The 57,671-nt window shown below is 58.7% G+C and carries 42 protein-coding genes and 5 pseudogenes (2 of these 47 cut by a window edge); 28 read left to right on the top strand and 19 right to left on the bottom strand.

Annotation, left to right across the window (positions count from 1 at the left end; genetic code table 11):
- On the bottom strand, positions 1 to 1,340 hold the 5' portion of the coding sequence (locus tag ACYZTK_RS26475) for an ABC transporter substrate-binding protein (RefSeq protein WP_462012529.1). Its footprint begins 364 nt before the window's first position; 1,340 of the gene's 1,704 nt are visible here — the first part of the coding sequence; it begins with the start codon at positions 1,338 to 1,340; its stop codon lies off the left edge, out of view.
- Positions 1,341 to 2,372: 1,032 nt separating this feature from the next.
- On the opposite strand from ACYZTK_RS26475, the gene ACYZTK_RS26470 reads away from it, so the two are divergent.
- From ACYZTK_RS26470 to ACYZTK_RS26460, 3 genes are all read left to right on the top strand, one after another.
- On the top strand, positions 2,373 to 4,526 hold the full coding sequence (locus ACYZTK_RS26470) for a TonB-dependent receptor family protein (protein WP_462012528.1): 2,154 nt from the start codon (positions 2,373 to 2,375) through the stop codon (positions 4,524 to 4,526).
- Between the two features lie 92 nt (positions 4,527 to 4,618).
- Positions 4,619 to 4,786 carry a hypothetical protein gene (locus tag ACYZTK_RS26465; RefSeq protein ID WP_462012527.1) on the top strand — a complete coding sequence of 56 codons (168 nt, stop codon included), beginning with the start codon at positions 4,619 to 4,621 and terminating at the stop codon, positions 4,784 to 4,786.
- A 106-nt stretch (positions 4,787 to 4,892) separates the two neighbouring features.
- Complete coding sequence (locus ACYZTK_RS26460) at positions 4,893 to 5,195, top strand: hypothetical protein (RefSeq protein ID WP_462012526.1); 303 nt, start codon at positions 4,893 to 4,895, stop codon at positions 5,193 to 5,195.
- A gap of 165 nt (positions 5,196 to 5,360) precedes the next feature.
- On the opposite strand, the gene ACYZTK_RS26455 is transcribed toward ACYZTK_RS26460, so the two are convergent.
- A complete protein-coding gene (locus ACYZTK_RS26455) occupies positions 5,361 to 5,558 on the bottom strand; it encodes a YbdD/YjiX family protein (RefSeq protein ID WP_462012525.1) in 198 nt (65 codons plus the stop codon).
- Positions 5,559 to 5,572: 14 nt separating this feature from the next.
- On the bottom strand, positions 5,573 to 7,630 hold the full coding sequence (locus tag ACYZTK_RS26450) for a carbon starvation CstA family protein (RefSeq protein WP_462012524.1): 2,058 nt from the start codon (positions 7,628 to 7,630) through the stop codon (positions 5,573 to 5,575).
- A 650-nt stretch (positions 7,631 to 8,280) separates the two neighbouring features.
- On the opposite strand from ACYZTK_RS26450, the gene ACYZTK_RS26445 reads away from it, so the two are divergent.
- Together ACYZTK_RS26445 and ACYZTK_RS26440 are read left to right on the top strand one after the other, a co-directional pair.
- Positions 8,281 to 9,642, top strand: coding sequence for a cache domain-containing protein (locus ACYZTK_RS26445; RefSeq protein WP_462012523.1), 1,362 nt, complete (start codon positions 8,281 to 8,283; stop codon positions 9,640 to 9,642).
- 30 nt (positions 9,643 to 9,672) lie between these two features.
- Positions 9,673 to 10,305: a response regulator gene (locus tag ACYZTK_RS26440; RefSeq protein WP_462012522.1), complete on the top strand. Its 633-nt coding sequence runs from the start codon at positions 9,673 to 9,675 to the stop codon at positions 10,303 to 10,305.
- A 148-nt stretch (positions 10,306 to 10,453) separates the two neighbouring features.
- Here ACYZTK_RS26440 and ACYZTK_RS26435 read toward each other — a convergent pair whose 3' ends face one another.
- Both ACYZTK_RS26435 and ACYZTK_RS26430 read right to left on the bottom strand, forming a co-directional pair.
- Positions 10,454 to 10,876 (bottom strand): hypothetical protein, encoded by a 423-nt coding sequence (locus tag ACYZTK_RS26435; RefSeq protein WP_462012521.1) that lies wholly within the window; start codon positions 10,874 to 10,876, stop codon positions 10,454 to 10,456.
- Between the two features lie 79 nt (positions 10,877 to 10,955).
- Positions 10,956 to 11,426 (bottom strand): YrhA family protein, encoded by a 471-nt coding sequence (locus ACYZTK_RS26430; protein ID WP_462012520.1) that lies wholly within the window; start codon positions 11,424 to 11,426, stop codon positions 10,956 to 10,958.
- 313 nt (positions 11,427 to 11,739) lie between these two features.
- On the opposite strand from ACYZTK_RS26430, the pseudogene ACYZTK_RS26425 reads away from it, so the two are divergent.
- Positions 11,740 to 12,606 (top strand): annotated as a pseudogene (locus tag ACYZTK_RS26425) (IS30 family transposase); the annotation flags it as partial.
- On the opposite strand, the pseudogene ACYZTK_RS26420 reads toward ACYZTK_RS26425, so the two are convergent.
- The 14 genes and pseudogenes from ACYZTK_RS26420 to ACYZTK_RS26355 all read right to left on the bottom strand — a co-directional run.
- A pseudogene (locus ACYZTK_RS26420) lies at positions 12,594 to 13,226 on the bottom strand (type IV secretion protein Rhs); the annotation flags it as partial. The pseudogenes ACYZTK_RS26425 and ACYZTK_RS26420 sit on opposite strands and share 13 nt — an antisense overlap.
- Positions 13,227 to 13,433: 207 nt before the next feature.
- A complete protein-coding gene (locus tag ACYZTK_RS26415; RefSeq protein WP_462012519.1) occupies positions 13,434 to 13,853 on the bottom strand; it encodes a hypothetical protein in 420 nt (139 codons plus the stop codon).
- 1 nt (position 13,854) lies between these two features.
- Positions 13,855 to 14,346, bottom strand: coding sequence for a hypothetical protein (locus ACYZTK_RS26410; RefSeq protein WP_462012518.1), 492 nt, complete (start codon positions 14,344 to 14,346; stop codon positions 13,855 to 13,857).
- 34 nt (positions 14,347 to 14,380) lie between these two features.
- A pseudogene (locus ACYZTK_RS26405) lies at positions 14,381 to 16,399 on the bottom strand (DUF6531 domain-containing protein); the annotation flags it as partial.
- 269 nt (positions 16,400 to 16,668) lie between these two features.
- Positions 16,669 to 17,274, bottom strand: coding sequence for a DUF1963 domain-containing protein (locus ACYZTK_RS26400; protein WP_462012517.1), 606 nt, complete (start codon positions 17,272 to 17,274; stop codon positions 16,669 to 16,671).
- A 13-nt stretch (positions 17,275 to 17,287) separates the two neighbouring features.
- A complete protein-coding gene (locus tag ACYZTK_RS26395) occupies positions 17,288 to 18,697 on the bottom strand; it encodes an RHS repeat domain-containing protein (RefSeq protein ID WP_462014983.1) in 1,410 nt (469 codons plus the stop codon).
- Positions 18,698 to 18,838: 141 nt separating this feature from the next.
- Complete coding sequence (locus tag ACYZTK_RS26390; protein ID WP_462012516.1) at positions 18,839 to 19,144, bottom strand: hypothetical protein; 306 nt, start codon at positions 19,142 to 19,144, stop codon at positions 18,839 to 18,841.
- Positions 19,145 to 19,156: 12 nt separating this feature from the next.
- Positions 19,157 to 19,258, bottom strand: a pseudogene (locus ACYZTK_RS26385) (hypothetical protein); the annotation flags it as partial.
- Positions 19,259 to 19,537: 279 nt separating this feature from the next.
- A pseudogene (locus tag ACYZTK_RS26380) lies at positions 19,538 to 22,054 on the bottom strand (RHS repeat-associated core domain-containing protein); the annotation flags it as partial.
- 236 nt (positions 22,055 to 22,290) lie between these two features.
- Positions 22,291 to 22,902: a hypothetical protein gene (locus tag ACYZTK_RS26375; RefSeq protein ID WP_462012515.1), complete on the bottom strand. Its 612-nt coding sequence runs from the start codon at positions 22,900 to 22,902 to the stop codon at positions 22,291 to 22,293.
- A gap of 4 nt (positions 22,903 to 22,906) precedes the next feature.
- Entirely contained in the window at positions 22,907 to 27,121 is a 4,215-nt protein-coding gene (locus ACYZTK_RS26370) for an RHS repeat-associated core domain-containing protein (RefSeq protein WP_462012514.1), read from the bottom strand.
- A gap of 5 nt (positions 27,122 to 27,126) precedes the next feature.
- Positions 27,127 to 27,594: a DcrB-related protein gene (locus tag ACYZTK_RS26365; protein ID WP_462012513.1), complete on the bottom strand. Its 468-nt coding sequence runs from the start codon at positions 27,592 to 27,594 to the stop codon at positions 27,127 to 27,129.
- A gap of 32 nt (positions 27,595 to 27,626) precedes the next feature.
- A complete protein-coding gene (locus tag ACYZTK_RS26360) occupies positions 27,627 to 28,208 on the bottom strand; it encodes a hypothetical protein (protein ID WP_462012512.1) in 582 nt (193 codons plus the stop codon).
- Between the two features lie 12 nt (positions 28,209 to 28,220).
- Positions 28,221 to 30,074, bottom strand: coding sequence for a type VI secretion system Vgr family protein (locus tag ACYZTK_RS26355; protein ID WP_462012511.1), 1,854 nt, complete (start codon positions 30,072 to 30,074; stop codon positions 28,221 to 28,223).
- Positions 30,075 to 30,760: 686 nt separating this feature from the next.
- Here ACYZTK_RS26355 and ACYZTK_RS26350 point away from each other — a divergent pair.
- The 22 genes from ACYZTK_RS26350 to ACYZTK_RS26245 form a co-directional block, all read left to right on the top strand.
- Positions 30,761 to 32,221 carry a DUF6861 domain-containing protein gene (locus tag ACYZTK_RS26350; RefSeq protein WP_462012510.1) on the top strand — a complete coding sequence of 487 codons (1,461 nt, stop codon included), beginning with the start codon at positions 30,761 to 30,763 and terminating at the stop codon, positions 32,219 to 32,221.
- 8 nt (positions 32,222 to 32,229) lie between these two features.
- Positions 32,230 to 32,559: a hypothetical protein gene (locus tag ACYZTK_RS26345; protein ID WP_462012509.1), complete on the top strand. Its 330-nt coding sequence runs from the start codon at positions 32,230 to 32,232 to the stop codon at positions 32,557 to 32,559.
- A gap of 24 nt (positions 32,560 to 32,583) precedes the next feature.
- Positions 32,584 to 33,030 (top strand): hypothetical protein, encoded by a 447-nt coding sequence (locus ACYZTK_RS26340; protein ID WP_462012508.1) that lies wholly within the window; start codon positions 32,584 to 32,586, stop codon positions 33,028 to 33,030.
- Positions 33,031 to 33,546: 516 nt separating this feature from the next.
- Positions 33,547 to 34,296 (top strand): hypothetical protein, encoded by a 750-nt coding sequence (locus tag ACYZTK_RS26335; RefSeq protein ID WP_462012507.1) that lies wholly within the window; start codon positions 33,547 to 33,549, stop codon positions 34,294 to 34,296.
- 69 nt (positions 34,297 to 34,365) lie between these two features.
- Positions 34,366 to 34,899 (top strand): type VI secretion system contractile sheath small subunit, encoded by a 534-nt coding sequence (gene tssB / locus ACYZTK_RS26330; RefSeq protein ID WP_462012506.1) that lies wholly within the window; start codon positions 34,366 to 34,368, stop codon positions 34,897 to 34,899.
- 10 nt (positions 34,900 to 34,909) lie between these two features.
- Positions 34,910 to 36,412 (top strand): type VI secretion system contractile sheath large subunit, encoded by a 1,503-nt coding sequence (tssC, locus tag ACYZTK_RS26325; protein WP_266016494.1) that lies wholly within the window; start codon positions 34,910 to 34,912, stop codon positions 36,410 to 36,412.
- A gap of 25 nt (positions 36,413 to 36,437) precedes the next feature.
- Complete coding sequence (gene tssE / locus ACYZTK_RS26320) at positions 36,438 to 36,920, top strand: type VI secretion system baseplate subunit TssE (RefSeq protein ID WP_462012505.1); 483 nt, start codon at positions 36,438 to 36,440, stop codon at positions 36,918 to 36,920.
- The gene (gene tssF / locus ACYZTK_RS26315) at positions 36,920 to 38,752 is read left to right on the top strand and encodes a type VI secretion system baseplate subunit TssF (RefSeq protein ID WP_462012504.1); all 1,833 of its coding nucleotides are present in this window, start codon (positions 36,920 to 36,922) and stop codon (positions 38,750 to 38,752) included. Before tssE ends, tssF begins: the two co-directional genes overlap by 1 nt.
- Positions 38,716 to 39,786 carry a type VI secretion system baseplate subunit TssG gene (tssG, locus tag ACYZTK_RS26310; protein ID WP_462012503.1) on the top strand — a complete coding sequence of 357 codons (1,071 nt, stop codon included), beginning with the start codon at positions 38,716 to 38,718 and terminating at the stop codon, positions 39,784 to 39,786. The genes tssF and tssG overlap by 37 nt, the downstream gene beginning before the upstream one ends.
- Positions 39,783 to 42,386: a type VI secretion system ATPase TssH gene (gene tssH / locus ACYZTK_RS26305; protein ID WP_462012502.1), complete on the top strand. Its 2,604-nt coding sequence runs from the start codon at positions 39,783 to 39,785 to the stop codon at positions 42,384 to 42,386. Before tssG ends, tssH begins: the two co-directional genes overlap by 4 nt.
- 23 nt (positions 42,387 to 42,409) lie before the next feature.
- Positions 42,410 to 43,159, top strand: a complete 750-nt coding sequence (gene tssJ / locus ACYZTK_RS26300; RefSeq protein WP_462012501.1) for a type VI secretion system lipoprotein TssJ — start codon at positions 42,410 to 42,412, stop codon at positions 43,157 to 43,159.
- Entirely contained in the window at positions 43,152 to 44,495 is a 1,344-nt protein-coding gene (gene tssK, locus ACYZTK_RS26295) for a type VI secretion system baseplate subunit TssK (protein WP_462012500.1), read from the top strand. The genes tssJ and tssK overlap by 8 nt, the downstream gene beginning before the upstream one ends.
- Positions 44,492 to 45,211, top strand: a complete 720-nt coding sequence (gene icmH, locus ACYZTK_RS26290) for a type IVB secretion system protein IcmH/DotU (RefSeq protein WP_462012499.1) — start codon at positions 44,492 to 44,494, stop codon at positions 45,209 to 45,211. Before tssK ends, icmH begins: the two co-directional genes overlap by 4 nt.
- A 30-nt stretch (positions 45,212 to 45,241) precedes the next feature.
- Positions 45,242 to 49,111, top strand: a complete 3,870-nt coding sequence (locus tag ACYZTK_RS26285; RefSeq protein ID WP_462012498.1) for a type VI secretion protein IcmF/TssM N-terminal domain-containing protein — start codon at positions 45,242 to 45,244, stop codon at positions 49,109 to 49,111.
- Positions 49,112 to 49,142: 31 nt separating this feature from the next.
- Complete coding sequence (tagF, locus tag ACYZTK_RS26280) at positions 49,143 to 50,069, top strand: type VI secretion system-associated protein TagF (RefSeq protein WP_462012497.1); 927 nt, start codon at positions 49,143 to 49,145, stop codon at positions 50,067 to 50,069.
- A complete protein-coding gene (gene tssM, locus ACYZTK_RS26275) occupies positions 50,066 to 52,561 on the top strand; it encodes a type VI secretion system membrane subunit TssM (RefSeq protein ID WP_462012495.1) in 2,496 nt (831 codons plus the stop codon). Before tagF ends, tssM begins: the two co-directional genes overlap by 4 nt.
- A gap of 160 nt (positions 52,562 to 52,721) precedes the next feature.
- The gene (locus tag ACYZTK_RS26270; protein WP_462012494.1) at positions 52,722 to 53,240 is read left to right on the top strand and encodes an Hcp family type VI secretion system effector; all 519 of its coding nucleotides are present in this window, start codon (positions 52,722 to 52,724) and stop codon (positions 53,238 to 53,240) included.
- 94 nt (positions 53,241 to 53,334) lie between these two features.
- Positions 53,335 to 54,426, top strand: coding sequence for a type VI secretion system protein TssA (gene tssA, locus ACYZTK_RS26265; RefSeq protein ID WP_462012493.1), 1,092 nt, complete (start codon positions 53,335 to 53,337; stop codon positions 54,424 to 54,426).
- 260 nt (positions 54,427 to 54,686) lie between these two features.
- Positions 54,687 to 55,277, top strand: coding sequence for an amino acid synthesis family protein (locus ACYZTK_RS26260; protein ID WP_462012492.1), 591 nt, complete (start codon positions 54,687 to 54,689; stop codon positions 55,275 to 55,277).
- A gap of 43 nt (positions 55,278 to 55,320) precedes the next feature.
- Positions 55,321 to 56,154: an alpha/beta fold hydrolase gene (locus ACYZTK_RS26255; RefSeq protein ID WP_462012491.1), complete on the top strand. Its 834-nt coding sequence runs from the start codon at positions 55,321 to 55,323 to the stop codon at positions 56,152 to 56,154.
- Complete coding sequence (locus ACYZTK_RS26250; protein ID WP_462012490.1) at positions 56,151 to 57,632, top strand: aldehyde dehydrogenase; 1,482 nt, start codon at positions 56,151 to 56,153, stop codon at positions 57,630 to 57,632. Before ACYZTK_RS26255 ends, ACYZTK_RS26250 begins: the two co-directional genes overlap by 4 nt.
- 12 nt (positions 57,633 to 57,644) lie before the next feature.
- Positions 57,645 to 57,671, top strand: the 5' end (the start) of a protein-coding gene (locus ACYZTK_RS26245) for a flavin reductase family protein (protein ID WP_462012489.1). Its footprint extends 459 nt past the window's final position; the window shows 27 of its 486 coding nt (coding positions 1-27); it begins with the start codon at positions 57,645 to 57,647; its stop codon lies off the right edge, out of view.

Below are 57,671 nucleotides of genomic sequence, written 5' to 3'. Positions count from 1 at the left end.
TAACGCTTCTCCGTCACCCGGGTCAGCGGGAGCATTTCAATCGGCATGTCGAAGCCGACTTTTTTCAGATCCGCCTGGATCGCCACCGACACACTCGCCGGAAAGGCCGGGTTGTCGTAGGTCAATAAGGTTGCGCGCAGGCGCTCACCGTTCTTGCTGCGATAACCCTGGGCATCGCGAGCGGTCCAGCCCGCTTCGTCCAGCAAGGCGTTGGCGGCAGCGACGTCATAGGCCAGGACGTCGTTCTCGGGTTGATAAAAGCGCGTGTTGGCAGCGAGCAAATCGGCCTTGCTCAGGAACTCGCCGAACCCGGAAATCCAAGCCAGCCCTTCGCGATCAATCGCCTTGGCCACCGCACGTCGAACCAGCACGTCATCGAACGGCGCCTGCTCCACATTGAAGGTCATGCTGCGACTCGGATTGCCTTTACGAATCCGGCTGCGCATCACCAGCCCGGGGTTGGCACGAATCGCCGCCGCATTCTGCGCCGGCGCGTCCAGGGCAAAGTCCGATTGCCCGGACTCCAAGGAAGTGAAGCGGATCATCGCCTCCGGCACGTAACTCAGCTCAATGCGATCCAGATATGCCTCGCCCACATGCCGGGTGACCGCCGGCGCCCAGTGATAACCGGGGCGCCGGACAAACACAGCACCCTGATCCCGGGAGTAGCTTTGCAGCAGGAACGGACCGCTGCCTACGGGATGCTCGGCGATAGTCTTTGGCGCTTCGCGAATCTGCTTCGGCGAAATCATCCCCAGCCAGGACTGCGCCAGCACGTCGAGGAAGGGTGTGTAGGGTTCACGCAGACGGGCTTCGAAGGTGAATTCATCGACCACCTTGCCGTCCAGATAAGGCGCGATATACGCCGCCGCCAAAGGCGACTTGGTCGCTGGATCGCGCATGTGTTCGAGGTTGGTTTGCAGCGCCGCCGCGTTGAATTTTTCACCGTCGCTGAACGTCACGTCGTCGCGAAGATGGAAGGTGTAAGTCTTGCCGTCTTCAGAAATCTCCCAGGAGCGCGCCAGCCACGGGCTGATATTGCCCTCCTCGTCCTGATACACCAGGCAGTCATAAAGAATCCGCCCCAGCCACTGGATGTTGCCGTTGGATAACGCGTGGATGTCGAAACTGCCGGCGTCGGAGGCTGCCGAGACTTTGAGGGTGCCGCCGGCGCGACCAGGGGAAGGCTCGTGGAAGTCTGAAGCCGCATACGAAACCACACCATTGCTCACAGTACCGTCAGCCCGCGGCGCGCCGGGCTGGGGGGACGAAGCAGGTGAGCAGGCGGTTAGCGCGATATACAACGCGACAGTGCCCGGGAGTTTGAAGACCGTTCTCAATGACGCTTCCTTGGGTGGTTACTTTCTTGAGAGGGGTGTATGCACCGAGCATGCCAAAGGATGTAAAAAAGTGATCAGCACTTCAAGTAGTTAGCGTTCGCGCACCACACCGACCGGTTATTACGGGGCTGCAGCTAGTTCCAATCGCCCAGACATCTTAATTATCCAGAGCCCCTATACGACAAACACTTATATCGATATTCACTTATATTCAAATGACTTGTTGTTTAATTCGCAATCTGTTCAACCACTGTTGCACCACAAACACCAAGACCGCCCCTACAATGTCTGTGGTGGGTCAAATGATTCCGGCACGCCGCCAATTCCTGTGGGAGCGGGCTTGCCCGCGAAGGCATAGTGTCAGGCAGTAAAAATGGTGACTGGTAGTACGCCTTCGCGGGCAAGCCCGCTCCCACAGGGATAGTGTCAACCGGAAGTATGTGCACGACCAGACAAGCGCAGTGCGCCGGCTTGACGCCTTGGTCGGCCCGAAGGCCGCCACGGCCCGGTTTGTGATCGCGGACGCCCCGTTAACCACGCTGGCCGAACGCAGGCATTGCGTAGCGGGTAAACCGGCAAGGATGCCGGTTTAGCTGCGTTGGGCCATGGATGGCCCGTCGCAGCGGCCCGCGGAGCAATGCCGGAGTGAGGGCACACCGAGCCTGGGCGAGGTGCCAAGTGGTGGGGCAAAAAGCGCTTGGTTACTTGGCGCTCTTCCAAGTGACCCGCTGTAAAAGCGGAACCAATAGAAGCCATTACCGCAGCAACGGATATGTACACAGCAAGATCAAAAGATCGCAGCCTCGTTTCTCTCGGCAGCTCCTACAGTTCCATCAGCCCCTACAGTTCCAACTGTTGCCCCACAAACACCATTCCAAATAAAAGAACACCCAACATTACCCACCCCCAATAAAATACCCACCCACAACAACTAAAAGCGCACTGGCACAATAACTGCTTAGAGCAAACCAAGCATGACTATACGAATAGAAAGCCCAGACAAATCTATCTATTCATTGGGGAACAAACTTGATGCATTCAGTATTCCGGGGAGAGCTACACAAATTACCGCAAGCCATCCGCCAGGCCACCTGGTTGACAACAGTAGGACTCAGCTCCGCCCTGTTGCTCTCAGGCATCGCCAACGCAGATGAAAAACCCACCGCCAACTCAACCGAGCCACAACTGCAAACCGTCACCGTCAACGGCCAGCAAGCCACACCCGCCGAAGCCGCCAAAATCCAGCTCAACCAGATACCCGGCGGCACCAGCATCGTTGACAGCGAACAAGTGTCCAAAGGCCGCACAGCCACCCTGCAAGACACCCTCGCCTACCAGCCCGGCGTATTCGTGCAATCCACCGGCGGCAACGACGCGGCGAAAATCTCCATCCGCGGCTCAGGCGCCAACACCTCGCCCGGCTACTTCCGCGAAGGCATCAAATTCCTTTTCAACGGCCTGCCCATCACCGGCCCCGGCGGCACGCCCTACGAATTCCTCAACGGCTCCGGCGTCAACTACACCGAAATCCTTCGCGGTGCCAACGCCTTCCAGTACGGCGCGCTGAGCCTCGGCGGCGCGATCAACTTCGTCAACCAGACCGGCTACACCGCCCCCGGCCTGCGCCTGCGGGCAGAGACCGGCAGCTATGGCTACAACAAACAGAGCGCCAGCTTCGGTGGAGTCGAGGGCGACTTCGACTACTACATCAACGCTGATAACTACCGCAGCGACGGCTTCCGCGACTACAGCCTGTCAAAGAGCCAGGGCGTGGTCGCCAACTTCGGCTACAAATTCAGCCCCAAACTCGAAACCCAGCTGATGCTGCGCTACCGCGACGAGTACCACAACGACCCAAGCGCCACCACCCTCGACCAGGTCAAGCACCACAGCGACCGCGCCAGCGCCACCGCAGCCTCCAGCGGCGCCGGCAGCCGTCGCCCGGGCAGTGTCTGGGCCGGCAGCAAGACCACCTACACCTTCGATGACGACGCCACCCTGTCCGTGGGTTTCGCCTACTACGAGTACGCCCACAACAACAGCCCCAACAGCCCGAGCAACCCCAGCTTCTGGGACTGGCACGACCTCAGCGCCGTGATCAACTACGACCGCACGGACCAGTGGTTCGGCCACGAAAGCCACTCCAGCGTCGCCTTCACCTCTACCGAACACCTCAAGGGCGAAGTCGACTCCGCCTTCGCCAACAAACAAACACGCAAGCTGGTGGACTACGGATCATCCTTCGATCACGTGTTCTCCCTGGGCAACGACCTGGAGCTGGTCGACGACCTGTGGCTGACCACCGGGGTGTCCGCGATCAACGTGCGCCGCCACGCCAACATCAAGGAATCCCTGGTGGCCAACACCACCGCCTTCCCCACCGACGTGACCTACGACAACTGGAGCCTCGCGCCGCGGATTGGCGTGCGCTACCAGTTCAATCCGAACCTGCAAGTGTTCGCCAACGTCAGTCGCTCGGTCGACCCACCGGCGTCCTGGGAATACTCCGGTTCCGGCCCGACCGCGCCGTATGTGCGCCCGCTGGTGGAACAGAAAGCCAACACCGTGGAAGTCGGCATCAAGGGTTCCGCGGGCATCTTCGACGGCAGCCTGGCGCTGTATCGCTCGTGGGTGAAGGATGAGTTGCTCAACGTCCAGTTGATCGGCGCCACCCCGACCGCCGCCGCCGTCACTGGCGCGTTTAACGCCACACCGACGATTCACCAGGGCGTTGAAGCCGGGTTAAACACTCGCCTGTGGGAAAACGCCAGTGGCGAGCAGGTCTCGCTGCGTCAGGTGTACACCTACAACGATTTCTACTACCGTCATGATCCGACCTTCGGCGACAACCAGCTGCCAGGCATCCCCAAGCATGTGTATCAGGGCGAAGTGCAGTACGAGCATCCGACCGGCTTCTACACCGGGGTCAACGTGCAGTCCGCCTCGCGCACGGCGGTCGATTACGCCAACAGTTTCTACGCGCCCTCCTACACCATCTTCGGTGCAAACGTCGGCTTCGAAACGCCGAACAAGGACTGGAAGGTCTCGCTGGACTTAAAAAATCTGGCAAACAAAAAGTACGTCACAGCGGTACAGCCACTGTATGACGCCAAGGGCCAGGATGCCGCTGCGCTGTATCCGGGCGACGGTATCGGCGCCTACGTGGCGGTGGAAATGCGCTACTGACAGCAGCGCCGGGGGCTTGGATCCAATATGCCCTCCTCTGCTCGGGAACCTGCTACCCTCAGGGCACGGAAGATCTGGACAGAGGAGGACGTATGGGCAACTCACCCAAGCACGGCTGGACCTGGGCCTACCAGAAACTGCGCGGGCTGCACTGCTCGCGACTCACCGCGTTGTATCGGGCCACCCTGTACGCCGTGCGCGGCGATACCGGAACGCTGACCAGTGACGATAACTGGCAGAAGATTCGTTTGCGTCGTTAAACACGATCGCCGCTATACACCACACCTACCGTTCATCCGCTGGCCAGCACCTATGGCCGGCGCACCCTTCCAATGCTGTGTTAACCACTCGCAAGGAAGATTCAACATGATGAACAGAAAATTTGCGGTGCTCACGCTTGCAGGGGTCATGTCTGCCTTCTCGCTCAACGCGTTCGCGGCAGGCGAATCCAGTTCCACCACTGGAACCAAATCGGCGGATGGCACCAGCCAGACCAGCGATCCGGCGACCAAACCCACCAACGCCAACCCGGATGCCGGCTCCCTGCCTGCAGGCGCAGATGGCGGCACCACCGACAACGGCCCGGCGCCTGCCGGTTCCAAAGCTGGCGGTGCCGACAAGGCCGGTAGCGGGAGCAGCAGCAGCAGCGGTGGCAGCGGCGGTAGTTGATTTGCCGGACGCAAATGCCTGCTGCACAAACAACTGTAGGAGCGAGCCTGCTCGCGATGAACCCAACAACAACGCGTACTTCCGGAATGCACGCGCCATCGTTGAAGTCCATCGCTAGCAGGCTAGCTCCTACAGGTGTTGCACAGCATTCAAGGGTTCAACCGATCAACAACACTTCGGCCCAGCCTTACTCCCATACCGAGCTTCCTGCCGCTCCCGAAAGAACATCTCATAATCCATCATCGGCTTATCCGGGTGCTTCGTCTGCATATGCTCAACATAGTTGTCATAGTCAGGCATCCCCACCATCAACCGCGCAGCCTGCCCCAGATACTTGCCCAGCCGACTCAAGTCATTAAACATGTGGCAATCCTCACTCAGGCCTCTGGCAGCGCCTGATACGGTGCTTCCTTGTCCGTACGCTCCTTGCTACCCCAGGCGGCAATCCCGACTTTCAGGGCAAAGAACAGGATGCTGAACACCACCAGCAGGAACAGCGCAGTCAGCGTCGCGTTGGTGTACGCGTTGTAAATCACATGCTGCATCTGCGTGATGTCCTTGGCCGGCGCCAGAATCTGCCCGTTGGCCAACGCATCGCTGTACTTCTTCGCCAGCGCAAGGAAGCCGATTGCCGGGTTGGCATCAAACAGCTTGATAAAGCCGGCAGTCGTGGTGCAGATCAGCAGCCATACCGCAGGCAGCATGGTCACCCACACATAACGCTGGCGCTTCATCTTGATCAACACCACCGTCGCCAGCATCAGCGCGATACCCGCGAGCATCTGGTTGGAGATACCAAACAGCGGCCACAGGGTATTGATCCCACCCAGCGGATCAATCACGCCCTGATACAGCAGATACCCCCACATCGCCACGCACCCGGCGGTGGCAATCAGGTTAGCGGTCCAGGATTCAGTGCGTTTAAGCGCCGGCACAAACGAGCCAAGCAAATCCTGCAGCATGAATCGTCCGGCACGGGTACCGGCATCCACCGCCGTCAGAATAAACAGCGCTTCAAACAGAATTGCAAAGTGGTACCAGAACGCCATGGTGTTCTCACCTGGCAGCAGTTGGTGCAGGATCTGCGCGATCCCCACCGCCAAGGTCGGCGCACCACCGGCGCGCGCCAGGATAGTGGTCTCGCCGATATCCCGGGCCACGGCTTCCAGCGCGTCCGGCGTGATCGCAAAGCCCCAGCTGCTGACTGTCTGCGCAACCGTCACCGCATCCGAACCAACGATCGCCGCCGGGCTGTTCATCGCGAAGTACACACCCGGCTCGATCACCGAAGCGGCAACCATCGCCATGATCGCCACGAAAGATTCCATCAACATGCCGCCGTAACCGATGTAACGGGCATGCCCCTCGCTGGCCAGCAGCTTCGGCGTAGTGCCGGAAGCAATCAGCGCATGGAAACCCGAGACCGCGCCACAGGCGATGGTGATAAACAGGAACGGAAACAGACCGCCTTTCCACACCGGGCCAGTGCCGTCGATGAACTGGGTCAGGGCGGGCATTTTCAGATCTGGCATGGTCACCAGGATGCCGATCGCCAGGGCCACGATGGTGCCGATTTTCAGGAAGGTCGACAGATAGTCGCGAGGTGCCAGGATCAGCCACACCGGCAGTACCGCAGCCACGAAACCGTAGCCGATCAGCATCCAGGTGATCTGAATCCCGGTGAAGGTGAACGCCTTGGCCCACACCGGATCAGCAGCAATCTGCCCACCCAGCCAGATCGATCCCAACAGCAGCAACACGCCCACCACCGAGATCTCGCCAATGCGGCCCGGGCGGATATAGCGCATGTAGACGCCCATGAACATCGCGATCGGCACGGTCGCCATCACCGTGAACATGCCCCACGGGCTCTCGGCCAGGGCCTTCACCACGATCAGCGCCAGCACCGCGAGGATGATGATCATGATCAGGAAGCAGCCGAATAACGCGATGGTCCCAGGGATGCGGCCCATCTCTTCACGGACCATGTCGCCCAGGGAGCGACCGTTGCGGCGGGTGGACAGGAACAGGACCATGAAGTCCTGCACCGCACCGGCCAGCACCACGCCGGCGATCAGCCACAGCGTGCCGGGCAGATAGCCCATCTGCGCCGCCAACACCGGACCGACTAAAGGCCCCGCGCCGGCGATGGCCGCGAAGTGGTGTCCGAAGAGTACGTGTTTGTTGGTCGGCACAAAGTCCAGACCATCGTTGTTGAGCACGGCGGGCGTGGCTCGGTTGGGGTCCAGCTGCATCACCTTGTTGGCGATAAACAGGCTGTAGTAACGATAAGCGACGAGATAGATAGCGACTGCTGCGACTACGATCCACAGGGCGTTGATGGCTTCGCCGCGGCGCAGGGCCACGACACTCAGCGCGAACGCTCCCAGGACAGCCACGGCAAACCAGGCGAGGTGTTTAGCCAGACGGGGCATTGTGCGTCTCCTGCCGACAGCTCGTGGCCGCGGCGGTAATTTTTATAATTGTGTCCGCTGTGCGGAGCCGGCCCAATATCCGCGCATGCCGTCCACAAATAAATCCGCAGAACTACGTACGCAACGCCTACGTAGTTCTACGTAGACACCCAAATCTGCCCCCCGCCCCCTGTAGGAGTGAGCCTGCTCGCGATAGCAATCTCCCTTTCAACATCAATGCCAGCTGAACCACCGCCATCGCGAGCAGGCTCACTCCTACAGGGGCAGCATTTCAATTCACGAAATTCACCAGCTGCGAATACTTGTAGGAGTGAGCCTGCTCGCGATAGCAATCTCCCATCCAACATCAATGCCAGCTGAACCACCGCCATCGCGAGCAGGCTCACTCCTACAGGGGCAGCATTTCAATTCACGAAATTCACCAGCTGCGAATACTTGTAGGAGTGAGCCTGCTCGCGATAGCAATCTCCCATCCAACATCAATGCCAGCTGAACCACCGCCATCGCGAGCAGGCTCACTCCTACAGGGGCTCGCATTTCATATCGCAACCATCTCAACCACAGGTCACCCCACCCAGCACCACTACAGAACCCACGTATCTTTGGCATATGATGCCCGCCCCATCCCCCAGGCCCGACCAGGAGCACCGATGCAGCTCAAACACAAAATCGTTGCCCTCGGGATTCTGCCCCTGGTCCTGGCAATCGCCGTCATCTGCGCCCTGGTGATCTCCCTCAACCGCCAACTCGGCGACCAACAGGCGCAGCTCATCGAAGACAGCATCCTCGCCAGCAAACGCGCCGAACTGAAAAACTACGTCGAAATGGCGCAAAGCCTCATCGCCCCCCTCTACGACGACGGCCACGGCGACGCCCAAGCGCAACGCCAAGTGCTGGAAGAACTGCGCAAACTCAGCTTCGGCATCAACGGCTACTTCTTCGTCTACGACCGCGAAGGCCGCAGCCTGATGCACGCACGCCAGTCCGAACTGGTCGGCAAATACCTCTGGGACATGCAAGACCCCCACGGCCTGCCGGTCATCCAGGCCCTGCTGAAAAGTGCCGAATCCGGCGAAGGCTTCCAGCGCTACGCCTGGAACAAACCCTCGACCGGCCAGGTTACCGACAAGCTCGCCTACGTCGTCATGCTCGACCGCTGGGGCTGGATGCTCGGCACCGGCATCTACCTGGAAGACGTCGAACGCGCCACCCAGCAAGCCCGTGACGAAGTCGCCCAAGGCATCCGCACAACCATGCTCGCCATCGCCGCCGTCGCCCTCGTCGCCGTGCTCTTCGTCTTCGCCAGCGGCATGACCCTCAACGTCAGCGAACACCGCCTGGCCGACAAAAAACTCCAGCGCCTGACCCAACGCATCGTCAGCCTGCAAGAAGAAGAACGCTCCCGGGTCTCCCGCGAACTGCACGACGGCATCAGCCAGGTGCTGGTGTCGATCAAATTCCAGTTCGAACTGGCCAGCCTGGTTCTGGAAAACGGCCAGGACCGCGGCCTGGGCATCCTGCGCGAAGCCACCGAACGCCTGGGCGAAGCCATCGGCGAAGTCCGCAGCCTGTCCCACGACCTGCGCTCATCCCTGCTCGACACCCTCGGCCTGCCCGCCGCGATCGGCCAGCTCGCCGCCGAATTCGAACAACGCAGCGGCCTCAAAGTGACCTACAACGACAACCAATTCGCCTGCGACCTGGTCGACGGCGCCGCCGTCGCGCTGTTTCGCATCGTCCAGGAAGGCCTGACCAACATCGAACGCCACGCCCAGGCCAGCAACGTCGCCATCACCCTGCACGGCTCCAGCCAAGGCGTACGCCTCATCGTGGTCGACGACGGCATCGGCTTCAACGTCGCCCAGGTCGAACGTCGCCAAGCCGGCATAGGGCTGCGTAATATCCGCGAACGAGTCGAACACTTCGGCGGCCAGTTCACCCTGACATCGACACCGGGCCGCAGCGAACTCGACGTACTGCTGCCGATGCAACCCAACGGCGCCACCCGCTGACCGTCCACCACCACAAGAGTGATAGCCGCGATGAACCTGCCCTCCCCGATCCGCGTCGCCCTGGTCGACGACCACTCCCTGGTCCGCGATGGCATCAAGGCCCTGCTGTCCGTCATGGAAACGCTGGAAGTCGTCGGAGAAGCCGAAAACGGCGCAGAAGCCATCGACATGATCGGCCGCTGCCAACCCGACCTGGTACTGGTCGACATCGGCCTCAAAGACATGAACGGCCTGGAACTCACCCGGCTGCTGCGCAACCGCTACCCGACACTTAAAGTGCTGGTGCTGAGCATGTACGACAACCACGAATACGTCAGCGAATCCGTACGCGCCGGCGCCAGCGGCTACGTCCTGAAAAACTCACCGTCCCGGGAAATCATCGCCGCCATCGACGCCATCGCCAACGGCGGCTCCTTCTACAGCGCCGAAATCGCCCAACGCCTGATCGCCGACAAAAGCACCGACAACGAACTGACTCCCCGGGAAAGCCAGGTGCTGTGCAAAATGGCTCAAGGGCTGAACAACAAGGAAATGGCTCGGGAACTGGATATCAGCGTGAGGACTGTGGAGACGCATCGGCTGAGTATTCGTAGGAAGCTGAATATTGATAAGCCGGCGGCGTTGGTGAAGTATGCGATTGATCATGGGATTATTTCGCGGTAGGCACATCCATTTCGGTAAACATGAAGGACATGCAACCCTGAATAATATCGGCATGAAACTCATCGCACCCATGGATGGTTTTTGGGCGGTTAACATCGGCAACAGTGGGTCTCGCAGCTACCGAGTCACCCTTATACAAAATCAACAACTATCTGATATATATTTCGAATCCTGCATTCTGAATATGGTGCCCATTCAATACACCAACTACTCTATCAGACACAACTAATCTATGATCATTTGCGACGCCAAAATCAGACACCCCCGCTTTGCCATCGACCTTGAGCCAATAAAACAACGGCAGAATCGTCGAGGGCTCCATTTCCTCAAAGCTGACTGACTTTGAAACTATTACAGAATCCAAAGAGAACCCAGTAAATCTTAAGGCAATGATGCGTCTAGCCAACCGTTCTGTTAAGATAAAACATGGAAATGTTTCCAGCAACTCATCCCCCAACCAACCTTCAAATCGATATTCCAGATTTTTTACTACAGGGGGATGGATTGAAGCGTCCATGATTGTGTCCTTACCAAATCCACCAGCAATTTCTGGCTCAATATAGTAAAACATCAAAGCTCCATTATTCTTAAATCGACAGACTGGACTCGCTAACTCATATTATAAATCTGTCATTGGGTCTAAACACAGATCAATTTCTATCACCAACCAAGTCAACTACATACTCCAACAGCCCCTCAAACGCAGCAAACTCCTCAATGACGACATCAAATGCCTGCCTATCTCTAACCTGATAAACGTTGTTTTTTAAAGCATATACATACTCATCCTGATCACTCTCCCCTAAAACCAAAAAAGCACTCATAAAATCCACATCGCGAGCAATTAAATTCTGTTCAATTAAAGCGGGAGATCGACCATCACTATCAGAGTACTTATGCGCCCGACTTGAATACATGAATACACCGCCCGAAACCAGCCCATCATACGACCGTAAAAACTCAAGATACTCCTCAGGAATATCAAGACAAAGCGACTCGGCGGCCATTGAAATTAGCGAACTGATATCTTCATCTCGCGCGGGTCCGCCGAGGAACATATCTGCTTCGTCTAGTAATTGTCGAAGCGCCTTAATTTTTTGTTCAGTCCTGTAAGTTATCATTTAGTACTATTGTTCCTGATTGGTGGACTTTTGCATATTCAGGCTCTTCATCGCGACCAGCAGGTGGTTGGTAACTGGCGGTAATCGACGGTCTGGACGGCCATCTTCGGATTGCGAAGGACATAGCAGTCTCATCTTTCCTGTTCAGGATAAGAATAAATTCGCTTTTTGCAGGAGATAAAACCTCTACAATCTCACCCTTATAGTTCTCTAACTCCCTGAATTCATAGAATAAGTGCAACGCTTGAAACGAGAGTCAGAGAGCCAGCCACCGGTAGAATCCAGGCTCTCACACCAAAGGATTCAAGCGCAGATGACCACGCCTTACCGGCAGCTGACTCAGGGCCAACGTTACCAGATTGAGGCGGGGCTGAGGGCCAAAGAAAGCCAAGCCAGCATCGCTAAACAGGTGGGTGTGCATCCTTCGACGATCAGCCGTGAGGTTCGCCGTAACAGCCCTAAAAAGATTTACATGGCGGTTTGTGCGACCCATGAAAGTGATGCCCGGCGAGCCGGAGCGCGTAAGTTTTGCAAGCCGCTTACCTGGCTGAACCATCACCTGGCGATATGGCTCAAGCATGGGATGAGCCCGGAACAGATTGCTCATCGGTTGAAGCAAGAGAGGCCGGATCAGACGGTCAGTCACGAGTGGATTTATCGGTTTATTGTCAGCGACCAACGAGGTGGCGGCGAGCTTTATACGTATCTTCGCCACCGTCGAAAGCGCTACCGTAAACGCTATGGAAGCCACGACCGGCGGGGGCTGTTACGAAATCGAGTGTCGATCACCGAGCGCCCTGAGAAGGTCGAAACCCGAGAGCGGCTGGGGGATTGGGAAGGCGACACGGTGCATGGTGTGGGCGGTAATCTGGTCACCTTGGTTGAGCGTAAAAGCGGCTATCTGAGCGCTTACCCGGTCAAGCGCCGAACTCGCCGTCAAGTCTCCCGGGCGATCAACTTACAGTTTAAAGGGCATGTGGTGCACACACTGACGTTGGACAACGGCAAGGAGTTTGCCGGTCATGAGCACATCGCGCGCAAGAGCCGTTGCCAAGTGTATTTTGCCGATCCTTATTCATCCTGCCAGCGCGGCACGAATGAAAATACCAACGGTTTGCTCCGCCAGTATTTTCCCAAGGGTAGCGACTTCAGCAAGCTGACCGTTGCCGCCGTAAATCGGGTGGCTTGGTCATATTCATAGCGAATGAGCTGGCCCTTGGCGTCCCGACGGCTGCTCGGCAGGCCGCGAGCGGTGCGTAGCAGGTGCGTGGTCTGGCCTTTGCCGTCGGTGTGCGTCATCACTTGGCCGAGGGCGTTGTAGGTGAAGGACTCGGCGCTGCCGTCCGGATGCTGGATGCGCAGCACTTCGCCGTCGGGCTTGCGTTCCAGGGTGGTGGTCTGGTTCAACGCGTCGGTGACGGCGACGAGGTGATGGCGCTCGTCGAAGCGGTAGCGGGTGTTTTTGCCCGAGCAGTCCTGGAAGCGCTCGACCTGGGCCAGGGTATTCCACCACAGGTATTTGGATTTTTCCGTGGCGTCGATAATGGTGTGCGGCAGGCCGTCATCGCTATTGAGGTATTCAGTTTTGTGACCCAGCGCATCGACTTCGGCGATGAGGTTGCCCTTGGCATCGTAGCGGGCTTTCCAGGTGCTGCCATCGGGGTAGTCGACCTGGGTGACCAGGGTCGTCAGGTGGTGGTACTGGTATTTGATCTTGCGCCCGAGCGGGTCGGTTTCTTCCAGCAATCGCGCGTACTCGTCGTACTTGAGCTTGACGACATTGCCGTCGGACAATGTGAGCCACCTCGGCCGGTGTGGCCGGTTCGATCCACTCGATATGCGACAAGGACTTTTTCAGCTTATCCAGTAATTGTTGGGCCATGCTTTCGAAATCGGCTCCGGGCTCGACTTAGGAGCGCCCCACCACCACTGAAAACGGGCTTGGTCCGATGGTCTTCATGGTGAATACATAGAAGGTTTGGTCTTTAACAATCCGAATCAAAAAAATCAACTTTCATCTAATACTTCAAGCGCCAATAAAGCTGCCTCCTTAATGTCTTCATTCGCTGAAGCTAACGACAATGAAATTCCTGCGCGTAAAATATTATCCGAAAATGCTGCGGCAGCTTGAGTGGTCCAGTAGCGAACACTATCTGGAATAGTTTCATCTTCCAAAACTGTTTGGATAGCCAATACAACCTCATCGCGTGGACATTTGTAAAAAAAATCTTCGACAACTTGATAAACACCCCAACCATTACCATCACCGAATGACCTTAAGAAAAACGGAATCGCTTTAATATCAGGGCGCTCAATGAAATACTTTCTAACATTGTCGTACTGATCGATTATCTCCTGAGTCAACGCAGAGTCTGCTGGCATTGGCTGATGCTTAGACAAAAAATTTATAGCTTCGTTAGCGTTCATGTTATTGCTCCAAAGTCTTCCAAAGTTCTTTGTTTTGTTTAATTAACTCACCGACCTGCCTATTAACTACTTGCCTACTATAGCCAGCGTTTTTTAGGATGCCTCTAACATCGGCTGCATCTCGTGCCAAATATTGCCTTTCCGTGAGCCCTTTCACTAAAGGTTTTTTATATGTCCAAGTCAGCTCGTGCAGATCTTTTCGAAGGTTGATTGTAATTCCTTTTCCATGCGTAGTTGGGCTGACGGCATTCTGAATGACATGGTGAGGAGTATGGGTCGCGTTCAACCCGCCTTTTATATTTCCTCCTCTTACTTGATTATACGTTCCCACGTACAGGTCTTCACCAGCTTTAGCGAGATCGTTTCGTTTACTGATCGATACATTCCCAAGATTCGACCCCAACCCCTGAACCTTAACCTCATACCGCGCATCAAACCACTTCCCGCCCTTCGCCCCCAGCCCGCCCCCAAGCAAGGCGCCGCCAAATGCCATCAATTTTTGGCCATCAGAGCCTTCACCAAACAGCTTGGTGCAGGTGGCCGCTGCCGTAGTACAGGTGGTTCAGGTGCTGGCCGGTAGGCAGGGTCAGCGTGGTCAGGTTACTCAGTGGATCGTAGTCGTAGGACAGAGCGCCTTGGGGCGTGGTTTCCTTGATCAGGCGACCCAGCAAGTCGTAGGAAAAATCGAGTTTCTCTGCGCTGACGCCGAGTTTTTTGCCAGTGGCGGTGGGCAGGCGCTCGATGGTGAGCAAGCGGTCTGCGTCGTCGTAGGTGTAGTCCTGACGTGCGTCCTCGTTGAGCTTGGCCAGCAGGCGGCCGATGGCATCACGCTCGAATTCGGTACTGCGCTGCGGGCGTTCGGCACGTTCGCCGTAGCCGATTTCATTCACCCGCGTCAGGTGCCCGCCCAGGTTGTAGCTGAACTGGCGAGTCAGGTTGTCGATGCGTTTTTCTTCGACCAGACGATCGGAGTTGTCATAGGCAAACTGGTAAGCGGCATTGTTTTCGTTGACGAGCGCGGTCAGGCGGAGGGCCTGGTCGTATTCGTAGCGGATGCGCTGGCCCTTGGCGTCCCGACGGCTGCTCGGCAGGCCGCGAGCGGTGCGCAGCAGGTGCGTGGTCTGGCCTTTGCCGTCGGTGTGCGTCATTACTTGGCCGAGGGCGTTGTAGGTGAAGGACTCGGCGCTGCCGTCCGGATGCTGGATGCGCAGCACTTCGCCGTCGGGCTTGCGCTCAAGGGTTGTCGTCTGATTCAGCGCATCCGTAACGGCGAGCAAATGCTGCCGCTCGTCATAGCGGTAATACGTACTCTTGCCCGAACAGTCCTGGAAGCGCTCGACCTGGGCCAGGGTGTTCCACCACAGGTATTTGGATTTTTCCGTGGCGTCGATAATGGTGTGCGGCAGTCCGTCATCGCTATTGAGGTATTCAGTTTTGTGGCCCAGCGCATCGACTTCGGCGATGAGGTTGCCCTTGGCATCGTAGCGGGCTTTCCAGGTGCTGCCGTCGGGGTAGTCGACCTGGGTCACCAGGGTCGTCAGGTGGTGGTATTGGTATTTGACCTTGCGCCCGAGCGGGTCGGTTTCTTCCAGCAGTCGGGCGTACTCGTCGTACTTGAGCTTGACGACATTGCCGTCAGGCAGTGTAAGACCGGTCATGTTGCCGGTGTCGTCGATCTGGATGACGTAGTGCTCGCCACCGAAATCACGGCTGGAGGTGACGCGGTGATCGCTGTTGTAGTGGATCTCGGCTTCGCGCCCGAGCACGTCGGTGATCCAGGTGGTGCGGGCATCTATGTCGTAGCGAACATGGAAGTGCTCGCCATCGCTGGTCCAGTGTTCCACCACGCGGGGCTGGTCGCCGAGGGTCTGCCAGCGGTAGTTGCAGGTCAGGCCCAGTGCGTTGCTGTGGCTGGCCATGACGCCATCGATGTAGCTGAAGCGCCGGACCGAATCGCGGTTGCGATTGATCACTTCGCTGAGCTGGCCGTTATCGTCGTAGCGATACTGCACCAGGGTTTCAACAGACTGGTTGTCAACGATGCGTTTAACGTCGGTCAGGCGACCCAACGGGTTGTCGTAATGCAGGTGAACCCGTACGCCGCCGGTGGCGCTGATGTCGGTGAGCTTACCTTCAACGGTGCGGGTGAAATGCAGGAAGTGCCCGAGCGCGTTTTCGATGCGCTGCAGCGGTACCGGCGCGTTATTGCCGGGGACTTCGCCGAAGTAGAAGAAAATGTTATCGAGAGTTTGCAGCAGGTAGTGGCCGCCTTCGGTGCAAACCAGGTAGACCTGTTCATGAGGGTTATAGACCCGCTCGCCCGGCTGCACGTCGACGAAGGGTACGGTGCGCCCCTGATTGTCGGTCAGGTAAACAAAACGGCCACTGCGCCGCAGGTTTTGTTCCCAAGGCAGCACCCACCCCTTGCCGAGCACACTGTCGACGGTCAGGTCGCTGGCGTAGAAGCGTGACCATTCGAGGGGCATCAGGCCTGGGAGGCTGAAATCGGTTTCGTCGGGAATGACCTTGCGCCCGGTGGTGGCGTCGCAAGAGGACGACGGTGCCGGAGGACGAGGAAAAATTGCTGCCTATCGTTCCCCCACGAAGTCCGCAGGCTATTTCCCACGTCTGCGGCAGACCCGCCAACAGGGCCACACCGAAGCCACGGGTGAACGTCGCGACAGTGGCATCAGCGCGCGACCCCGGTGAGGAACCCGTTCAGGATTCCAAAGTGATACAGCGCCGTCTCTACGTCGAAATTCTGCTCCCCCATGCGCAGGTTCTATTCGAGCAATTAGGGATGCTCTAAAATTCGTCAACCCGTCTGAACAAAAAACAACCCTTCTCCACTTCCATCTTTTTTCAGGAACAAATATCCAACTGCATCGCTGAGATAAAATATATCTTTAAATGGCTCTGAAAAATCTGCCGAATATAGCTGACAGGTAAAATCATAGTCTAAAATCAAACCCTCCGGAACGATCATGCCATTCGGAGCCAAATCTGAAATCATAGAAAAAACGGGAAAGTCTTTGTCTTCTATTTGCTTATCTATTAATTCTGTCGCCATTTCAGGAATACTGTCGACGGGGCTAGCTTGAAACACCCCGCCGTTTCCAAGCACCACTAGAGTATACCCACTCAAAATTGATTCTAATTCTGAGGGATCGCCGCTATACGTTATATTTTCGAGAAAATAGTCTGACTTGCTATAGGTAGAAAAAATGTACAGCACGCCTTCAGTTGGCATGCTACTTTTTTTTGTATAGCCTTTAATTTTAGAACAGTTTATAGAAGCAACTAGGGTGAGCGGATCACCATCTGGGTTTAGCGGCCATGCTACGACCTCAGCTGCCTGCCCTCCGAGGGTGATTCCTGAAGAGACAGAAACGCTATCAGAAGGAATAATCTGTTTGACCATTATCATAATTACCTCATCCGCACGTACTTAAACCGCTATGAAATTTTTTCGCCATTCGTTTTAGCTGCTTAACTCGCGAGCTAGGCACCCCACTTTTTCTCAGTGCACCAGAGGTTATATCTAGCTCTCGCTTAAGTGAAGGTGCGAATTCATTTCTGCCAAGACCTTGGCTCTCACGAATTTGTGTTTCGTGCCAGTGAGTGCCGCCAATGCCTCTAGTGTCTTTTAAAGGGCCTCGAGTGTGATGATCCAAATCAAGCGCGATAGATGGATTACCCGACAACCTAGCGCCCTTTTCTGCAAGATTCTGCTGTACTAAGTATTCATGACGGAGCAGTTCGTGAGCCTGTAGGCCGTCTCGTATGTGTGGTGTCCCGTTGAGCCCGCCATATGTTCCTAATTCAAAAAGAGTTGCTAGCCCCTGAGGATCAATCCAGCCAATAGCGCTAGGGGCATATTGATAAAGATTGATGCCCCCGAATAAACCAATCGGATCCTGCGTCAAAAACCGCCCAACCTCCGGATCATAATACCTAAACGTATTGTAATTCAGCCCCGTTTCATCATCGAAATACTGCCCCTGAAACCGCAGATTCTGCTCGACCTCGTTCACTTCCAGCTTTTCTACCGAGCCCCACGCCTTATACGTCGCCTGCCAGACAATCTGCCCCTCCCGATCAGTCATCTCCGACGGCGTACCAATCTGGTCAGTATGGAAGTAATAAAGCGTCTGCACCCCACCCTCAACCTGATCCACCCGTGCCAACCGCGCATAGCTTCCCGGCTCACAGACATAAAGGCTACTCTGCCCCGGCGCCTCTTCGCGCAGCATGCGTAGGCCTTGCCAGAGGAAATTCTTGTGCTGGGTTTTTCCGGAAACTGTTGAGGTCTTGGCCACCCGCCGCCCCAAGCTGTCATACCGATAACTACCCGGCTCGTAAATGTAGAGGCTGCTCTGCCCCGGCGTCTCCTCGCGCAACATGCGCAAGCCCTGCCACAGAAAATGTTTCTGCTCCGTGACGCCGTTGACCTCTGACACCTTGGCCACACGCCGACCCAGGCTGTCATACCGATAATCGCCAGTGCTCTCGAGCTTGCTACTGACTAAGGTTTCAGCCCGTACCAGCCGGTTCTCACAGTCATACGTAAACGTCTGCAGCCGGTTCATGCCGCTACGCTTTTCAACCAGATTGCCCCACGCGTCGTAGGCATATTCCTGATCCCGCCACTGCTTGATCCGGTTGTCTTTGACGTGGTCGAACTGGCTGGTACTGAAGTTCAGACGGTTGGCCGCAGCGTCGTAGCGAAATTCTTCGCTGTCGACGAGCTGGCCGGTGTCGCGGCTGTGCAACTGGCCGCTGCCGTAATACAGATGATTAAAGGTGCTAGCGAATAGGTTGAGTGAGTGCGGCGGATCACTCAGTCAATATAAGATCATAAAAATTGAACGCAATAAATCGTATAGAAGAGTGGCTGAGGCAAGCAACCACTCTAAAAAACTCACATTTTAAAAAGCTCGATCAATTTGCACGAAAAGCCATAATTGCACCGACCCAGGGTTCATTTAATCTTTAAATTCATCATTCTCAAGATAGTACAATGCCGCTTCCAAATATGCTTCTAAGTCCGGCTTAACTACTCGCTTGTCAGCGATAGTTTTGATATCTAACATAGTCGGACACTCAACAAATGTACGCTTAGTTTTTTCAAAAACGATCTCCTCTGCATCATCTTCCGCAACATAAAAAGCTGCAGAGCTTACAGACCCCTTTGACGCTCTATCTATTGTAGAATCGACGAACAGCCATCCAACATTGGGCAAAAGATCAATATTGGCCAACAGATCGGCAAAACCTTTATATACCTTCATAACATCCTCGTTTTATCGACAGGCAGTACCACCGCCCCACTTATTTCGTCCACCCTTACCATCAGGATGGTATACCTTGTGATATGTCTGATGATCTAGTCTGTCAACCATCTGAAGCGATCCAGGTTTATCTCCATGGTGCCAAGTCATACCCGGAGGCGAACTACCACGGAACGAACCATCCGCTCGCGGCTGTACATGTTCTACAACGCCAGGATACTTCGACTGCATCGTTTTCTTGAATTCATAGTCAACTTTAACACGCTCATATACTGATTGATTAGCTCGGCTAAAGTGCTCGACGTCCGTCATTTTATACTCTGAATTCATCAAAATATGTTCGTGATTAGAGTGATATTTTCCTAAGTCACGTACGCCTTCCCCGTTGTACCAACCAAGAGGGTCAACCCAACGTATCGCGTTAGCCGCATATTGATATAGGTTATTCCCCCCCAGCAGCCCAATCGGATCCTGCGTAATAAACCGCCCCACCTCCGGATCATAATACCGAAATGTGTTGTAGTGCAGCCCCGTCTCATCATCGAAATACTGCCCCTGAAACCGTAGATTCTGCTCGACTTCGTTCACTTCCAGCTTTTCTACCGAGCCCCACGCCTTATACGTAGCCTGCCAGACAATCCGCCCGTCCCGGTCAGTCATCTCCAGCGGTGTACCAATCTGGTCAGTATGGAAGTAATAAAGCGTCTGCTCCCCTCCTTCAACCTGATCCACCCGCGCTAACGGTGCATAGCTCCCAGGCTCGTACACGTACAGGCTGCTCTGCCCCGGCGCCTCTTCGCGCAGCATGCGCAGACCTTGCCAGAGGAAATTTTTGTGCTGGTTTTTTCCGGAAACTGTTGAGGTCTTGCTAACTCGTCGACCGAGGCTGTCGTAACGATATTCGCCAGTACTCTCCAGCTTCCCCTCCAGCAACGTCTCAGCCCGAACCAGCCGATTTTCACAGTCATACGTAAACGTCTGCAGCTTGCTGATACCGCTCCATTTTTCAATCAGGTTGCCCCAGGGGTCGTAACTGTATTCCTGATCTCGCCACTGTTTGATCCGGTTGTCTTTCACGTGATCAAACTTGCTGGTGTTGAAATTCAAGCGGTTCGCCGCCGCGTCGTACCTGAACTCCTCGCTGTCCACCAACCTGCCGGTGTCACGGCTGTGCAGTTGCCCGTTGGCTTCGTACGCGTACTTGATCTCACCGCGCAGCTTGTCGAGCGTGCGGGTCAATTCGCCAGCGGGATCGTACTGGTGGCGGCGGTGGATCGGGTTGTAGGCGTGCTCGACCAACAGAGCAGGCTGGATGCCTGGGTTTTGAATCTGCGAGAGCTTTTCTGCCGGCAGGGTCGAGGCGAATTGCCAGGCCTTGCGCCCCATGGCGTCATAACCAAAGCAACTGGTGAGTTTGCCCTGGGTACGCAGCACCTCGCGGTGCAGGTCATCGCGCTCCATGTCGCTGATTAGTTGGCCGTCGAGGTTGAGTTGGTGCAGATGGCCGCTGCCGTAGTACAGGTGATTCAGGTGCTGGCCGGTAGGCAGAGTCAGGGTGGTCAGGTTGCTGAGTGGATCGTAGTCGTAGGACAGAGCGCCTTGGGGCGTGGTTTCCTTGATCAGGCGACCCAGCAAGTCGTAGGCAAAATCGAGTTTCTCCGCGCTGACGCCGAGTTTCTTGCCGTTGGCGGTGGGCTTGCGCTCAATGGTGAGCAAGCGGTCTGCGTCGTCGTAAGTGTAGTCCTGCCGAGCGTCGGCGTTGAGCTTGGCGAGCAGGCGGCCGATTGGGTCACGCTCGAATTCGGTACTGCGCTGTGGGCGTTCACCGCGTTCGCCGTAGCCGATTTCGTTGACTCGCGTCAGGTGCCCGCCCAGGTTGTAGCTGAACTGGCGAGTCAGGTTGTCGATGCGTTTTTCTTCGACAAGGCGGTCTGAGGCGTCGTAGGCAAATTGGTAAGCGGCATTGTTTTCGTTGACCAGCGCGGTCAGGCGTATGGCTTGGTCGTATTCATAGCGAATGCGCTGGCCCTTGGCGTCCCGACGGCTGCTCGGCAGGCCGCGAGCGGTGCGCAGCAGGTGCGTGGTCTGGCCTTTGCCGTCGGTGTGCGTCATCACTTGGCCGAGGGCGTTGTAGGTGAAGGACTCGGCGCTGCCGTCCGGGTGCTGGATGCGCAGCACTTCGCCGTCGGGCTTGCGCTCCAGGGTTGTCGTCTGATTCAGCGCATCCGTAACAGCGAGCAAATGCTGACGCTCGTCATAGCGGTAATACGTATTCTTGCCCGAGCAGTCCTGGAAACGCTCGACCTGGGCCAGGGTGTTCCACCACAGATACTTGGATTTTTCCGTGGCGTCGATGATGGTGTGCGGCAAGCCATCATCGCTGTTGAGGTATTCGGTTTTGTGGCCCAGCGCGTCGACTTCGGCGATGAGGTTGCCTTGGGCGTCGTAGCGGGCTTTCCAGGTGCTGCCGTCGGGGTAATCGACCTGAGTGACCAGGGTCGTCAGGTGGTGGTACTGGTATTTGATCTTGCGCCCCAGCGGGTCGGTTTCTTCCAGCAGCCGCGCGTACTCGTCGTACTTGAGCTTGACGACATTGCCGTCGGGCAGTGTAAGACCGGTCATGTTGCCGGTGTCGTCGATCTCGATGACGTAGTGCTCGCCACCGAAGTCGCGGCTGGAGGTCACGCGGTGATCGCTGTTGTAGTGGATCTCGGCTTCGCGCCCGAGCACGTCGGTGATCCAGGTGATGCGGGCGTTCAAATCGTAGCGAAAATGGAAGTGCTCGCCATCGCTGGTCCAGTGCTCCACCACGCGGGGCTGGTCGCCCAGGGGCTGCCAGCGGTAGTTGCAGGTCAGGCCGAGGGCGTTACTGTGGCTGGCCATGACGCCGTCGATGTAGCTGAAGCGGCGGCCTGTAGACAACGTCAGCGCGGTCAGGTTGCTGAGCGAATCGTAATCGTAGGCCAGGGCGCCCTGGGGCGTCGTCTCTTTGATAAGGCGACCTGGAAGGGTCTCCGTTCATAGCGGGGTAAGTGGCTGCACTTATTCTATGAATTCAGGACCCAAAAAGAATGCAGGGAGCACTCGAACTGACACTCTCAATTCTCGGTAGTGCCAACACCAAAGCTAATATACAGCCAGCAATACTACAAGGTACTCAAAAGACTCAAATCAAAATCTTTACTCTTGATGATTTTATTATTTAACTTCACCTTCTCAACGTTCTCGCTGGTGATGATCTCTGAATTATAAGCAACAGCACAATGAATAAACAACGCGGGATATGCATAGTCTGTCGGAGATGCCAGCACATCATCAATAGTTCGGGCGCTTGGCAGTATGCACCCCGCCACGAGGGGGATATAGTGGCTTTCAAGCGCGCGCCGGATATGTGCACATATCGCACCAGCATCCTCTCGCTTAGGCACACTTATGGTGCCATATATACTTGTGCCGAATTTTTTATCTTGCCTTCCTGAGGTTGTAAACGAGAAACACGCAGCACTACCCAAATTGCTTTTATAAGGAGGAGTAATTTCTGAAGAACAGTCAAAAATAGGGCCGCCGAAGACCATGCCATTTAAGATATATGCATTCGAATTTACCAAATACTGAAAATCAAGCTCGGCTACTATTTTTTTTTCCCAGCGAAATTTAACACCTCCCTTTACCGCCTTAATCGACAAACCAGGCCATTCAAGACCCTTTAGCTCCTTTAGTAGCTCACTCTCAAAATAAACCCTATCTTCTTTACTCATAAAATCACCCATATTTCAAAACATTGAACGTAGCATTATGAACGGCGCCTTTGCCGCCTAAAGATTTACCTGGCTTACCTTTAGTATCAACTTTGAATGTGCCTGCTGTGCCTTGCGATTGTTTTATGGTCCCACCACCCAGATGCTGCGTGGTGTTGGCAGGAATTGACATATCATAGACTCCAGCGGCTTTTTGATTCTTAGTGAGTCCACCAGATCCATGCTTAACCTCGAATACGTGATAATTCCCATGTGTATCTTGAGCGACGATATCGGCACGAATCCTACTGCCATTTACTTTCATCGTCACCTCTTCCGAGACCACCTTGTATCCATTTCGTTCAAGATCATGCCGTGCTTTATTTGTGCCTTTAACACCACTTGCAGAACTTTTGCATAGGCCAAACGGGTCAATCCAACCAGTGGTATTGGGTGCATATTGATAGAGATTATCCCCCCCCAGCAACCCAATCGGGTCCTGTGAAATAAACCGCCCAACCTCCGGATCATAATACCGAAACGTATTGTAATGCAGCCCCGTCTCATCATCGAAGTACTGCCCCTGAAACCGCAGATTCTGCTCGACCTCATTAACCTCAAGCTTCTCCATCGCCCCCCAGGCCTTATACGTCGCCTGCCAGACAATCTGCCCCTCCCGGTCAGTCATCTCCAGCGGCGTACCAATCTGGTCAGTATGGAAGTAATAAAGCGTCTGCTCCCCACCCTCAACCTGATCCACCCGCGCTAACGGCGCATAACTCCCCGGCTCGTACACATAAAGGCTGCTCTGCCCCGGCGCCTCTTCGCGCAGCATGCGCAGACCTTGCCAGAGGAAATTTTTGTGCTGGTTTTTTCCGGAAACTGTTGAGGTCTTGCTAACTCGTCGACCGAGGCTGTCGTAACGATATTCGCCAGTACTCTCCAGCTTCCCCTCCAGCAACGTCTCAGCCCGAACCAGCCGATTTTCACAGTCATACTTGAACGTCTGCAGCTTGCTTATACCGCTCCATTTTTCAATCAGGTTGCCCCAGGGGTCGTAACTGTATTCCTGATCTCGCCACTGTTTGATCCGGTTGTCCTTCACGTGATCAAACTTGCTGGTGTTGAAATTCAAGCGGTTCGCCGCCGCGTCGTACCTGAACTCTTCGCTGTCCACCAACCTGCCGGTGTCACGGCTGTGCAGCTGCCCGTTGGCTTCGTATTGGTACTTGATCTCACCGCGCAGTTTGTCCAGCGTGCGGGTCAATTCGCCAGCGGGATCGTACTGGTGGCGGCGGTGGATCGGGTTGTAGGCGTGCTCGACCAACAGAGCAGGCTGGATGCCTGGGTTTTGAATCTGCGAGAGCTTTTCTGCCGGCAGGGTCGAGGCGAATTGCCAGGCCTTGCGCCCCATGGCGTCATAACCAAAGCAACTGGTGAGTTTGCCCTGGGTACGCAGCACCTCGCGGTGCAGGTCATCGCGCTCCATGTCGCTGATTAGTTGGCCGTCGAGGTTGAGTTGGTGCAGATGGCCGCTGCCGTAGTACAGGTGATTCAGGTGCTGGCCGGTAGGCAGAGTCAGGGTGGTCAGGTTGCTGAGTGGATCGTAGTCGTAGGACAGAGCGCCTTGGGGCGTGGTTTCCTTGATCAGGCGACCCAGCAAGTCGTAGGCAAAATCGAGTTTCTCCGCGCTGACGCCGAGTTTCTTGCCGTTGGCGGTGGGCTTGCGCTCAATGGTGAGCAAGCGGTCTGCGTCGTCGTAGGTGTAGTCCTGCCGAGCGTCGGCGTTGAGCTTGGCGAGCAGGCGGCCGATTGGGTCACGCTCGAATTCGGTACTGCGCTGTGGGCGTTCACCGCGTTCGCCGCAGCCGATTTCGTTGACTCGCGTCAGGTGCCCGCCCAGGTTGTAGCTGAACTGGCGAGTCAGGTTGTCGATGCGTTTTTCTTCAACCAGTCGGTCTGAGGCGTCGTAGGCAAATTGGTAAGCGGCATTGTTTTCGTTGACCAGCGTGGTCAGGCGGATGGCCTGGTCGTACTCGTAGCGGATTTGGCCCTTGGCGTCCCGACGGCTGCTCGGCAAGCCGCGAGCGGTGCGCAGCAGGTGCGTGGTCTGGCCTTTGCCGTCGGTGTGCGTCATCACTTGGCCGAGGGCGTTGTAGGTGAAGGACTCGGCGCTGCCGTCGGGGTGCTGGATGCGCAGCACTTCGCCGTCGGGCTTGCGCTCAAGGGTGGTGGTCTGATTCAGCGCATCCGTAACGGCGAGCAAATGCTGCCGCTCGTCATAACGGTAATACGTATTTTTGCCCGAGCAATCCTGGAAGCGCTCGACCTGGGCCAGGGTGTTCCACCACAGGTATTTGGATTTTTCCGTGGCGTCGATGATGGTGTGCGGCAGGCCGTCGTCGCTGTTGAGGTATTCGGTTTTGTGGCCCAGCGCATCAACTTCGGCGATGAGGTTGCCCTTGGCGTCGTAGCGGGCTTTCCAGGTGCTGCCGTCGGGGTAGTCGACCTGGGTGACCAGCGTCGTCAGGTGGTGATACTGATATTTGATCTTTCGCCCGAGCGGGTCGGTTTCTTCCAGCAGTCGCGCGTACTCGTCGTACTTGAGCTTGACGAGATTGCCGTCGGGCAGTGTAAGGCCGGTCATGTTGCCGGTGTCGTCGATCTCGATGACGTAGTGCTCGCCCCCGAAATCACGGCTGGAGGTCACGCGGTGATCGCTGTTGTAGTGGATCTCGGCTTCGCGCCCGAGCACGTCGGTGATCCAGGTAGTGCGAGCGTTTACGTCGTAGCGAAAATGGAAATGCTCGCCATCGCTGGTCCAGTGTTCCACCACGCGGGGCTGGTCGCCGAGGGTCTGCCAGCGGTAGTTGCAGGTCAGGCCCAATGCGTTGCTGTGGCTGGCCATGACGCCGTCGATGTAGCTGAAGCGGCGGACCGTATCGCGGTTGCGATTGATCACTTCGCTGAGCTGGCCGTTATCGTCATAACGATATCGCACCAGGGTTTCAACGGCCTGGTTATCAACGATGCGTTTAACGTCGGTCAGGCGACCCAATGGGTTGTCGTAATGCAGGTGCACCCGTACGCCGCCGGTGGCGCTGATGTCGGTGAGCTTGCCGTCAACGGTGTGGGTGAAATGCAGGAAGTGCCCGAGGGCGTTTTCGATGCGCTGCAGCGGTACCGGCGCGTTATTGCTGGGTACTTCGCCGAAGTAGAAGAAGATGTTATCGAGGGTTTGCAGCAGGTAATGGCCGCCTTCGGTGCAAACCAAGTAGACCTGTTCGTGAGGATTGTAAACGCGCTCGCCCGGCTGCACGTCGACGAAGGGTACGGTGCGCCCCTGGTTGTCGGTCAGGTAAACGAAACGGCCGCTGCGCCGCAGGTTTTGTTCCCAAGGCAGCACCCACCCCTTGCCGAGCACACTGTCGACGGTCAGGTCGCTGGCGTAGAAGCGTGACCATTCGATGGGCATCAGGCCCGGGAGGCTGAAATCGGTTTCGTCAGGAATGACCTTGCGCCCGGTGGTGGCGTCGACCGGATTGCCGACCAGACCGCCCACTGCGCGCTCGATGGCCGGCCCCACGACATAACGACTGGCGACCTCACCGGCGACGAAACCGGCAGTGAATTTCAGCACGCAGGGCATGACCGCTTTCATGCCGGCCTGGGTTCCGGCCTTGATCAGTTGGGCGATACCGCCCGCTGCACCGGCGACCGCCATCAGGATATCGACCGTGGTGCGCAGCCAGCCCGGAATCTCGTCGTCCACCGGCAGGTAACGGTGGGTGCCACCGCCAATGAAGACGTTGCCCGAACCGCTGGAAATGGTGGCTCCGCAAGTGATCTTGTCACCCTTGCGAGCCGCCGCCGTGCCGTTGATGAAGACGTTGGTCGAGCCTTCAGCGACTTGCACTGGACCGGGATGTTTGTCGCAGGCACCAATGCTTTTTTCGACATGAGCGGCCTTGCGCCCATTGATGAAGACATTCGCCGAGGCGAGGACGATGGTCCCGGAGGGCGAGGAAAAACTACTGCCTATTGCCTCCCCCAACGAAGTCAGCAGGCTACCTCCGACGCCTGCGGCCAGACCCGCCAACAGGGCCACACCGAACCCACAGGTGAAGGTCGCGATGGCGACCGTGGCAACCAGGGCAATCCCGAGTGCGGCCCCGATCAGGAACCCGCCCAGGGCACTGGTGTGGGCGATTTCATCGCCAAACCTTGCGGCTTCGAACATGACCGTTACTCCTGTTCGCTGGAGTCGGTCTTGTCTACACCGGGCTGGCGCGGCTGGAAACTCGCCAGCAGGTCTACCCAGTTCTGGTTCTGCTCACTGCTGAAGTCAGCCTGGGCGGTGGTGGAGAAAATGATGGCGCGCCCTCGCTCGATCAGGAACGCCGCCTGACGCTGATAGAACGGCCGGCCATCGGTCATGTAATACGCGTCGATCTGAACGCCTTCGATCGGTGCAGTCCTGGAAAGCTCGACCGCCTTTTTGCCCAGCAAGGTGTAACCACGCAGCTTGGACGCGAGCATTTTCACCTGACGATCGACGTAGGCCTTGAGCGCTTCGTCGGGCAGCAGCATGTCCCTGGAAATGGTGATGCTCAACGGCGCAGGAATGCTCGCCCCCAGCACAAACATATTGACCGTGCGGTCCTGAAAACCCTGCGGCAACGCGATGCTGCCTTCCTGCAACTCGTAATCCATGTGAGTAAATTCCTTAATTCAAAAAATAGGTATCAGCGGGCCGCGAGGCCTTCCAGCATGCTGTCGAAATCAACCAGCCAAAGGCTCAGCGCAGGCTTGGTCGGATCAATCACGCAGGCGATATCCAGCCATTGCAGTTCGTCACTGCCGGCCATTGGAACAATGGCGCCGACCAGGCGTCCGTGGCGTTCGGCGTGACCGATTTTGCAGTGAAAATCCAGGCACTTCGCGGCACTGCCCGCCACGCTGTAGTCGCGCTGACGGATGATGCGCAAGTCCGGATGAAGCGTGCGCAGCGTCTGCACGCCGGCATCGAAAAGTTGCTGCAGATTCTGGCCCTGCATCACCTCTCGACGCTTGATGGTCAGGATGATCGGCTCGCCTTCATGTTCAAGGGTGGTCTGGATCTCGCGGAAATTGAAACCCGCTGGGAATACCAGATTAAAACCACCGAAGTTGAAGCTGCTGGGGATGTTTTGCAGTGCAACGACAGCAACGGGTTCAGGCTCGGGCACTGGCACAACGGGGGGCGCATTAAGTTGCTCGAGACGCGCGGCTTCCTCCAGCGCAATGCGCTTGGCGGAGATACGATCGTAGAGACTGGTTCTGGTCATTAGCCGGCGTTCCTAGTCATTGACCCGAACTTCGGAGCCGGTGATTTGGGTGGTGCCCGTGCTGGTCGTGGTGATCGCCTTGCCCTTGATCTCGATGCCGTCCGGCGTGAGCGTGATGCTGCTATCTCCCACCTGCAAAATAATGTGCTGCTTGGCATTCACCTGAATGAACTGGTTATCGACCTGGATCGTCAGCGAGCCTTCCTGGACATTCATCACCGTGTCTTTCTTGATCGTCTCGGTGTGCGTGCCACCCACCGTGATCGTGCGGTTGCTGCCGACGCTGTGGGTCTCGTCGACCTCGATCTCGGTGTCCATGTTGCGCTCGGCGTGCATGATCACTTGCTCGGCGCCGGCCTTGTCTTCAAAGCGGAAGAAGTTCGCAGTACCGCCGTCGCCCTTCATCGACCGAGTCAAAAACCCGCTCTGCGTCTTGTTCGCAGGCAACGACCACGGTGGAGTGTTCTTGCTGTTGTACAAACTGCCCATGATCAACGGCCGATCAGGGTTGCCGTCGAGAAACACCACCACCACTTCATCGCCAACCCGCGGAATCAGGATGCTGCCAAACCCGCCGCTCGCGCCGGATTGGGCGACACGCACCCAGCAGGAGCTCTTGTCGTTGTGCTCGCCCTTGCGGTCCCAGTGGAACTGCACTTTTACCCGGCCGAGCTCATCGGTAAATATTTCTTCGCCGGGGGGGCCGACGACGATGGCGGTCTGCGGGCCGGAGATAGTTGGGCGCGGGGTGGTGAGTTGCGGGCGGAAGACGATCTTTTTGCGCACGCAGGAGAAGGTGTTGTAGTAGCTCGCCTGATGGCCGTTGAGGTAGTTGTTGTGGCCTTCGCTTTCGACGCTCATCAACAGGAACTGGCGATCGTCGGGCGAGCCTTGATCGTGGTCGTAATGCTGCAGCAGTTCGAAGGTGTAGCCGGGCTTCATCGCGCGGCAGTTGCTGGAACCGTGGAAGCTCTTGCCCTTGAGTTCCAGCGCTTCGACGCGCAGGCGCAGGAGTGCTTCGCCTTCGTCATAGGTGCCATGGGTATATTGGCCGGGGAAGTCGTAGATCTCGAAATCGTCGACGTCGCCCTGTTTGTTCAGGCTCTTCATGGCGACCGGCAAGCGGTTGGTCGGCTGGCGATAATCGAAGGTCTGCACCGCGATTTTTCCGGACTGCAGCTGGCGGTTGCCACTCCATTGAGTGATGGCGTCCGCGCTCTCGGTGACCGATGCGGTGTGGAAGCGGATCTGGGGTTGTTCCGGCAACGGCAGCAGGGTGCTGGAGTCGTCGCAGATGATCATGGTGTGGGTTTCGGCGGTGTGCTCGAAGTAGTAGAACATCCCCTCTTCTTCCAGCAGGCGCTGGACGAAATTAAAATCCGTTTCCCGATATTGAGTGATGTAGGTGTAGCGCTTGAGCGGTTTGCTCAGGCGGAATTCATGGCGGGAAAATGCGGGGCACAAGCCGAAGACCTGGGTGACCACTTCTTCGACGGTGCAGCCTTGGAAAATGCGCGTGTCGAAGCGGTTTTTCAGCATCGAGAACCAGGGATTCAGCGTCGCGGTGTAGCGCGCCATGCCGCCGTCGCTGCCGATGCTGGCGAAGCGCGTCAGGTAGCCCGCCAGGTACCGCGGACCGCCCTCGGCCAGTTCGATTTCCAGCACCACGTGCTGGCCCATCATCGACTTGAGTTCCACCCCCGAATCCTGGCACACCAGCATCAATTCGAAGTTGTAGGCACGTGACAGACCGTCAGTTCCCTTGAAGGACTCGAGCAGGAGCTGCTGGTCGGGGTTGGCAAGGTTCTTGAACTTGAACAGGCGCCGATTCTGCGGGGAAAGCATTGCGGCAAGGTCCATCAACATGAGTATCTCCTTGAAAGCAGTGGGGAACGCTACCGCCCTCGCCAACCACTGCGCATAACGAATCTGACTGAAGGGCCGTAACCCGATTACAACAACATCAACCGCATAAACCCGCGCCCATAGGGCGAACTTGCAGACTTCAACAGCGCAACTTTGTATGAATTTGCCTACATACTTTTCCCGTTATGTTTTTGCGATCCACCGTATTTACGGAGCCGGGACCGAGCGCTGTTAATGCGACCGCAAGACAATGCGAAAGTGCCATCATCGAAGCAGGAGTGAGAGGGGCGTCACATTCTCAGCGGCGTTACAGTGCCCCGAAAGCGGCAAAGGAAACACCCTCGCCCGCTATGGTGTCAACCCGCTAGTTGCATTTCAGTGATCGTTTGAAAACGGTTGGAAGTTTAAGAATTTAATATCTGCCCGTCGCGAAGACAGAAAATCCCCGTATATCAAGGATAAACGGCAGCTATGCCGTGTGAAAAACACAACTGGTGCCTCATTGACATCATTGCCGAGTGTTACGCGATTGAGAAAAAATGGGGTCCACATTGAATTTTATTATTCGAGTGCAGTCTAGAGTGCGGCTAATGGCCATTACTTTAGCCTCGGCATGAAGTCCGAAATTCGGCACCACCCATGCGGCGACACGGAAGCTTCTTCCACCTAAGGACAGTGATGTGTAAATGGATCTTTTAGCGAATGTGCCCAGCTGGGCCGACGTCGAACGCAACCTCGAGCAGAAATTCAGCGAACTGAACCAGGGCGTCAATGAGGGCTTGCACAGCGCTCACGACAACTGGAACGGTTTCACCCGCCGCGTCGGCAACAGCGCTAGCCAGGCCTATGGCTACATGGGTGGCCAGCGCATTGACTCGGTGAACCGGGCATTCGCCCTCTCCTACCCGATCATCCAGATGGATCTCAAGCGCAAATGGGCCTCGATCGAAATCGAGCAGATCCTTCCTGTGCTGCTGCAGCTGGTCAAGGAAGTCTCGATGATCCTCGGCGGCAGCGTGGCGATCGGCACCATTGCCGGTGGCGCGGCGGGTGCCTTTGCGTTCGGGATCGGCGCAGCGCCTGGAGCTGCCGCCGGTGCGGGCATCGGCCTGCAAGTCGGTAACCTGATCCTGATGGGGTTGGGTTTGTCGGCAATCGCTGAATATTTCTATCAGGGCTTACCAGCCTGCCTCTCCATTTTGCAGGAAGGCATCACCACCGCGTGGCACGCCGATGATGGCGTCAAGCCTGCGGGCCTGGACCCCAGCGGCGGCTCGGCTTCGATCGTTCAGGAACGCACCGAACGTGCAGCGCGACAACTCGCACGCGGCCAGGAGCAGTTGGTGTTGCTGCTGCTCACTGCCATCGTCACCTACCTGACCCGCGGCCAGATGAAAGCGGGCGTGGTCGGCAGCATGGAAAGCATCGCGACCCGTAGCGCGCGGTTGCAGGCAGAGATATCCAACAAGCAGTTGGCGGGCTGGTTGGCCCGTAATGAGCAAAAGTTGTTGGCTCAGGCTGAGTTGCAGGTGAAGGAGCCGACGCCACTGGCGAAGGCTGAACCGGAGACGATGCGTGAGTATTACGCCAAGCAGGATCCCGAGTTCGTGTCGGTGGAAGACCAGATCAAGAAGGTCAAGACCTTCAAGACCAAGGGCTTGTCGAACGAGCAGATCGAAAGCTTCCTGAACACTACCGACGGCGAGAAACTGCTGGGCAAGCTGCAAGCCGCCGCGCCGGATGCGGACGCCACCACCATTTACTCCCGGGCGTTTGACCAGGTGGCTTCGGGCTCGACGATTCCGGAAGTCAGGTTGATCAATTCACCCCTGATCAAGATTGTGCCTGAAGGCCAGAGCGTCTCGCCCTACTCGCCTTTCTTCACCACCCACGAGGAATTGCAGGCAGCGGCCAACTCCGGACGAACACTGGCCGACTCATTTGGCTTGCCACTGGGTAGCGAGGCCCCGCGCTATTCCATCTTCGAGATGGCGCCGTTGAAGCCAACCGAGGTATTTGTCAGTAAAGTCGCCCCTACAACAGAATTGAGCGGTGCGATCCAGCGCACCGGCGAAGCGTTCCAGTACCTGACCCCTAACCGTGCCGAGTGGGGAGTGCCGAAACTGATTGGCACTACCTCCAACTAGAGCTGCATATGAATATTGAAACACTGAAAGAAAAAGCATCGAAGCTCCGGGCAGCCATCGACGCGCTGAAAGCACAAGACCCTGCCGCAGCAAAACTGGCCGTGGAGCTGGAGCCGTTGCTGGTCCTGGCTGAGCGCGGCCAGATCCGCACACCGATGGAGTGGCGGGATATCCCTGGACGCTACCTGTTTACCGAAGAAGGTTTGCAGCAGTACGCCGAACTGGAGCATGCATTTGCCGAGTTCAAAATTGAATTGACCGGCGGTGAATCGCCTACGCTGCGGCGCCTCAAGGCGCAGATGGAAGAGAAGAAGAACAGCGGGTTGAAGCCCGACTGACGCCAAGGCGAGCACCGGCGGTGCTTGGATTTTGAAGCCGCAACCACTACTCAGGGAGAGATCATTTTGAAGCAGTCCAGCTTCCTCTACGCCTCATTAGCCTTCATCGCTGCAACGTCGTTCACGACGCCCTTGTACGCACAGGATGCGGAAAAGATCCTGACCGATGTGGTCAAACAACAGCAGCAACAGCTGCCGATCATGCTGGATCCAGCGACTCGCATCGATAACATCACCTATGCCGATCGCACCGTGCGGTACAAGTTGACGCTTGCAGGGTACGAGGGCCGTCCAGGCGAGCAGGCCTATTATCAAAGCTATCTCGCTCAACAGATTAATAAAACCCTGTGTGGCCAGACGGCATATTTGATGATGCTTGCGTTGGGCAATCGTATTATCTACGAATATGCCAGTTCCAATGCTCAGCCCATCGCTGAAATCACGTTGGAGTCAGATTCCTGCCATAGTTGATGCACGTTGATGGATGTCGTTTAGGCAATTATTTAGTGCAATTACTCACAATCGCCACGATGTAGATTCAATATCAACCCCCACTTCTGATCCCAACTCCCCCGTTTTCAAAAAAATTGGTGAACCGGTTCACCTTTTTTGAAATTAATTTAAATAAAAAATTGGATCCACCCCACCCCGCAAACCATTGAGCCTGCGAGGTTTCAGACCCCGCTGTAAGACAAAACCCCACACTGATGGCAAGCGGACATCATTGCGGCATGTATCAAAAACGAGAAAAAATCCGCTCCCTCGTGAACTTTTGTATGCGGAATGTTGCCATACACCACGTTGCTGGCCACTCGACATTGAAAGGCCAGTATTCAAAGACACTATATTCCTGGCAGAACAATTCCTTGGTGGCTGACATCAGGAATTGCACTTTGCGAACAGGTGTTCATTCGAGAAATTAGTAGCTCTTCGCGCTCGCTGTTGATGTTCGACAAGCCACCCGAAGTGTTCAAGGACGATGTACCAATGACTCAGACGTTTGACGTTGAAGCACTGATCAAATTGCGCAGCCAGACCCGGGCCATTTCCGATGCGCTCAAGGTTCAGGCTTCGGATTACCTGTCGACTTTGGCATTGCTGATCCGTCCGCAGGCGTTTTTCGGTGAGTATCTGCAAGGTGCACAGCGCAGCAGTGGGCGTGAGACCCAACACCATTTCAAAGAACTCAAGGAACTGTACGACCGCATCGGTTCGGCCTCGCCGTTCCAGCTGGTCAACGAGCTCGAAGTGCCCCTGAACCTGATCAGCACCACGCCGGAACTGTTTCCGCTGGAATACGACAAGGTGCTGTCCCAGAGCGGTCAGGTCATTCGCATCACCAGCCCGGTGCGCTGGGTGATCGGCTTCAGTTCGTTCGACCTGGCGCGTTTTCGCGCCGTGATCAAAGACCCTAATCGCAGCAGCGCCGAGTTGTATCGCTTCGTCGTGCACTACCTGGTGCTGTTCTACTGCGTGAGCAAATCGCCGGGCTTGAGCCGACTGCTTGACGGCCTGCGTTTTCCCGTGAGTTTCGAACGCCTGAAAGACTTTGGTGACCTGCCCTTCTGCGTCATCAGCTCGCCGGTGCGCGCGCAGTTGCCCGATGAAGCAGTGATCCGCAGCAGCACCCAGATTGCCGGCAACAGCAGCTTCGAAGAGCTGGTGGGCCACGACGATATTTTGCAGATGAACGATGAAATCCGTCAGCGCCTTCTGCTGACGATCGAAGGAATGTAACGCGCCCGGCCGACTGTTCAGCCGAACGCAAATGACTTGCAGCGAATTGGTTCGCACCAGGAGATCACGATGGCGAAGAAGGAAAGTACCCAGCACAAACTCGACCGCGTTCGCGCGCCTCGAGTCCATATCACCTATGACGTGGATATCGGTGACGCTCAGGAAAAGAAAGAGCTGCCGTTTGTCGTCGGTGTGCTGGGCGATTTCTCCGGCAACCCGCTGGAGCCGCTGCCGAAGCTCAAGGACCGCAAGTTCATCTTCATCGACCGCGACAATTTCAACGGCGTGCTCAAGGGCATCAAGCCGCGCCTGACCTATCGGGTCGACAACACCCTGGCCAAGAATGGCACGCAGCTGGGCGTCGAGCTCAACTTCAATGCCCTCGAAGACTTCGAGCCACAGAACGTGGTGAAGCAGGTCGAGCCGCTGCGCAAGCTGCTGGAAGTACGCAACAAGCTGGCGGACCTGCGCAACAAGATGGGCGGCAACGACAAGCTCGAAGAGCTGCTGATGGACGTGTTGCAGAACACTGAAAAGTTGAAAACGCTGGGCAAGGAATTCGGCCGTGAAGCCGCCGCCCCTGCCACCGCTGGCAAAGAGTAGGAGCCTGAAGATGAACGACAAGCAAACCGTGACTCAACAGGACAGCGAACTGGTCGAAGTGGAAAACTTCGCCCCGCAATCCTCCCTGCTCGACAGCATCATTTCGGAAAGCCGCGTGGCCCGCTCCGAGACCGAGCGCACTCGCACCCGTGACCTGATCGGCGAACTGGTCGGCCAGGTGCTGGAAGGCGAAATGACGCCGAGCAAGGACCTGATCGCCGTGCTCGATGCGCGCATCGCCGAGATCGACGCGATGCTCTCCGAGCAGATGAACGAGATCATGCATGCCCGTGAATTCCAGCAGCTGGAAGCTTCGTGGCGTGGCCTGAAGTATCAGGTGGACCAGACCGAAACCAGCACCACGCTGAAGATTCACCTGCTCAACGCCTCGAAGAAAGACTTGGTGCGCGACCTCAAGGCCGCCTCGGAATTTGACCAGAGCGCGCTGTTCAAGAAGATCTACGAAGAAGAATACGGCACCTTCGGCGGTGCACCGTTCGGCATGTTGCTGGGTGACTACGAGTTCAATCGCAGCCCCGAAGACATGTACCTGCTCGAAGAAATTTCCCACGTCGCTGCTGCGGCCCACGCCCCGTTCATCTCGGCGGCCTCGCCTGAGCTGTTCGGCTGGGACTCGTTCACCGACATGTCCGGCCCACGGGACCTGGCGAAGATTTTCGACACCGTCGAATACGCCAAGTGGAAGTCGTTCCGCGCTTCGGAAGACTCGCGCTACGTCGGCCTGACCCTGCCCCACGTGCTGGGTCGCCTGCCGTATGGCCCGGATACCACGCCGGTGGAAGAATTCAACTTCGTTGAAAGCGTTGATGGCCGTGACCACAACAAGTACCTATGGATGAACGCCGCCTACGCCCTGGGCACCCGGGTCACCGACGCGTTCTCGCGTTACGGCTGGTGCGTGGCGATTCGTGGCGTGGAAGGCGGTGGCCTGGTTGAAGGCCTGCCGACTCACACGTTCAAGACCGACGACGGCGAAATCGCCCTCAAGTGCCCGACCGAAATCGCGATCACCGACCGCCGTGAAAAAGAGCTGTCGGACCTCGGTTTCATTCCGCTGGTGCATTGCAAAGGCACCGATTACGCCGCGTTCTTCGGCACCCAGTCGGCGCAGAAGCAGAAGCAGTACAACACCGATATCGCCAACGCCAACGCCCGCCTCTCGGCGCAGCTGCAGTACATCTTCGCCACCTCGCGTATCGCGCACTACATGAAGGCGATCATGCGCGACAAGATTGGCAGCTTTGCTTCGCGTAAAGACGTCGAGATGTTCCTCAACAAGTGGCTGTCGAGCTACGTGTTGCTGGACGACACGGCGAGCCAGGAAGCCAAGGCCAAGTTCCCGCTGCGTGAAGCCCGCGCCGAAGTGTTCGAGGTGCCAGGCAAGCCAGGCGTGTACAAGGCCGTGACCTACCTGCGTCCGCACTACCAACTGGACGAACTGACCGCATCGCTGCGTCTGGTTGCCGAATTGCCGCAATCGACCCGCGGCTGATCGACATTGTTGCCAGGGAGGCAATATGAGTAGTCAACACAGGCTGTTGCCATCGCTGCTGGATCGATTGCTCGACGATCATCCGCACCAGTCCATGGAAGCTTCGTCGCAACGCTTGTGTTCGCTGGCCGATTACAAGGCCAGCATCGTTCGCGACCTGGAAGTCCTGGTGAACACGCGCCAGTCCCTGGTCGCCAACGAGCTGGAAGGTTTCGTCAATCTGGGCGGGACCATCCTCGACTACGGCATGCCCGACTTCACCAGCCGCAGTGTGCTGGATCCGCAGGACCGCCTGCTGATTCAACGCCAGCTGGAGAAAGCGATCAGCGTCGGTGACCGGCGCTTTCACAGCGTCAAGGTGCTACTGCTCGCCCAACAGACCGGCCAACGCATGCTGACCTTCCGCGTGGACGCAGTACTGCGCCTGCAGGACATCACCCGTCAGGTTTCCTTCGACGCGGTGCTGCAGGTCAATACCCAGGAATACAAAGTGCAGAACCTCAACTGATGCTCGACGATCTGCTGCCCTATTACGAAAAGGAACTGTCGCACCTGCGCTTTCTCGGCCAGGAGTTTGCGAGCCAGTACCCGAAGATTGCTTCGCGGTTGCTCATCGAGGGCGATAACTGCGAGGACCCGCATACCGAGCGCCTGATCGAAGCGTTCTCGTTCCTGTCCGCCCGGGTGCATAAAAAACTTGATGACGAGCTGCCGGAAATCGTCGAGTCGTTCCTTGAAGTGCTGTACCCGCACTACCTGCGCCCTACCCCGTCGATGTCGATCGTCGAGTTCAACCTGGGCCAGCGCGAGAAAGTCACCGAAGCCTTCCACGTGCCTCGCCACACCGAGCTCAGCGCCAATCCGATCGACGGCATGGTGTGCAAATTCCGCACCTGCTACCCGGTAGAACTGTGGCCGGTGGCGGTGAACCAGGCGTCGTTCATCGAGATGGAGCGTTCGGCATTCAACGGCCATAGCGCCGACCTGGTGGCGCGCCTGCGCATCGGCCTGACGGCGACCTCGGATGTGCTGTTCGGCAAGATGGAGCTGGACCGCCTGCGGTTTTTCCTCGACGGCGAAAGCACCCTGATGCTGCAGCTGTACGAGCTGCTGTTCAACAACCTGGCCAAGGCCACCTTGAGTTTTGAAGACCAGGGCCGCACCCGCGAAATCACCTTGCCGGCGGACTCGCTGAAAGCCGTTGGCTACGGTCTGGACGAAGGCCTGGTGGATTACTCCGAGCGCTCGTTCCTCGGTTATCGCCTGCTGCACGAGTACTTCACCTTCCCGGACAAGTTCATGTTCTTCGACCTGTCGGGATTCGCCCGGCTGTTGGCGGGCAAGAATCTTGAAAAGATCGAGATCAATTTCTACTTCTCCGACTACGACCTGACTGATCGCCTGACGCGCCTGACCCAGAATATCGGGCGCAATAATTTCAAGCTCAACTGCACGCCGATCATCAACCTGTTCCGCCAGCAGGCCGACCCGATCCACCTGACCCATACCCAGCACGAATATGCGGTGACGCCGGATGTGCGTCTGCAGAATTGCGCGGAAGTGGTGTCGATCGACCGCGTGCAGCGCGTGCGCAAGGTCGGCGGTGTCGACCAGGTTGCTACCTGCCATCCGTTCTTCGAACCGCGGGCCGATCAGGGCCCGGGGCAGAGCTTCTGGATTGCCCGCCGGCGTCCGGTAAAAAACCGTCAGCAGGACGGTTCGAACATGGTCATCCGCGTGGTGGACCGCGAGCTCGAACTGCTCAATTCCAGCCACGACACCTTGAGCATCCGCCTGACCTGCAGCAACCGCGATCTGCCGCTGATGCTGCCATTCGGTGGTGAACGCGGCGAGTTCAACATTCCCGGCAACACGGTGATCGACGACATCCGCTGCCTGCGCAAACCGACCGCCACCGCGCGCGTGCCCTTGGGCAACGGGGTGATCTGGCGGCTGATCTCGCACCTGTCGCTCAACCACATGTCCCTGGTGTCCCGGGGGCGCGAGGTGCTGCTGGAGCTGCTGTCGCTGTACAACTATCGCAACGTCTCGGCGATCCGAAAACAGATCAACGGGATTGTCTCGGTCAGCAGCGAACCGGTGGTGGCGCGCATCGGCCACCCGCGGCCGAACTTCGTGCGTGGCGTGGGCATCACCCTCAATTTCGATGAAAGCCAGTACACCGGCAGCGGCGTGTTTTTGTTCGGCATGGTGCTGGACCACTTCTTCGGCCAGTACTGCAGCATGAACAGCTTCACCCAATTAACCCTTCGCACTTTGCAGCGCGAGAAGAGAGTCGTCCAATGGCCACCGCGAACCGGCGATCAACCCCTGGTCTGATCGACCAGGCACGGGCTGAGCCGCACCGATTCGAGTTTTTCCAATTGGTGCGCTTGCTCCGCCTGCATTACAGCAGAACCGGGCGCATGGACCTGGACACTCGACCGCACGAAGACCCTCTGCGTTTTCGCTCGCAGCTGTCGCTGAACTTCCCTGCCAGTGAAGTCAGCGACCTGCAGTTCGAGCGCGAAGGCAAGGTCTCGGCGGCCGGCTTGCCGCTGTCGGAAGTGCAAGTGACGTTCATGGGCCTGGTCGGGCCGTCGGGCGTGCTGCCACGGCCGTACACCGAGTTGCTGATCGAGCGGCACGTGCAGTACCGCGATGACGCGGCCCATGCGTTCCTGGATATTTTCTCGCACCGCATGACCACGCTGTTCTACGAAGCCTGGCAGAAATACAAGTTCTACATCGAGTACGAGCGCAACGGCACTTCGGACTTTGACCGCTACCTGCTCAACCTGGTGGGCTTTGGTCCCGAGGCGCAGAAGCAGAAGTTCGACAAGCAGGGCTCGCCGCTGCGCCGGGAACTGTTCAGCTATTTCTCCGGCTTGTTCGCGCAGAAACCGCGCAACGCGATGAACCTCGAAGCGATGCTCAGCTTCTATTTTTCGTTGCCGTTCAAGATCAAGCCGTTCGCCGGCCGCTGGCTGCACCTCGACGCCAGCCAGTGCACGCAGCTGGGGCGCAAGAACGCGGTACTCGGGCAGAGCGCGGTCGCCGGCAACCGGGTCTGGGATTACCAGTCGTGCGTGCGCATCGAGCTGGGTCCGCTGGACCTCGCCGACTATCAACGATTCCAGCCCGGCACCGTGGACTACCAGAAACTGGTGGAACTGGTGCGGTTCTACGTCGGTGCCGAACTGGATTTCCAGCTGGCGCCCAAGCTCAAACCCGAAGCAGTACCTGCAGCCCGCCTCGGGCGCCAGGGCAATGTGTCACTGGGCTGGCTTGGCTGGCTCAAACGCCCTGGCGTCGACGTGGCACCGTCCCGTTGTGCCCTCTTCCACATTCCTTTTGATGGGGTCTCCCTGTGAACCTGAAGTCCCTGTTTGCCAAACTCAATGACACCAGCCGCACCGCCACTGAAAGCGCTGCCGCCTTGTGCCTGTCGGAGCAACACTACGACGTCGAGATCGAGCACCTGTTGTTGCAGCTGCTCGACAGCGACGACAACGACCTGCCGGCCATCCTGCGTCACTACGACGTGGTACCCGAGCGCCTGCAGGCGCAGTTGATGACGGCGCTGGGCACGTTCAAGAAGGGCAATACCCGCACGCCGGCCTTGTCACCGCACATCACGCGGATGATCGAGCAAGCCTGGGTACTGGCCTCCATCGAGTTCGGCCAGGGGCAGATTCGCACCGGCTACCTGCTGCAGGCGCTGCTGGATGACAACGAGCTGCGCCGGGTGGTGATCGCCTCTGCGCCGGAGCTGGAAAAAATCAACGCCGATGACCTGCGGGTCAACCTTGGCGCACTGGTGGAAGGCAGCGCCGAATCGCAGCAGGCCAAACCCCTGGCCGGCGCGGACGTTACGCCCCGCAGCACGGTGAAAGGCAATGGCAAGACCCCGGCCCTCGACCAATACACCATCAACCTGACCCAAAGCGCCCGCGAAGGCCGGATCGATCGGGTGCTGGGTCGCGAGTTTGAAGTGCGGCAGATGGTCGACATCCTCACTCGTCGTCGCCAGAACAACCCGATCCTGACCGGTGAAGCCGGCGTCGGTAAAACCGCCGTGGTCGAAGGCCTGGCGCTGCGTATCGTCCACGGCGATGTGCCGTCGGTGCTCAAGGATGTCGCGATCCACACCCTTGACCTCGGCTTGCTGCAGGCCGGTGCCGGGGTGAAAGGCGAGTTTGAAAATCGCCTGAAGTCGGTGATCGAAGAAACCAAGCGCAGTCTGCACCCGATCATTCTGTTTATCGACGAGGCGCACACCCTGATCGGTTCCGGCGGCCAGGCCGGGCAGAACGATGCCGCTAACCTGCTCAAGCCGGCCCTGGCCCGGGGCGAACTGCGCACCATCGCCGCGACTACCTGGGCTGAATACAAAAAGTATTTCGAGAAAGACGCAGCCCTGGCCCGCCGCTTCCAGGTAGTCAAGGTCGAAGAGCCGGACGAAGACAAAGCAATCCACATGCTGCGCGGTTTGCTGGCGAAGATGCAGGATCACCATAAGGTCACGGTGATGGACGAAGCCCTGGTGCAAGCCGTGCGCTTGTCCAGCCGCTATATCACTGGCCGCCAGCTGCCGGACAAAGCCGTCAGCGTGCTCGACACCGCCTGCGCCCGCGTTGCCCTGGGGCAATCCGCGCAACCGGGGCCGCTGGAAGACTGCAAACGCCAGATCGACAACCTGCAGGCCGAGATCAGCGTGCTGGAGCAGGAAGCCGGCAAAGGCAGCGACCACTCGCGCCGCCTGGCGACCCTGCACAGCGAACTGACCAGCGAACAGCAAAACCGCGAAGCCTTGGAACAACAGTGGCAGCGCGAACTGGCCCTGGTGGAGAAACTCGGTGCCCTCAGCCACCCGGACAACCAGGCACCGGATGCCCGCGAGATCGCTGCGGTGCGCGCCGAGTTGAGCAGCGTCCAGGGCGAACAACCGCTGGTGCATGCCCTGGTGGATGGCGGGACAATTGGCGAAGTGATTTCCGGCTGGACTGGCATTCCCCTGGGCAAGATGCTGCGCGACGAAATCGACACCGTGCAGCGCCTGCCCGAACTGCTCGGCGAACGTGTGCTCGGCCAGGACCACGCGCTGCATGAAATCGGCAAGCGCATCAAGGTGTCCCGGGCCCGCATGGAAGACCCGAACAAGCCGATCGGCGTGTTTCTGCTACTGGGCCCGAGCGGCGTCGGCAAGACCGAAACCGCCCTGGCCCTGGCCGACACCCTGTATGGCGGCGAGCGCAACCTGATCACCATCAACATGTCCGAGTACCAGGAAGCCCACACGGTTTCGAGCCTCAAGGGTTCGCCACCGGGTTACGTCGGTTATGGCGAAGGCGGCGTGCTCACCGAAGCGGTACGGCGCAAGCCTTACAGCGTGGTGCTGCTGGACGAAGTGGAAAAAGCCCACCCGGACGTGCTTGAGCTGTTTTTCCAGGTGTTCGACAAAGGTGTGCTGGATGACGGCGAAGGTCGCGAGATCAATTTCCGCAACACCGTGATCATCCTCACCTCCAACACCGGCACCGATCGCATCATGCAGTGGTGCCTGAATGCCGAGCAGCAACCGACCCCGGAAGACATCGTCGAAGGCCTGCGCGACGAGCTGAACCAGGTGTTCAAACCGGCGTTCCTCGGGCGCCTGAGCATCGTGCCGTATTACCCGGTGCAGGACGCGATTCTGGAACGCATCGTCGGCCTGAAACTGCAACGCATTCGCCAGCGCTTCGAGCGCAACCATCAGGCGGTGCTCAGTTACGACGAGGCGCTGGTCAAGGCGATTGCCGCGCGCTGCACCGAAGTCGACAGCGGCGCACGCAACATCGACAACATCCTCTCCCGAACGCTGATGCCGGAACTGGCCCAGCGGGTACTGGAGCGCATGGCCGAGGACAAGCCGATCCAGAGCTTGAAGATCGAATTGGGCAGCGACGGCGATTTCGCCTACAGCCTGTGCTGAACGAGCATTTGAAGGTGAGCATCATGGACAACAGACATTCAGGGAAGCGACTGGCGCAGCCGGCATTGGCCAGATGCCTGACGGCCGCTGCAATGATGATGGTGCTGACCGCCTGTGGCGTCACCGACCGCGTGGGCAAGCGCGTCGACGACACCTGGGCCGGCGACATGCTGTTCGACGATAACGAAAAGGTCATCCTGACCTCCGACGGCGGCAATCAGCTCAACCCCGACGAGTCCGGCAAGCCGCTGTCGGTGGTGCTGCGCGTGTACCAGCTGAGTTCCCTGGAGCGCTTTACCTCGATCGACGCCGACTCGCTGTGGGACGACCCGCAAAAAGCCCTCGGCAATACCCTGATCGAGAACCGCGAGATCACCTTGCTGCCGGGCATGGGCCAGGTCGACCGCTGGCCGTTGAACAAGGCCGCAGGTTACGTCGGGGTCGCGGCGTTTTTCCGCTCGGACGAAGCCAGCCGCTGGAAAGTTGCGTTCGACGCCAACTCCCTGCGCAAGGACGGCATCTGGTTCTCCTCCGATGGCCTGCGGGTGCTGGTGGATAACAACACCGTGACCGCCGTGGGTGGCATGGACGTGTTGAACAAGCCCAAGACTGAAGAACAGCTGGCGCAAGCCGCCGCGCGACCGGCCGAAAACACCCTGACCCAGCGTCTGCAGGACGCGGCCGTGGAGCAGGCGCAAGACACCGCGACCAGCCAGGCGAAAAAAGCCACCGAATCAAAATTAAACTCTCTATTGGAAGGCGTTCATGAGTAAGCAAAGCCGGGTGATGTGGTCGGAGGGCATGTTCCTTTTGCCGCAGCATTTCCAATATCAGGACGAGTTCCACCAGCACCAGCTGGCCGAGTCGACGCTGCGCAGCACGCCGTTCCACTGGGGCGTGCAGATGCTCCAGGTCGACGAAGAAGCCCTGGCGACCGGCTCGTTGCAGCTCAAGCGCTTGAAGCTGGTGTTTCCCGACGGCAGCCTGTTCGACGCGCCGCAGCATGATCCGCTGCCGGCCGCCCGCGACCTCAAGGACCTGCTCAAGAGTAACGACCTCAAGGTCTACGCCGCGCTGAAACTGCCTGAGCCCTTTGGCATGAACTACATCGAGGACGGCCAGGAACAAAAAAGCGCGCGGCGTTTTCGCAAGCAGTTCGACACCCTGCCCGACCTTAACGAAGGCGACCTGGAAAATGAAATCACCAGCCTGCGCCTGAACGTGGTGATGCTGATCGATGGCGATAACCTCGATGGCTACAGCTACTGCCCGATCGCCCGGCTGTCGCGCAATAACATCGGCGGCTTCAACCTCGACCCGCACTTCGTGCACCCGACGCTGCATGTCGGCACTCACGAAACCTTGATTGGTTTGGGCAAACGTTTGCTCGGTGTCTTGCAGGCCAAGAGCAAGGCGCTGTCGGGTCGGCGGCGCGAGCGCGCGGACCAGATCGCCGAGTTCGGTTCCAGCGACGTCACCCTGTTCTGGCTGCTGAATACGGTAAACCGTGCGTACCCAAGCCTCGCGCATTTGCTTGCGCACCCGCGCCTGCACCCCGAGCGCCTGTACCTGTTTCTCGCGGAACTCGCCGGTGGCCTGCTGACGTTCTCCCTGGACACCCAGCTCAACGACATCCCCGAGTACGACCATCATGACCCTGCGACGTCCCTGGTCAAGCTCGACGAGATGATCCGCGTGCTGCTGGATAACGTGGTGCCGAACCAGTGCGTGGTGATCAACCTGACCCAGACCAAGCCTTCTTACTGGCAGGGGCAGTTGCTCGACCCGCGCCTGGCCGAAGCCGACTTCTATATCTCGGTGCACGCTGACATGCCCGGTTCCAGCCTGTTGGAACTGGTGCCGCGGGCGTTCAAGGTGGGGTCGCCGGAAGACATCGAAGTGGTGGTCAACAGCGCGATGCCCGGCGTCACGCTCAATCACTCGACGCGCTTGCCGAACGCGATCCCGGTCCGCCTGGACAATCACTACTTCTCCATCGAGCCCCATGGCCGCGTGTACGAACGAATGATGAGCGCCCAGGCCATCTCGTTCTACGCACCCAGCGCCTTTACCAATCTCAAGCTTGAACTGATGGCGGTACTCAAATGACTGAAGCCGTAATGCAGGGCGCCGTAGCGACCGCCACCGACAAACCGCTGTTGAAAGACCTGGTGCAGGACTTCATCAGCATGGCGCTGATGGTGCGCAAGGGCCGCCAGGTCACTTCGGTCACCGCCTTCGAGGCCAGCGTCGACAGCTTCTTCGCGACTCTGGAGCGCGAAGCCCGTAGTGCCAACTACAGCGTCGAGCAGGTCAAGGACACCCAGTACGCCCTGTGCGCGTTCCTCGACGAGAGCGTGTTGCGTGCCGAAGACAAAGACAGCCCGCTGCGTAGCCACTTCGAATTGCAGCCGTTGCAGTTCCGCTACTTCGGCGTGCACCTGGCGGGCAAAGGTTTCTACGAGAAGATCGATTCGCTGCGCAGCGACGTCAAGCAGAACATCGACGTGCTGGAGGTGTATCACCTGTGCCTGGCCTTGGGATTCGAGGGCAAATTCGCCGTCGGCGAGAAGGACCAACTGCGCTACCTGGCCAACACCCTGGGCCAGGACATCGCGCGTTATTGCAAGTCGCCCAAGGCGCTGTCGCCGGATTGGGCCCTGCCCGACCAGGTGTCGCAAATGCTCCGGCACGAAGTGCCTGTCTGGCTGTACCTGGCGCTGATCGCGCTGGTCTGCGTCGGGGTTTACCTGACGCTGGACTGGCTGTTGGCCAAGGACGTGGCCGCACTGTCCGAACAAATCAGCCAGCTGTTCAGTGCCTGAATCCAGGTCAGGTAATCGAGTCAGGAAGACATGAAGACATTATTGCGTTTGTTGAAAAGTTTTTGGTTTGTGGTCCCGCTCCTGTGGCTGGCGAGCCTGGCTGTCTGCTGGTTCGCGGCGCCGCATGTGAGCTGGCTGCGTGACTATGCGCTGGAGGCGATGGCGATCATCAGCGCCTTCTACCTGCTGCTTATCGTGCTGCGCCAGTACCAGCGGATTCGCGCCGAGCACAACCTTGAGAACCTGGTGCAGCGTGAAGTGGATCGCTCGGCCAAGTCCACCGGCGAGTTCCGTGACCAGCAAGTGCTGCGCGAACGCCTCAAGCACGCCATCGCCATGCTGCGCACCGATCGCTCGGCCGGTGGCGGCGGTTCGTCGGCGCTGTCCGACCTGCCGTGGTACCTGGTGATCGGCATGTCCGGCGCCGGCAAGACCTCGTTGCTGACCCGTTCCGGGCTGTCCGCGAGCATCGCCAGCAACGCCAACGACACCCAGAGCGGCACCCAGCATTGCGACTGGTACTTCAGCCCCGAAGCCGTGATGATCGATACCGCCGGGCGTTACCTGCGCGACGACCAGTCCGCCAGCGAATTCGCCGGCTTCCTGCGCATGCTGAAAAAGCAGCGCAAAAAAGCCCCGGTCAACGGCCTGGTGCTGGTGGTCAGCCTGCCCGAGCTGCTGGCGGCCAGTGCCGACGAGCGCCACGCACTGGCGGCGCAGCTGGTGTCACGCATCGAGGAATACACCGAGTGCCTCGACGCCAACCCGCCGATCTACCTGATGTTGAGCAAGACTGACCAATTGCCAGGCTTCAGCCAGGCGTTCGAAGGCCTGGACCTCAACGAGCGCCAGCAACCGCTGGGCATGACCTTCGGCCTGTCGGAGATCCGCAACCAGGGCCTGCGCCCGGTGCTCGATGCCAAGCTGGCCAATCTGCACAGTCATATCCGCCGGCATGTCGACGCACAGATGATTGCTCTGGGCGCCGATGCCAACAGCGCGCTGCTGAACTTCCCGAATTATTTCTCCGAGCTGTCGCTGGTGCTGGAGCATTTCCTCCAGCACTTCGCCGACAACCGTCACACCGCGGCACCGCTGCTGCTGCGCGGCCTGTATTTCACCAGCGCGCTGCAGACCGATCAGCAACTGAGCCAAGTGTATGAAGACGAACTCGCCGAGTCGTTCGCCTTGCAGCCGGAAACAGCGCATGAGGCTGACACCAGCAGCGGCAAGAAAACCAACGATCGCAGCTACTTCATCACCGACACTTTCCGTCGGGTGATCTTCCCTGACCGCGACCTGACGCTGTACCAGTCGCGCTTCGGCAAGAACAAATCCCTGAGCCCTGTGCTGCTCGGCGTGGCGCTGCTGGCCGGGGTGGGATTCATTGGCTGGCAAGCGCTGTCGTTCCAGAACAACCGCCAGTGGTTGGCCTCGTTGCGCGAGCAGCTGAACCAGTTGCAACAGTCGCCGGACCGCGCGCAACTGCTCGCCTCGGGCCAGGGCCTGGAGCTGCTGCGCAATCAACTCAGCGCCATCGAAAAATACCGCGCCAAGGGCGTGCCGCTGCAACTGAGCGCGGGTCTGTATCGTGGCGACGACATTTATCGGGTCGCGCAGAATGCTTATTTGCAGCAACTGCGCACCCAGGCGCTGGAGCCGGTGACCCTGCAATTGCAATTGCAGATGCGCGCGTTCAATGAATTCGCGAAGACCATGGACCCGCAGAACAACTTTGCTGCGGCGCCCGCCAAAGCCGGTACCACCAAGGCCAAAGCACAGATTCAGGGGTTGAAACTGCCCACCCGCGTGAGCAGTGTCGGGGATGCCCGCAGCCGTTTGAGCGGCGCCGCCAAGACCGCTGCAAACAAGGCCCGTGGCGATGCGATGAACAGCCTGCGCAACCCGGCCACCGCCAGCGACGCCGCCGATCTGTCGGCGACTACCGGCGGGCTGTCGTTGTCCGAGGAAATGCTCGGCCGCCTGGACGAACGCCAGGTCGCGTCGATCATCGAATCCTATAACGCCTTGAAGCTGTACCTGATGTTGACCCAACCGGGTTCGCACCCTGACCCGGAATTTGTCGGAGCGGCTCTGCCATTGGCCTGGGCCAATACTGCCACGGCAGAAAACCCGGTCAGCGCCGAAGTCATCCAGGACAACGCGCCGGTCTACGTGCAACTGCTGAAAAACCGCCAGGCCCCTACCCTGCCGCGCAACGAGCAGTTGATCAGCGAAACCCGCAATAGCCTGAAGTCGTTCATGATCTCCAGCTCCCTGGTGGACCGCGAATACCTGCGCCTGCAACTCGAATCCAGCCGCCAGTTCCCGGCTGTGGGCCTGAGCGACCTGGTGCCGTTGCCGGGGCGCAATTTGCTGTATGGCAGCGAAGCAGTGCCGGCGATTTTCACCCGCCAGGGCTGGGAACAGTTCGTCAAACCCGAGCTGATCAAGCTGGTCTCGGGCAACCTGCGCAACGAATCGGACTGGGTGCTCGACGGCGAAGGCGGCGACAGCCTGGTGCAGAAAGCCAACTTCATCCGTGAGTTCATGACGCGCTACAAGCGCGACTACGCCCAGGCCTGGTACACCCTGGTCGACAGCGTCGGCGTGCGTCATTTCACCGACATGGCCAACGCGACCCAGCAACTGTCGCTGCTCAGCGACGTGCAGAATTCTCCGGTGAAAAACCTGCTGGCAGCGGTCAACGACAACACCCAGTGGGATGTGCCGGCGCCACAGGCCACCCAGCAACCGGGGGTCAAGCGCGAGGACGGATTCTGGGGCAGGGTCACCGGGATTCTGGATGGCCCGGACGCCTCGGCCAACGCACTGATTTCGCCATTGCCGGCAATCGATGACGGCAGCCTGGCCAAGCGCTTCGAGCCCATATCGCGAGTGTTTGCAGTACAGAACGCCGAAGGCGCCGACAGCACAATCATGGATCGTTACCTGGCGGCGCTGCGCAAGCTCAAGGTGCGCATGAACAATATCCAGCGCTCCCAGGACGTCGGTAAAAGCAGCAAGCAGTTGATCAGCGAGACCCTCGAAGGTCAGCCGAGCGAAGTCACCAGCGTGCGCAACTACGTCGAGACCACGGTCGATACCAGCCAGGGCGGCTTGTCGACCTCGCTGCAAGGGCTGTTCAGCCTGCCGATTCAGTTCGCCTGGGAAACCCTGCGCGACCCGGCCGGCGAGCAGATCGCCAAGGCCTGGGCGCAACAGATTGCCAAGCCTTGGGAACAAGTGATGGCGCACCGCTTCCCGATCGCCCCTGGCAGTCGCAACGAAGCGTCGGTGAAGGACCTGCAGCGTTTCGTCGACCCTGAGTCCGGACTGCTGCCGAACTTCAAGCGCAACGAAATCGGCAACCTCTCCGGCGGTGAAGGCCTGGGCATGAGCAGCGCGAGCAAATCGACGCCGCTGGTCAACCCGAACATGGTCAACAGCATCGACAAGGCCAGCTCCCTGGGCCAGGTGATCGCCAGCCTGTCGGATCGCGAAAACGGTTTCGAAATCATGCTGGAGCCTTCGGCGTACTTCACCGACATCATCTTCACCCTCGATGGCCAGGTGCAGCATTACCGCAACGGCAAGACCAGTTGGAGCCGCTTCTCGTGGCCGGGCACCACCACCGCCCCGGGTGCGCGCATGGACGTGGTGACCCTGACCGGCGAACGCATCACCGTGTTCGACTACCCGGGTCGCTGGGGCCTGCTGCGCATGAACGACAGCGCCCGGGTAAGCGACCTGGACGGCATCCAGCAGCGCTTCAGCTGGAACACCGCCAGCGGTCAGGTCAGCCTCGCCGTGCGCAACTACGGCGGCGTCAAGCTGACCGATCTGGCGAACGTCAAGTCGCTGAGTTCGCTTAATACCGCCGGCGGACGGGTCCAGTGAGCAGGCTGCCGGTAACTCAAGGATGCGGCCAATGATTGGCTGCTTCGGTAAGGTGCCCGCGAGCCCGGACTTCGTCAGCCTGCATGGAGCGGCCGACGACGTCTGCGAGTTCGATAGCTGGTTGCAAGGAGCCCTTGCGGCCCTGCAGCAGCACGAGGACTGGCGCGGGCTGTTCGACGCCTTGCCGGTGTGCTTCTTCAGCTATCGGGCGCGCAGCGGCAACTGGTTGCTGGGCGGGCTGATCAGCTCAATGGACGCCAGCCAGCGGCGGTATCCGTTCTTTATTTTCCAGACGGTGAAAGCCGCTGACGCCGAGCCCTTCGTCAATCCGTTCACCTTGGGCGAACTGTTCAGTGCGCAGATCAAGCCGTTGCTGCACATGGCCGCCCAGGGCGAAAGCACCGCCGTGCTGTTCGAGCGGATCAAGGCCTTGCGCCCGTTGCAAACCCAGGACTTTGCCCTGTTCCGCAAGGTGCACAGCAAGTTCCTGGTCAACTTCACTCTGCGTGACATCGCCACTGCGCTTGCCGGCTCCCACCCGGAGTTCGTCACCAACGCCGTGCTCACTCGTCTGCAAGCCTTAAAAAGCCCCCTGCAACACGGCACGCCCATCGGCATCACCCTGCCCTTGCCGGCGGAACGCGGCTTGAAAAATCCGACTGCGGATCTGTGGCTGACCTGGCTCACCCGCATGACACCTGCCCATGCCGTGCCGCAGGTCAGCCTGCTGGCCGACGACTTCATGCGCCCGCGCCTGATCTGTTTTGCCTCACGCACCACCAGCAACGCCTATCGCGTGCTCACCGGCAGCGGCGAGCGCGCGCAGGGTTATGACGTGCTGGCGTCCTTCGATGCCTTTGACGAACACCACGCTGCACATGCTTTTCCCGAAATCGACCGCCCCCTTGATGACGTCATCGACCGTTTTGTCGATGCCCTGGATTCGAAGTCTGTATGAACAAGATCAAGTATTACTGCTTGCGGTATCAACCCTACATCCTCGGGGTTGCCTTCTTCCTCAGCATCTTTGTCGTGTGGGGCATCGGGCGGGCGTTCGGCTTCAGTTCGCTGAACAGCCTGCTGACCGGCATCGGCGTGTTCCTGGCGCTGTCGTCCGGCTATGTGCTGCTGCTCTATCGCGGCGTCTCGCGCCACCACAATCTTGAAGGGCTGCTGCGCGACGACGCTGATCAGGCGGTGCTGAACGCGAGCCCGGCGGATCGCGAGGAAGTCAGCCTGCTGCGCGAGCGACTGCTGCAAAGCATCGAGCGCCTGCACAGCAACAAGCCCCGGGGCAGCAATCCCAAGGATGCGTTGTACGCCCTGCCCTGGTACCTGGTGATCGGGCAGCCGGCCGCGGGCAAGAGCACCATGCTCTATCAGTCGGGCCTGAATTTTCCGTATGCCGAGCGTGAAGGTGCACGAGTGGCTGGCTTGGGCGGCACGCGCAACTGCGACTGGTTCTTCAGCTCCGAAGCGGTGTTGCTCGACACCGCCGGGCGCTACATGAACAACCAGGAAGAAGCCGGCAAATGGCGCGCGTTCCTGCAGCTGCTGCGCCAGCACCGGCAACGCCGGCCGCTTAACGGCCTGATCGTTACCGTGAGCATCCACGACATCCTGCAAGCCTCGCTGGATGAACAGGAGCGCATTGCCAAGCGCCTGCGCGAACGCATCCAGGAAACCCACGCGCTGCTGGAAGTGCGCCTGCCGGTGTACCTGGTATTCACCAAGTGCGACCTGGTGCCGGGCTTTGCGCCGTTCTACCGCCAACTGGACGAGCTGGCGCGCGGCGAAGTCATGGGCAAGACCTTTGCCCATAAAGGGTATGAGCAGGCGGACTGGGCACGGCAATTCGGCGTGGCGATGGATGAGCTGGTTGCCTATTGGCAGCAAGTAGCGAGCCAGCAACTGGTGACCCAGGACATTCAGATCACTCGCCAGGATTCGGCGGTGTATCGCTTCCCGCTGGAACTGGCGGCACTCAAGCCACGCCTGCAACTGTTCGTCGATGCGCTGTTGCGCGCCAATCCGTACCAGAAGGCCGAACTGCTGCGCGGCTTCTATTTCACCAGCGCACTGGACGCCGACCAGCCGGAACTGGGCGGCCATGCCCGCCAGGTCACCGAACGCTTTGCCCTGGAAGGCGATCAGGCAAGCGTCGGCGGCGATGCACTGCCGCGTCCATTGTTCATCAACAGCCTGTTCCGCAAAGTGATCATTCCCGACCAGCACCTGGTGGCGCTGTACACCACCAACCACCGCGAACGTCGGCGCAAGGCGGCCTGGATCGGCGGCGCTGGCGTGCTGGCGCTGCTGCTGTGCGGCTTGCTGGGCTGGTCCTATGTGAACAACCGCAACACCGTGCAGAGCATCTCCACGGAACTGGCCCAGGCGGCCAGTGCCGATGCCGCGACGACCGGGCAATACACCGCCTGGCAGACCCTGGACCGCATGCGTTTCTGGACCGCGCATTACTTTGCCCAGCATCACCAGGATGGCGTGCCACTGCGCATGCGCCTGGGGTTGTACCAGGGCTATAAAGTCGAGCCACTGCTGCGCAGCCAGTATTTCGACCGTCTGGAAAGCGTGATGCTCAAGCCGACGGCCGACAACCTGACCCGTTCGCTGTACCTGCTGACCACCCTCAAGGTGTACCAGCGCAACACCAATCAGCTGCTGCCCGTGACCGGCGTCGACAGCGTCGAGCCCAAGGCCCTGCCTAACGACAACCGCGCGCAGTCGATCGCCGCCTTTGGCAAGACCACCCTGGACACCTACGTGATGCTCTCCCGTGCCCAGCGCGAGAAGGCTGACCCGGCGTTCCTCAAGGCGAAGATCCCGGACTACTGGTACCCGGCGATTGCTCGCCAGACCGGCAGGACCATCGGCGTGGCCAACAGTGATGCCGGCTCGAATCAGGACTATGAATACGCCAGCCGGCAGATCAATTTCTACAGCGAGCAGATTCACGAAGAAGACGTGCCACGGATTCTCGACAACGCGTTCCTGACGTCCAGCTCGCGCAACTACATCAACAGCCTGCTGAGCCAGTCGCTGCGTTCGATCGAGACCATCACCCTGGAATCGGACACCCTGTTCGCCTTCGGCCGCGCTGACTTCCAGAGCCTGAAAACCGCAGGCCAGAGCCAGCTCAGCGCGATCGCCAGCAAGCTGCTGAACACCCCCGACATCGGCAAGATCATCATCGCCGGCCACGCCGATCAACTGGGCGACCCCCAGGGCAACCTGCAAGTGTCCAAGCAACGCGCGCAGACCATCAAGACTTACCTGGTGGGCAAAGGCGTGCCCGGCGAGCTGGTGGAAGCGGTGGGCGAAGGCAGCACCAAGCCCCTGGTCAAATGCAACATGCAGCAGCCAAGGGCCCAGCTTATTGAATGCCTGGAGCCTAACCGCCGGGTGGAAATCGAGGTGCGGGCGGTCAACTGACGCGCCGGCATGTTCAAAGAAAAATCGCTGCCGGGGTCGTCTCAATGGGCGAACCGGGCAACGACAAGACACCTCTCTTGAGCGTTTCAAAGAGGTTAAAACGAAGGGTTGTGCACTGCTTGCGGGCACTTCCTCAAATGTAGGTAAGGAGAAAGTAGAAATGGCATTTGACGCATACATCCAGATTGAAGGCATTCCAGGCGAAGTACTGGACGACAAGCACAAGGATTGGATTGAAGTGCTGGGCTACGAGTACGGTGCAACCCAGGCGACCTCCGCGACTGCCAGCTCTTCGGGCGGTGCTTCGTCGGAGCGTGTGGCGTTGAGCGACTTCAGCATCCGCAAGGCCGTGGACAAGGCTTCTGCCAAGCTGTTCGAAGCCTGCTGCAAGGGTACTCACATTGCCAAGATCCAGCTGAACGTGAACCGCGCCGGTGGTGACAAGGTCACCTACCTGACCATCAACCTGGAAGAGGTCGTGGTGTCTTCCGTCAAGGCAGTCGCCGGCGGCAGCCAGGGCGGTGAAGACAAGTCGGTCAGCGACCTGCCGATCGAAGAAATCAGCTTCAACTTCGCGCGCATCAAGACCACCTACACCCAGCAAAGCCGTGCCGATGGCCAGGGCGGCGGCAACGTCACCGGCGGTTGGGATCGTACGGCGAACAAGGTGTTCGCGTAAGTCGGTTGCACTAGCGGGCCGTGCAAGCGGCCCGCCTTAAGCACCGCGCCTGTCGTCCGGGCGCGGTGTTCTTTTATTTTGATCAGAGTTGCCTATGTCTGAATTTCTCAACGACCTTTCGCTGGCCGAACTGACAGCGCCCATCAATGAGGGGAGCGGTGACGACCTGAGCTTTTCCACCTTGTTCGATCAGGTGAAAGAAGCGCGTCGAGCAGACCCCGATTATCTCACCCAGGGTGACTGGCAGACCGATCTGAAATCTTCGGATTGGGACCTGACCATCACCTTGGCGGCACAGGGCCTGGCTCGCCAGAGCAAGGACCTGATGCTGGTCGCCTGGCTCAATGAGGGCCTGGCGCACAAATACCACTTCGTCGGTATTACCTTTGGCCTGACCCTGGCCGAACGCATCCTCGAAACCTTCTGGGCAGACCTGTTTCCCTCCCTGGAAGACGGTCTTGATGAACGCGCCGCGCGCCTGGCGTGGATGAAGACTTCGCTGGCGGAAGTGGTCGGCGGGTTGCCGATTACCCAGGGCCAGCAGTTCGGTCTACTGCGTTATGACGAGTCCCGGCACATCGAAAACCTCGCACTGCAAAATCCCCAGGCGATGCGCGCGGCGATTGATGAAGGCAAGATCAATGCGGAAGTGTTCCAGCGCTCGGTGGTGCTGACCGATTCGGACCACCTGCGCCTCAAGGCCGGCGAAATCGCCGCCAGCCTGCGCGCCTGCCAGCAGCTGCAGGGCACCGCTGACCGCCTGTTCGGCGTGGACTCGCCCAGTTTTGCCGCGCTGACGGACGTACTGGCCCGTGCCGGACAACTGGCCGAGAAGCTGCTCAAGGACCGCGGCATCGAGCTGCACCCCACGCCAGTCGCTGCCGTCCAGCAACCAGGCGTTGTCGACCAACCCGCAGGTGCCGCCATGACCCAGATCCAGCCAGCCCCCTCGACCACCCCGCTGCGCACCACCCCGCTGACCCGCGACGAGGCCTTCACCCAGCTTGCCGGCATCGCCCAGTTCTTCAAGCAGACCGAACCCCAAAGCCCGGTGCCCTACCTGATCGAACGCGCGATCAAATGGGGCAACATGCCGCTGGAGGGTTGGCTGAATGACGTGATCAAGGACAGCAATGTGGTGGACAGCATCCGTGATGTGCTGGGGACCAAGGAATCGAAAGCCTGATCTAGCACTCAGGGCTGATTCACTGAGTATTCCCCTGTAGGAGTGAGCCTGCTCGCGATAGCGCCCGCCCGACCACTGCATCATTGCCTGATATACCGCCATCGCGAGCAGGCTCACTCCTACAGTAATCCGCGCTGCATTCAAATCCTCTCCCCCCCAATCGCGCCATCCGACCAGAAACTCACTCCAGGGACTTGTGCTTCCGATATTATGGTATACCATCATACGCACAGACACCCTCAACTCACACGGAGCAGCTCATGAGTTTCGAAATCCGCAAGATCGTCAGCTACGTCGAAGAAACCTTCATCGAAGGCGGCAAGACCACCGACAAACCCGTGACCATGGTCGGCCTCGCCGTCGTGATGAAGAACCCTTGGGTGGGCAATGGTTTTGTCGAGGACCTGAAACCGCAGATCCGCGAGAACTGCTCCGACCTCGGTGCGCTGATGGTCGAGCGCCTGGTGGGCATCATCGGCGGTGCCGACAAGATCGAAGCGTACGGCAAGGCCGCTGTGGTCGGCGCCGACGGTGAAATCGAGCACGCTTCCGCCGTGATCCACACCCTGCGTTTCGGCAACCACTACCGCGAAGCCGTGAAAGCCAAGAGCTACCTGAGCTTCACCAACAAGCGCGGCGGCCCGGGCACTTCGATCCAGATCCCGATGATGCACAAGGACGACGAAGGTCTGCGTTCGCACTACATCACCCTGGAAATGAAGATCGAAGACGCGCCGCGTGCCGATGAAATCGTCGTGGTCCTGGGTTGCGCCGACGGCGGCCGCCTGCACCCGCGCATTGGTAACCGCTACATCGATCTGGAAGAACTGGCCGCCGAAAAGGCCCAGTAATTCCCCAGGGCTACTACAACAAAAAGGCATGCAGGAGCGCTCCATGATTCGGCTCACCGCTGAACTCACCCCGGCTGGCACCAGTTACCTGGCGACCGGCCAAGGCCAGCCCGTGGTCTTGATCCACGGCGTGGGCCTGAACAAAGAAATGTGGGGCGGGCAAATCGTAGGCCTGGCCACGAAATATCGTGTGATCGCCTACGACATGCTCGGCCATGGCGCGAGCCCACGCCCGGCCAGTGGCACACCATTGCTCGGGTATGCCGACCAGTTGCTGGAGTTGCTCGACCACCTGCAATTACCCCTGGCATCGGTGATCGGCTTCTCCATGGGCGGGCTGGTGGCGCGGGCGTTTGCCTTGCACTACCCGCAACGCCTGCAAGGCCTGGTGGTGCTCAACAGCGTATTCAACCGCAGCCCCGAGCAGCGTGCCGGAGTGATCGCCCGTACGGCACAGGCAGCCGAGCATGGCCCGGATGCCAACGCCGAAGCCGCCCTGTCGCGCTGGTTCAGCCGCGAGTACCAGGCGGCCAACCCGGCGCAGATCGCCGCCTTGCGCCAGACCCTGGCGGACAACGATCCCCAGGGTTATCTCACCACTTATGAGCTGTTCGCCACCCAGGACATGTACCGGGTCGACGACCTGGGCAGTATCCAGGTGCCGACGCTGATCGCCACCGGCGAACTGGACCCCGGTTCAACCCCGGAAATGGCCGAGCAACTGGCTCGGCGCATTCCCGGTGCGACCGTTGCCGTGCTCGCCGAGCAACGGCATATGATGCCCGTAGAATCGCCGCGCCTGGTCAACCAGCTGTTGCTGGAGTTTCTCGACACGGCGCACTCCCGACAAAATCAAATAAAGGGGATCGTTGCATGACACTCGCACGCTTCCAGATGTGCATCGGCGGTGAATGGGTCGATGCCCTGTCCGGCAAGACCTTCGAAAGCCTCAACCCGGCACTGGCCCAGGCCTGGGCCGAACTGCCCGACGCCGATGAAGCCGATGTCGAGCGCGCCGTCCAGGCTGCGCAGACCGCCTTCGACAACCAGGCGTGGCGCGGCTTGACCGCCACCGCTCGGGGCAAGCTGCTACGGCGCCTGGGCGACCTGATCGCCGAGAACAAGGAACACCTGGCGCAGCTGGAAAGCCGCGACAACGGCAAGCTGATCCGCGAAACCCGCGGCCAGGTCAGCTACCTGCCGGAGTTCTTCCATTACACCGCAGGCCTGGCGGACAAGCTCGAAGGCGGCACCCTGCCCCTCGACAAGCCGGACCTGTTTGCCTATACCGTGCACGAAGCCATGGGCGTGGTCGCCGCGATCATTCCGTGGAACAGCCCGCTGTACCTGACCGCGATCAAACTGGCCCCGGCCCTGGCCGCCGGCAATACCATCGTGATCAAGCCTTCCGAGCACGCCTCGGCGACCATCCTCGAACTGGCGCGCCTGGCCCTCGAAGCCGGCATTCCGCCGGGCGTAGTCAACGTCGTCACCGGCTACGGCCCGAGCACTGGCGCGGCGCTGAGCCGCCATCCGCTGGTGCGCAAGATTGCCTTCACCGGCGGCGCGGCCACGGCCCGTCACGTGGTGCGCAGCAGTGCCGAGAACTTCGCCAAGCTGTCCCTGGAACTGGGTGGCAAGTCGCCGAATATCATCTTCGCCGACGCCGACCTCGACAGCGCGATTAACGGCGCGATTGCCGGGATCTACGCCGCCTCCGGGCAAAGCTGCGTATCGGGCTCGCGTCTGCTGGTGCAGGACGAGATCTACGACGAGTTCGTCGAGCGCCTGGTCGAACGGGCCAAGCGCATCCGCATCGGCAACCCCCAGGAAGACAGCAGCGAAATGGGGCCGATGGCCACCGCGCAGCAATTGGCGGTAGTCGAAGGGCTGGTCGCCGATGCCATCGCCGAAGGTGCGCGCCTGCGTATGGGCGGCAAGCGTCCGCAGAACCTGGGCGACGGCTGGTTCTATGAACCGACCCTGTTCGAATGCGACAGCAACTCGATGAAGATCATGCAGGAAGAAGTCTTCGGCCCGGTGGCATCGGTCATTCGGTTCAAGGACGAAGCCGAGGCCCGGGCGATCGCCAACGACTCGCAGTTCGGCCTCGCCGCCGGCATCTGGACTCGCGACCTGGGACGCGCCCATCGCCTGGCCCGGGACGTACGTTCGGGGATCATCTGGGTCAATACCTACCGCGCGGTGTCGGCCATGGCGCCGATCGGCGGTTTCAAGAACAGCGGCTATGGACGCGAGAGCGGCATCGATTCGGTGCTGGCCTACACCGAGCTGAAAACGGTGTGGATCAACCTCTCCCAGGCGCCGATGCCTGATCCCTTCGTGATGCGCTAAGAGACCACCGACATGATCGAACCTGGCATTTACAAAGAC

It is taken from the genome of Pseudomonas sp. LB3P31 (genome assembly GCF_054897945.1).
Note: the sequence above shows the minus strand (reverse complement) of the source record. Positions and strands in the feature narration are given on the sequence as shown.

Bases quoted from the DNA above. Each gene is read 5' to 3' on its own strand.
- ACYZTK_RS26470 (WP_462012528.1), top strand. From the start codon at position 2,373: ATGCATTCAGTATTCCGGGGAGAGCTACACAAATTACCGCAAGCCATC.
- ACYZTK_RS26465 (WP_462012527.1), top strand. From the start codon at position 4,619: ATGGGCAACTCACCCAAGCACGGCTGGACCTGGGCCTACCAGAAACTG.
- ACYZTK_RS26460 (WP_462012526.1), top strand. From the start codon at position 4,893: ATGATGAACAGAAAATTTGCGGTGCTCACGCTTGCAGGGGTCATGTCT.
- ACYZTK_RS26455 (WP_462012525.1), bottom strand. From the start codon at position 5,558: ATGTTTAATGACTTGAGTCGGCTGGGCAAGTATCTGGGGCAGGCTGCG.
- ACYZTK_RS26450 (WP_462012524.1), bottom strand. From the start codon at position 7,630: ATGCCCCGTCTGGCTAAACACCTCGCCTGGTTTGCCGTGGCTGTCCTG.
- ACYZTK_RS26445 (WP_462012523.1), top strand. From the start codon at position 8,281: ATGCAGCTCAAACACAAAATCGTTGCCCTCGGGATTCTGCCCCTGGTC.
- ACYZTK_RS26440 (WP_462012522.1), top strand. From the start codon at position 9,673: ATGAACCTGCCCTCCCCGATCCGCGTCGCCCTGGTCGACGACCACTCC.
- ACYZTK_RS26435 (WP_462012521.1), bottom strand. From the start codon at position 10,876: ATGTTTTACTATATTGAGCCAGAAATTGCTGGTGGATTTGGTAAGGAC.
- ACYZTK_RS26430 (WP_462012520.1), bottom strand. From the start codon at position 11,426: ATGATAACTTACAGGACTGAACAAAAAATTAAGGCGCTTCGACAATTA.
- ACYZTK_RS26415 (WP_462012519.1), bottom strand. From the start codon at position 13,853: ATGAACGCTAACGAAGCTATAAATTTTTTGTCTAAGCATCAGCCAATG.
- ACYZTK_RS26410 (WP_462012518.1), bottom strand. From the start codon at position 14,346: ATGGCATTTGGCGGCGCCTTGCTTGGGGGCGGGCTGGGGGCGAAGGGC.
- ACYZTK_RS26400 (WP_462012517.1), bottom strand. From the start codon at position 17,274: ATGGTCAAACAGATTATTCCTTCTGATAGCGTTTCTGTCTCTTCAGGA.
- ACYZTK_RS26390 (WP_462012516.1), bottom strand. From the start codon at position 19,144: ATGAAGGTATATAAAGGTTTTGCCGATCTGTTGGCCAATATTGATCTT.
- ACYZTK_RS26375 (WP_462012515.1), bottom strand. From the start codon at position 22,902: ATGAGTAAAGAAGATAGGGTTTATTTTGAGAGTGAGCTACTAAAGGAG.
- ACYZTK_RS26370 (WP_462012514.1), bottom strand. From the start codon at position 27,121: ATGTTCGAAGCCGCAAGGTTTGGCGATGAAATCGCCCACACCAGTGCC.
- ACYZTK_RS26365 (WP_462012513.1), bottom strand. From the start codon at position 27,594: ATGGATTACGAGTTGCAGGAAGGCAGCATCGCGTTGCCGCAGGGTTTT.
- ACYZTK_RS26360 (WP_462012512.1), bottom strand. From the start codon at position 28,208: ATGACCAGAACCAGTCTCTACGATCGTATCTCCGCCAAGCGCATTGCG.
- ACYZTK_RS26355 (WP_462012511.1), bottom strand. From the start codon at position 30,074: ATGTTGATGGACCTTGCCGCAATGCTTTCCCCGCAGAATCGGCGCCTG.
- ACYZTK_RS26350 (WP_462012510.1), top strand. From the start codon at position 30,761: ATGGATCTTTTAGCGAATGTGCCCAGCTGGGCCGACGTCGAACGCAAC.
- ACYZTK_RS26345 (WP_462012509.1), top strand. From the start codon at position 32,230: ATGAATATTGAAACACTGAAAGAAAAAGCATCGAAGCTCCGGGCAGCC.
- ACYZTK_RS26335 (WP_462012507.1), top strand. From the start codon at position 33,547: ATGACTCAGACGTTTGACGTTGAAGCACTGATCAAATTGCGCAGCCAG.
- tssB (WP_462012506.1), top strand. From the start codon at position 34,366: ATGGCGAAGAAGGAAAGTACCCAGCACAAACTCGACCGCGTTCGCGCG.
- tssC (WP_266016494.1), top strand. From the start codon at position 34,910: ATGAACGACAAGCAAACCGTGACTCAACAGGACAGCGAACTGGTCGAA.
- tssE (WP_462012505.1), top strand. From the start codon at position 36,438: ATGAGTAGTCAACACAGGCTGTTGCCATCGCTGCTGGATCGATTGCTC.
- tssF (WP_462012504.1), top strand. From the start codon at position 36,920: ATGCTCGACGATCTGCTGCCCTATTACGAAAAGGAACTGTCGCACCTG.
- tssG (WP_462012503.1), top strand. From the start codon at position 38,716: ATGGCCACCGCGAACCGGCGATCAACCCCTGGTCTGATCGACCAGGCA.
- tssJ (WP_462012501.1), top strand. From the start codon at position 42,410: ATGGACAACAGACATTCAGGGAAGCGACTGGCGCAGCCGGCATTGGCC.
- tssK (WP_462012500.1), top strand. From the start codon at position 43,152: ATGAGTAAGCAAAGCCGGGTGATGTGGTCGGAGGGCATGTTCCTTTTG.
- icmH (WP_462012499.1), top strand. From the start codon at position 44,492: ATGACTGAAGCCGTAATGCAGGGCGCCGTAGCGACCGCCACCGACAAA.
- ACYZTK_RS26285 (WP_462012498.1), top strand. From the start codon at position 45,242: ATGAAGACATTATTGCGTTTGTTGAAAAGTTTTTGGTTTGTGGTCCCG.
- tagF (WP_462012497.1), top strand. From the start codon at position 49,143: ATGATTGGCTGCTTCGGTAAGGTGCCCGCGAGCCCGGACTTCGTCAGC.
- tssM (WP_462012495.1), top strand. From the start codon at position 50,066: ATGAACAAGATCAAGTATTACTGCTTGCGGTATCAACCCTACATCCTC.
- ACYZTK_RS26270 (WP_462012494.1), top strand. From the start codon at position 52,722: ATGGCATTTGACGCATACATCCAGATTGAAGGCATTCCAGGCGAAGTA.
- tssA (WP_462012493.1), top strand. From the start codon at position 53,335: ATGTCTGAATTTCTCAACGACCTTTCGCTGGCCGAACTGACAGCGCCC.
- ACYZTK_RS26260 (WP_462012492.1), top strand. From the start codon at position 54,687: ATGAGTTTCGAAATCCGCAAGATCGTCAGCTACGTCGAAGAAACCTTC.
- ACYZTK_RS26255 (WP_462012491.1), top strand. From the start codon at position 55,321: ATGATTCGGCTCACCGCTGAACTCACCCCGGCTGGCACCAGTTACCTG.
- ACYZTK_RS26250 (WP_462012490.1), top strand. From the start codon at position 56,151: ATGACACTCGCACGCTTCCAGATGTGCATCGGCGGTGAATGGGTCGAT.